The sequence below is a fragment of the Xanthocytophaga agilis genome (assembly GCF_030068605.1).
GTDB classification, from domain to species: Bacteria; Bacteroidota; Bacteroidia; order Cytophagales; family 172606-1; genus Xanthocytophaga; species Xanthocytophaga agilis.
This window is the reverse complement of the sequence record NZ_JASJOU010000003.1, coordinates 115,343-173,013: the sequence shown is the minus strand read 5'-3', so window position 1 is coordinate 173,013 and position 57,671 is coordinate 115,343. Positions and strand designations below refer to the sequence as shown.

30 protein-coding genes (2 of these 30 running past the window's edge) are annotated in these 57,671 nt (G+C 42.0%); 20 read left to right on the top strand and 10 right to left on the bottom strand.

Translation table 11 applies throughout. The annotated features are described in order from the left end of the window. The 14 genes from QNI22_RS11045 to QNI22_RS10980 form a co-directional block, all read left to right on the top strand. Nucleotides 1-4,599: the 3' portion of a hypothetical protein gene (locus tag QNI22_RS11045; protein WP_314510692.1), read on the top strand. It extends 699 nt beyond the left edge of the window; only the last 4,599 of its 5,298 coding nucleotides appear in the window; its start codon lies beyond the left edge, outside the window; the stop codon is at nucleotides 4,597-4,599. 130 nt (nucleotides 4,600-4,729) lie between these two features. Further along, the gene (locus tag QNI22_RS11040) at nucleotides 4,730-6,577 is read left to right on the top strand and encodes a hypothetical protein (protein ID WP_314510691.1); all 1,848 of its coding nucleotides are present in this window, start codon (nucleotides 4,730-4,732) and stop codon (nucleotides 6,575-6,577) included. Between the two features lie 156 nt (nucleotides 6,578-6,733). Further along, the gene (locus QNI22_RS11035) at nucleotides 6,734-7,483 is read left to right on the top strand and encodes a hypothetical protein (RefSeq protein WP_314510690.1); all 750 of its coding nucleotides are present in this window, start codon (nucleotides 6,734-6,736) and stop codon (nucleotides 7,481-7,483) included. A gap of 53 nt (nucleotides 7,484-7,536) precedes the next feature. Beyond that, entirely contained in the window at nucleotides 7,537-17,904 is a 10,368-nt protein-coding gene (locus tag QNI22_RS11030; RefSeq protein WP_314510689.1) for a LamG-like jellyroll fold domain-containing protein, read from the top strand. Further along, complete coding sequence (locus QNI22_RS11025; protein WP_314510688.1) at nucleotides 17,901-18,251, top strand: hypothetical protein; 351 nt, start codon at nucleotides 17,901-17,903, stop codon at nucleotides 18,249-18,251. Before QNI22_RS11030 ends, QNI22_RS11025 begins: the two co-directional genes overlap by 4 nt. Further along, nucleotides 18,251-18,763, top strand: a complete 513-nt coding sequence (locus QNI22_RS11020; RefSeq protein ID WP_314510687.1) for a hypothetical protein — start codon at nucleotides 18,251-18,253, stop codon at nucleotides 18,761-18,763. The genes QNI22_RS11025 and QNI22_RS11020 overlap by 1 nt, the downstream gene beginning before the upstream one ends. Nucleotides 18,764-18,883: 120 nt before the next feature. Beyond that, nucleotides 18,884-19,519 (top strand): hypothetical protein, encoded by a 636-nt coding sequence (locus QNI22_RS11015; RefSeq protein ID WP_314510686.1) that lies wholly within the window; start codon nucleotides 18,884-18,886, stop codon nucleotides 19,517-19,519. Nucleotides 19,520-19,698: 179 nt separating this feature from the next. Further along, nucleotides 19,699-20,334 carry a hypothetical protein gene (locus QNI22_RS11010; RefSeq protein ID WP_314510685.1) on the top strand — a complete coding sequence of 212 codons (636 nt, stop codon included), beginning with the start codon at nucleotides 19,699-19,701 and terminating at the stop codon, nucleotides 20,332-20,334. Between the two features lie 119 nt (nucleotides 20,335-20,453). Beyond that, nucleotides 20,454-21,410, top strand: a complete 957-nt coding sequence (locus QNI22_RS11005) for an Imm49 family immunity protein (RefSeq protein WP_314510684.1) — start codon at nucleotides 20,454-20,456, stop codon at nucleotides 21,408-21,410. Nucleotides 21,411-21,504: 94 nt separating this feature from the next. Next, the gene (locus QNI22_RS11000; protein ID WP_314510683.1) at nucleotides 21,505-21,972 is read left to right on the top strand and encodes an SMI1/KNR4 family protein; all 468 of its coding nucleotides are present in this window, start codon (nucleotides 21,505-21,507) and stop codon (nucleotides 21,970-21,972) included. 327 nt (nucleotides 21,973-22,299) lie between these two features. Continuing rightward, nucleotides 22,300-22,989, top strand: a complete 690-nt coding sequence (locus QNI22_RS10995; RefSeq protein ID WP_314510682.1) for a hypothetical protein — start codon at nucleotides 22,300-22,302, stop codon at nucleotides 22,987-22,989. Between the two features lie 121 nt (nucleotides 22,990-23,110). Then, complete coding sequence (locus QNI22_RS10990; protein ID WP_314510681.1) at nucleotides 23,111-23,914, top strand: toxin-antitoxin system YwqK family antitoxin; 804 nt, start codon at nucleotides 23,111-23,113, stop codon at nucleotides 23,912-23,914. A gap of 18 nt (nucleotides 23,915-23,932) precedes the next feature. Continuing rightward, entirely contained in the window at nucleotides 23,933-24,403 is a 471-nt protein-coding gene (locus tag QNI22_RS10985) for a hypothetical protein (RefSeq protein ID WP_314510680.1), read from the top strand. A 104-nt stretch (nucleotides 24,404-24,507) separates the two neighbouring features. Then, the gene (locus QNI22_RS10980; RefSeq protein WP_314510679.1) at nucleotides 24,508-25,464 is read left to right on the top strand and encodes an Imm49 family immunity protein; all 957 of its coding nucleotides are present in this window, start codon (nucleotides 24,508-24,510) and stop codon (nucleotides 25,462-25,464) included. Nucleotides 25,465-25,553: 89 nt separating this feature from the next. Here the strand turns inward: QNI22_RS10980 and QNI22_RS10975 are convergent, their stop codons facing one another. Next, nucleotides 25,554-27,428 carry a carboxypeptidase-like regulatory domain-containing protein gene (locus QNI22_RS10975; RefSeq protein WP_314510678.1) on the bottom strand — a complete coding sequence of 625 codons (1,875 nt, stop codon included), beginning with the start codon at nucleotides 27,426-27,428 and terminating at the stop codon, nucleotides 25,554-25,556. A 466-nt stretch (nucleotides 27,429-27,894) separates the two neighbouring features. On the opposite strand from QNI22_RS10975, the gene QNI22_RS10970 reads away from it, so the two are divergent. Next, nucleotides 27,895-29,199 carry a DUF2268 domain-containing putative Zn-dependent protease gene (locus QNI22_RS10970; protein ID WP_314510677.1) on the top strand — a complete coding sequence of 435 codons (1,305 nt, stop codon included), beginning with the start codon at nucleotides 27,895-27,897 and terminating at the stop codon, nucleotides 29,197-29,199. Between the two features lie 52 nt (nucleotides 29,200-29,251). Here the strand turns inward: QNI22_RS10970 and QNI22_RS10965 are convergent, their stop codons facing one another. Next, the gene (locus QNI22_RS10965) at nucleotides 29,252-29,626 is read right to left on the bottom strand and encodes a winged helix-turn-helix transcriptional regulator (protein WP_314510676.1); all 375 of its coding nucleotides are present in this window, start codon (nucleotides 29,624-29,626) and stop codon (nucleotides 29,252-29,254) included. A 156-nt stretch (nucleotides 29,627-29,782) separates the two neighbouring features. Here QNI22_RS10965 and QNI22_RS10960 point away from each other — a divergent pair, with 156 nt between their 5' ends. Next, a complete protein-coding gene (locus tag QNI22_RS10960; protein ID WP_314510675.1) occupies nucleotides 29,783-30,916 on the top strand; it encodes an alkene reductase in 1,134 nt (377 codons plus the stop codon). A 755-nt stretch (nucleotides 30,917-31,671) separates the two neighbouring features. Here the strand turns inward: QNI22_RS10960 and QNI22_RS10955 are convergent. The 8 genes from QNI22_RS10955 to QNI22_RS10920 form a co-directional block, all read right to left on the bottom strand. Further along, complete coding sequence (locus QNI22_RS10955) at nucleotides 31,672-33,006, bottom strand: DUF4302 domain-containing protein (RefSeq protein ID WP_314510674.1); 1,335 nt, start codon at nucleotides 33,004-33,006, stop codon at nucleotides 31,672-31,674. A 20-nt stretch (nucleotides 33,007-33,026) separates the two neighbouring features. After that, nucleotides 33,027-34,379: a zinc-binding metallopeptidase gene (locus tag QNI22_RS10950; protein ID WP_314510673.1), complete on the bottom strand. Its 1,353-nt coding sequence runs from the start codon at nucleotides 34,377-34,379 to the stop codon at nucleotides 33,027-33,029. 30 nt (nucleotides 34,380-34,409) lie between these two features. Continuing rightward, nucleotides 34,410-35,876 carry a RagB/SusD family nutrient uptake outer membrane protein gene (locus QNI22_RS10945; protein ID WP_314510672.1) on the bottom strand — a complete coding sequence of 489 codons (1,467 nt, stop codon included), beginning with the start codon at nucleotides 35,874-35,876 and terminating at the stop codon, nucleotides 34,410-34,412. 137 nt (nucleotides 35,877-36,013) lie between these two features. Continuing rightward, nucleotides 36,014-39,667, bottom strand: coding sequence for a SusC/RagA family TonB-linked outer membrane protein (locus tag QNI22_RS10940; RefSeq protein WP_314510671.1), 3,654 nt, complete (start codon nucleotides 39,665-39,667; stop codon nucleotides 36,014-36,016). A gap of 175 nt (nucleotides 39,668-39,842) precedes the next feature. Continuing rightward, on the bottom strand, nucleotides 39,843-40,913 hold the full coding sequence (locus QNI22_RS10935; RefSeq protein WP_314510670.1) for a FecR family protein: 1,071 nt from the start codon (nucleotides 40,911-40,913) through the stop codon (nucleotides 39,843-39,845). Nucleotides 40,914-40,943: 30 nt separating this feature from the next. After that, nucleotides 40,944-42,731 carry a T9SS-dependent choice-of-anchor J family protein gene (locus tag QNI22_RS10930; protein ID WP_314510669.1) on the bottom strand — a complete coding sequence of 596 codons (1,788 nt, stop codon included), beginning with the start codon at nucleotides 42,729-42,731 and terminating at the stop codon, nucleotides 40,944-40,946. A 751-nt stretch (nucleotides 42,732-43,482) separates the two neighbouring features. Continuing rightward, on the bottom strand, nucleotides 43,483-44,052 hold the full coding sequence (locus QNI22_RS10925) for an RNA polymerase sigma-70 factor (protein ID WP_314510668.1): 570 nt from the start codon (nucleotides 44,050-44,052) through the stop codon (nucleotides 43,483-43,485). Nucleotides 44,053-44,646: 594 nt separating this feature from the next. Then, nucleotides 44,647-45,093: a helix-turn-helix domain-containing protein gene (locus tag QNI22_RS10920; RefSeq protein ID WP_314510667.1), complete on the bottom strand. Its 447-nt coding sequence runs from the start codon at nucleotides 45,091-45,093 to the stop codon at nucleotides 44,647-44,649. Nucleotides 45,094-45,764: 671 nt separating this feature from the next. On the opposite strand from QNI22_RS10920, the gene QNI22_RS10915 reads away from it, so the two are divergent. The 4 genes from QNI22_RS10915 to QNI22_RS10900 all read left to right on the top strand — a co-directional run. Beyond that, nucleotides 45,765-49,364 (top strand): beta strand repeat-containing protein, encoded by a 3,600-nt coding sequence (locus QNI22_RS10915; protein WP_314510666.1) that lies wholly within the window; start codon nucleotides 45,765-45,767, stop codon nucleotides 49,362-49,364. A 283-nt stretch (nucleotides 49,365-49,647) separates the two neighbouring features. Then, a complete protein-coding gene (locus QNI22_RS10910; protein ID WP_314510665.1) occupies nucleotides 49,648-52,740 on the top strand; it encodes a beta strand repeat-containing protein in 3,093 nt (1,030 codons plus the stop codon). Between the two features lie 604 nt (nucleotides 52,741-53,344). Continuing rightward, nucleotides 53,345-53,995, top strand: a complete 651-nt coding sequence (locus tag QNI22_RS10905) for a hypothetical protein (protein ID WP_314510664.1) — start codon at nucleotides 53,345-53,347, stop codon at nucleotides 53,993-53,995. 47 nt (nucleotides 53,996-54,042) lie between these two features. Then, nucleotides 54,043-57,671, top strand: partial view of a hypothetical protein gene (locus QNI22_RS10900; RefSeq protein WP_314510663.1) — the 5' portion only. It continues 1,453 nt past the right edge of the window; 3,629 of the gene's 5,082 nt are visible here — the first part of the coding sequence; it begins with the start codon at nucleotides 54,043-54,045; the stop codon falls past the right edge of the window.

Here is a 57,671-nt window from a genome sequence, read left to right as displayed (position 1 = left end):
ACATTTTTAAATTATATCTCTGCTGAGAAAGGAGAGTTTAAGAAAGATGCAGCTGCCAAAGGACATCTAGGGAGTTCAGGTGCTGTGTTAAGTTTAAGTGGAAATCATGGATTATTTTCTTTTTCAGAAATGGTGCGGCCTCTGTCGGTTACCCCTTATACAGGATTTTCTACAGATGTCAATGTGGGGTTAGAAGGGAATATTGCTATACCTGCAGGAGCAGAATTACGTATTTCCGGAAGCCTGAGCGTACAACGTAATGATCGAAATAGAACCTCTCGATCCTATGGGTATATGTATGCGTCATCCGCTGATGGGGCTCCAAATACGAATCAGGATGGGCTTGTAAGTGATTATTATACTGAGAAAGAAACCTCGTACATCCGACGGGATAAGTTTCTGGGAATGGCCTTTAACAATGCCGATAATTTTGTGGTAAACGGAGAAGGAGTAGGTGGTGGATTTCGGTTATATCACAAAAATATTGGTCAGTTTTATCCTACTTTTTCGGAAAGTAGAACTGCTTTTACCAACGGAGGGGTCGATTTGCATGTGGGAAATCCCTTTGGCGTGGGTGGAACTGGGGAAGCAGGTACACAAACGCTAACCGAATCGGAATGGGATAAAGGTATTAGCTCTTTCACTACGCCTGCTGGGGCTACCAATGATTCCAATGATGAGGATATCTTTTTCCGGTTTAACAACGATCAGGGAGGGGTATTGAATTATTCGATGAGTGTGGATCTGCCAGTTCAGGCTACTATTTCCCGTAATCGAAACCCGATTCTGCCTACTACCCCCAATGCTGTTCCCAATTTTCTTACTGAACGTAATCGTAGGGCTTCCTTTATAGGCTACAACACCAACGCCAGTATGTTTTCTGCAGGGAAGTTTACTGCCCGTGCCTATTCCCGTCGGATTGATATAAATAATCAGGCTAACCGAACGAATACCAGTAATGCAGATCGGATTGGAGAATTTAGTGTTTACAATACATCGGGTATGCAGTATACCTATGCCTTGCCAGTCTATTCACGTAATGAACGTCATTTGCAGTTTGGGGTCGGAGGTCTTTTTCCTGAAAGCAATTATTTGATCTATGGGGACAAGATTGACAAGGATTCCAATCCTGTCAAACTAGGGGAAGAACGGCTAAATTCCGGTTCAGACCCGTATGAGAGTGCCTATGCTACTACCTATCTGTTAACCCAGATCACTACACCTGATTTTACCGATATTAACCTTGATGGTCCTGATGCGACAGATCCGGGTGGATATACCTTGTTTCATTATACAAAACTATATGGTGAGAACAACGATAAAAACAACAATACCAATGAATGGTATAAATGGCGTTTGCCTTACACGGGAATGCTCTATCAGCGTGGTACCTTGTCTGATCCGATAGATGACAGAGGAGCACTTTCAGACGGGGAGAAAGAAATCTATCTGGTCAAAAAGATAGAGACCAAAACCCATGTGGCTGTATTTCGGACTAGTGCCCGTCAGGATGGATTGGATGCTCCCGCAAAGGATGCAGCTATGCAAAAAGATACAAAAGGGGGGCATACTCTTGAGAAACTGGATCGGATCGATTTGTATACCATCAGTGAATACACTAAAAATGGAGACAATGCCCGTCCAATCAAATCCGTATTTTTTACTTACGACTATTCGTTGTGTCAGGGGGTAAAAAACTCCTCTTCCAATGGTGGCAAACTAACCCTGAAAAAAGTATGGTTTGAATACTACGGTGTGCGCAATACAGGTGGTAAAATCAGTCCGTACGTGTTTGAGTATAGCTATCCGGATTTTGCAAACGCCAATCCTTACCCGGCAATGTATCAGTCTCTGGGTACTAATTATCAATTTACTGCTGCCCAGCAGAATCCGACTTTTTCCTATTTTCTTCAGGATGCCTGGGGCAATTACCAGGCTAATGGACTGACTCGTTTTACTAATATGCAGCCTTGGGTGAATCAGCAATCTCAAACGGGTTTTGATCCGGCTGCCTGGCATCTGAAGGTAATCACATTGCCTTCGGGTGGAGAAATCCATGTGCAGTATGAACAGGATGATTATGCCTATGTACAGGATCAGCCTGCTCATGTCATGCGAAGCATTGATTCTGTTACCGGACGAAGATACTTTCTGCAGAGGGAAGGAGAAACAGATAGTGAATTGCAGACCATGGCTCAGGCTATCAGGGATCAGTATGGCAATAAAAAGAATAAACTGTATTTCAAATTCTTATACCGCTTACTGGGCACTTCTTCTACACCTCAAATAGGAGATTGTAATGCTGAATATATTTCCGGATATGTCGATATTATGGATGTCGGCGTGCAGAACGGCAAAGTATATATTGATCTGGGCAGTACCCAGAATGGTACCCAGCATGAACTACCTAATCAGGTATGTGTAGATTTTGTGCAAAGTCAACGGGTTGGAAAGCTAACCACAGGAGTTAGTTGTGTGGGAATTTCTTCTTTTACCAATCCTGTAATGGAAGATGCAACAGATCTGGGTAAAGCAACAGAAAATGCAGCGGTAGGGATCGTGAAAAAACTTGTTAACATGGCTCGCATCAATTTGGGTGGAAGCCTGTGTGCCACCATGAATACCTCCCTTTCATATCTGAAAGTGCCTGCCGCCAAAGATAAAAAAGGAGGTGGAGTACGGGTAAAACGGCTACTGACCTTTGATAAGGGTGTGGATGGGGAAAAAGTGTTATATGGTAGTGAGTTTATATACAAAGCACCAGATCCTAACCGTAATAACCAACTGCGTAGTAGCGGGGTTGCCGCCAATGAACCTTCTACCATTCGGGAGGAAAATGCATTGGTAGGCTTTATGCCACGTTTTAAGCAGAACTTTCTTTCTAAAGCAGTGGCTGGTATTGATAAAAAACAAGCCGAGGGACCATTAGGGGAGAGTTTATTACCAGGTCCTTCAGTGGGATATTCCAGAATCATTATCCGTAATATTCACTCAGGGAAAACCAATCCGGGTTTTGCGGTAAAAGAATTTTATACCGCTAACCAGAAGGTTGAGCAACGGGCAGGTCAGCTTACTGGCAATAGTACTACAAACAGTACCTATGCCTTCTGGTCAGATATGACAGGTATTGAAGCTGCCACTCAGAAACTAAGCCTGCCTTTATTATTAGTAAATAAATATATCAACAGTGCCTGGCTTACTCAGGGATTTAGTTTTTATATCAATGATATGCATGGTAAACCCAAACGGGATGCTACCTATGCAGGTGTATACAGTGAGAATGAAACCGATGATCTGGTAAAAGCTGTTTTGGTTACAGAACAGAAGTATGACTATTTTGCTCCTGGTGAGGCTGTTCCTGTTGTAGACGAAACAACAGGTAAGATTACCTTAGCTAAACTGGGGACAGAAGTGGATGTAACCTATGGACAGAAAAAGGTTAGTGAGAAAAAGACTCAGGCAGGAGCAGTAGGAGACTTTACCACGTTAGTAGTTGGGATCTTTCCATTTCCTTTCCCTATTGTGTTACCGACTACCACTGCTATTCAGAATGAGACATATGTACATACTACTACAAAGATAGTTCGTCAGACGTGTATGTTGCGCAAGCAGCGCACCTATGCGGATGGTATCTACCATACAGATGAATACCTGGCCTTTGATCCCAATACCGGACAGCCCGTATGGAGTAAATCCTATGATGAGTTTGCCGCTATCCCTGGCACTACACCCTCTAGTAGTTCACCACCCGCAGGAGCAGTTGTGCTTGCCAGTGAAAAAACACAGGGAGGAGCTTATGCCAGTCACACACAGATGGCAGCGTGGCACTATCCGGGGATGCGGGCAAAATATCTGTCAGAGAACCGAAAGATGGCTGTCTCTTCGGTTAGTTATCAAAACCTGGGAAGTGGTCAGGGAGAATACCTCAACTTTGCAGGCAGTGATATGGGGGCGATCTGTACACAACTCCAGCAGTTTGTACCCGGTGATCTGATCGAGATCAGTCCCAATGTGTATTACAATACCGATGCGCCGGATTATTTCAATCGCCGTATCCGGATTTATCCCTCATCTAAATTGACCACAGGCACTCTGCCTGCAGATGGAACTATTTCTCAAATTACGATTGTACATACCGGACGAAGCAATGAACTAACTATACCTGCTGGCTCTACCACCTATCACAATCCGGATGCAAGCTGGGATTTAATACGAGATACAAACGGATTTATCACTTATCGCACCAGGGCTACCAATGCTTCCGGTAATGCCAATCCGTATCCGTTTAGCATTCCTGTCAGTGCCAATACTTCTTCCCTAACAGGAGTTGGGACGTTTGCGGATGATTTAAGTGCCAGATATCAGACTATTGAATCATCCAGCTCTGGTGTATTTGCCGTAAATCAGCATCCTTCCTATGCCAATATGAATATTAGTGCGTATGCAGCTAAAATTCCGGCTGGTTGTCAGATCAATCCTGAGTCGGCTGAGATTAGCAATATCAACTTCCGCTTTAAAAAAGTAGGGGATAAGATTTCGCTGCAACTGATTTCATTTATGATCACCTGTGGTGAGACAAAAATAACGATTCAAAACTAGTGTACTTCACCAACTGAACAGATATAGCTGAGAGAATAGTACCCGGTAGCTTACACTAGGTGTTAAAGTGTAAATCTCTTAAACCAGAAAACTATTCTCTTAGCTATCATCCATAAATCTAACTGTACAGATGTCATTGCCTGATACTATTTATATAACGAGAAAACTTGGAACACGAACCATACTACTGGGCTTGCTGGCGTTTCTAAATTGTAGTGCGGTGTTTGCACAAGTAAGTGGAACTTTTACTCCTTGTGATCCTATAAATATTGAATTGAATGCTGAGGTCTCTACTTCTGAACCTCCTCTGGATAAGACAGCAAGTATTGAGTTGACTTCAAGAAGACAAATAACTGTAACATATATTTTAAGGGCTTCACTTAATGGAGTTTCAACTGGAACTGCATCAGTAAGTCTTGATCAAAACAATTATGCCACCTCTTCTTCCAATATAGCTGACGAATTTACTATCACACTTGAGCCTGGTCTTCATTATATGGAAATAAGTGCATCCAACAATACTAGTGCCATTTCTACAACCAAGGCTTACATCAGAATTACATCTCCTAGTGCTGGGGCACTTACTGTGACACGACCATCAGGACCTAATTCTCGTACACAGGGTGAAGGGACAACTTTTTACACCAGCACGATTACCGGATCTCCCACTTCCGTGGTATGGACTCTTTCTCCTTCATCGGCAGGATCTATCAGCAATGGACTCGTAACCTGGAATGCTGATTTTGCAGGCATGGCTCATGTGTCAGTAATGGCTTCCAATAGTTGTTCTTCCGCTTCTTCCGCTTTAGATGTTATCGTTTCTGCACTCACAGATCCTTTGTGCGAAAACCTGTTAAATCCTGCCAGCACCTTCTCTGCTGATAACACAGGGACAATTGTCTTTGGGCCTTCCAATATGTGTCCGGTGGGCTCATTCAGTTGTCTTTCCGGGGGGAATTCTGTTCAAAGCCGGGTAGTCGCTACGGCAGCCACCACCTTTGATCATAGCTGGACGCCGGCTGAGTATGCAGGGGCCAATCCCTATCAGGATGGGTATGCAGGCAAGTGGCGGGCGAAGACTACCTATGCCTATAATACCTCATTGACACAGGAAACCGGTAACCGAAACCGAAATTATATTGTAGGAACTTTCACCGCTAATCCTTTTAGCTGGACATCAGAGTCTAATCCCCAAAGCTGGGTGGCTGCTACAACTGTGACACAGTACTCCCAGAATGGAGAGGCTGCTGAAGAACGTGATGTACTGGGCAACTATAGCGCAGCCAAGTTTGGCTATGGAGGCAGTGTGCCCTATCTGGTAGCCCAAAATGCTACTAACAATAGTGTTTTGTTTGAAAGCTTTGAAAATACCTATACAAATACAGTGCTGGAAGATAAAGTAGCCATACAGGGTACTCTTGTACCAGAAGCTCATTCAGGCAGACAGAGTTTGCAACTGAATGGCAGTTTTGCTACGCGTCCTTTTGTGATGACTGATAAACTTAAAAATGGAGGTATCTGGTGTAAGGTATGGATACGAGTAGGCACAGGCAAAGACAAAGACCTGGCAGCCATGCAACAACAGGCAGATCAACTGCAATGGCAGCTGAATGGGAGCACATCCGTACCTGTACAGGTGGTAGCACAGGTTGGCAAATGGTCGCTGTGTGAAGCATTGATTCAGCCTTCCCAACTAGGCAGTATTGCTGCAGGGCAGACGTTTACACCCACACTGGTTTATAGTGGCAGTGAGAGTGTATTCATTGATGATGTGCGAATTCAGCCTGCGGATGCACAGATGATCTGTTATGTGTATGACGAGAGCCTCAGACCAGTAGCGACTTTCGATGATCAGCACTTTGGCATGTATTACCAGTACAATTCGGAAGGCAAGCTGATTCGCAAACTGATTGAAACCGAACGGGGGATGAAGATGGTGCAGGAGACTCAGTATAACATTCCCAAAGTTGACAGATAACCTGAATTGCTAAGATCCTATAACTCTTATACAATAAATCATACAGATTTTATAGCATCATCCTGCTGTTGGTAGTGTATCTGCAACTGTACTACAGATGCTAAGGTTTTGCTTGAAATAAATTTTACTACAATGAACTGGCGGTATAAAAAACAAATGAAAGTGTGGCTGGTAGGTTGTCTTTTAGCTGTGTTATGGGTAGCCACAGGACAGGTTATGGCTCAGAATAACTCTCAGGGAGAAACTATTTTCCGGGAGGTATGTCAGGTGCTTCAGCAAAATGATTCGTTGGCAGACAATGAACTCGTGCATACAACCTATCAGGCCATGACTTTTTTTCGGGAAGATGCTAAAGGGGCCTTGCAACAATCAGGTACACAGCTTGAAGTATATGTTGGGAAAGACAAAGTGTATTATTCGAGTTCGGATATAACCTGTATGCAGGATAAAAAACAGACGATCAGCATTTTTCCCGATTCCCACCGGATTCTGGTGGGTAAAACCAATACGGCTGCCAGAAAAGCCAGTATCGATGGACAATGGAGAAAGATAGTGCGGGATACCTTGCTAACCTGTGCGACTATCACAGAGTGTAAATCGGAACTGCTGGAAGGAATACCAGTGTATAAACTGGTCTTTTCTATTTTCCCTCAGCGACAAATCCTGCTGGGTATGCGAGAGCTGATTATATGGGTAGATGCAGACAGTAAAATTACCCGACAAATGGAGATGGTATATCCAACAGGAAGCACGATTGAAAAGACCCGTATGTCTTTTTCTGTACCCAAGCGAATAAAAGTAGATTCAGCTCCTGTACCTGTTTCCGCTTCTGCGCTGGTATGGGATAGCAAAGGCACACTACTGCCTGTCTGGAAGGGATATGAGATTGTCCAGACCAGCAAATAATCATTATAGCTAATTCATTGAAAATATACTATCACTTTAGAGTAGACATAGTTATGGGTAGAGTATCTACACCTTGGTTTGCCAACGTTTTTTTGAGAATCATTGCTTTTTTTGTTGTGTTTGCAGGATATGCTTTGTCTGCTCAAGCACAACCTATTATCTATGGGCCAAACAGTAATAATGTTTATTGTCCCTCTACCACTATCACCTATCAGCTTTCAGCTGAATATAAAGGTAACTATCAGAATATAAAATGGACAATTAGTCCAGCTTCACAGGGACAGGTTCTCAATAGCTTTATAGGTTCTGATGGAAATGCCTATGCTCAGGTTGCCTGGAGTGGCACTGTAAGCAATGTTACTCTAACTGTAGATGGGCAGTATAAGACATCTTCTGGTGGAAACTGGCAATTGTTTCAGTCTGAAGATAATTATACCATTCTGTCTCTTCCTTCTATACCCACCAACCTTACTGCCTCGCATGCCAGCAGTGGTACTGTCTGTATTTCACCCACCCAAACCTATACCTATAGTGTTTCTTCGCAACTCAATGTTAGCTATGAGTGGGAAATCCCGACTACCAATGGTACGATTGTAAGCGGAAATGGCACCAGAACGATACAGGTGCAATGGAATCAGTTAACAGGAACTACCTCTGCAACAGGAACAGTGCGGGTACGTACTAAAAGAAATGACTGTCCCAGTGCCGTAAGTAATTATGTATCTGCCTCCTATTCGTTTTTGCCGCCCCCCGTCTTGGCAGCAGGCACTCAGATTACCGGCCCTGCTCAGATATGTGCGGGTAAATCCTACACCTTTACCTTAAATGGTTCATTTAACTGGGCAAGTGCCTATCACTGGGTAGCACCCGACGGCAGTACCGTCACTGGAGGAGCCAGTAGTGTAGTGGAAGGGAGTGATGGCAAGTCCGCTACCATTACGTTTAGTGCCAACGCCAACAGTGGATCGGTTCGCGTCATTGCCGAAAATAGCTGTGGTACGGGTACTTCACTGGAATTTCCCTTACAGGTCATTTCACCTCTTAGCGCAGGTACCATCAGTGGCCCTGTGAGTGTATGTGCCAATGTGAGTTATACCTACAGCATTCCTGCTATTACAGGGGCTAGTTATCAGTGGAATCTACCCGCTGGTGTAGTGGTAGAAAGCGGACAGAATACGTCTGCTGTCAAAGTGCATTTTACCGACAGTGCCTTTCCCACTAATGCTTCGGGTAACCCGACTCCGGCATCGATTACGGTCACTGTCAATGGAGAGTGTAATACGACACCTGTTCAGAGTGCACCTATTGTGGTGAAACCGCGTGAACTAACCGCCATTGAAAGCCAGATATTCTCTGTCAGTGATCTTTCTGCTCCCAGTAAAGTGGCTAAAGAGCTTCTTCTCAATACCTGTAACCAGGTCGATGTGAATCTGTGTAATGGACGCACGATTCAGAAAGCGGTGCTGAAAGCCACTTTGAGCACAGGCGATATACATTTGTTTGATGCCGCTTCCTCCGCTGCTGATTTTGCTACAACCGTTACCTTTAAAGTTACAGGGTATAATGAACAGGAACAGGTGGTGTTTACACAGCCGAATCTGTCACTGACGATTGGAAAAGACAAACCAGAACAAACCCTAATTCTTGACTTTACCGCCCAACATACCCAACAGGCTATTTCTGCTTCACAACCTGTTTACCTGACTCATTTTACCATTGAACCCCTGACCTACTCGGGACCTGCTACTAGTTCCGCATTTGCACAAGCCATTCGTTTGAAAGTGGGTTATGAGGAAGCTTTTACCTATCCGGCAGGAGCGATCACGGTTAGTAATCTGACTATGAGCAGCAATGATCCGGCTACACTGGATTATGAACGTACCTTCAACTGGCAGAGTAACTGTCCCAAAGTAGCTAACTACCAATTTCAGTTACTCAGATTATTTATTGATGAAAAGACAGGAGTAGCAGAATCTCCCGATACTGAATGGTCGAAAGCCTTATCGATTGAGACCGAAAAAGCAGCTACTTATATGACATTAACCATTGCCGAAGGCAGTGGCAAGTACCTGTGGCGGGTACGGGCTATTGGAAATCTGCCCGGCGGCATTGCCAATCCGTTGAACTGGGGAGAGTGGAGTTCAGCCATCGAATTTACCTTTACCCAGCCCGATGAGGTAAACGCCAATGGGACCAACTGGATTTACAGCCGGACAATGACTGAAGGAGGACGCTTGTCTGAAAAGATGAGTTTTGCCAACGGGTTAGGGCAGATTGCTCAGTCACAAACCCGCATCCAGTCGCAGAACCAAGTGTTAGTAGCTCAGACCAAACAGGATTATGTAGGACGCGATGCCTTGCAGACATTACCTGTACCGGTAAAAGAAAAAGCCCGTTTGGGATATATAAAAAATATGCTGCTCGATGCAGGCAACAATGCGTATATCAAAGAAAAGTTTGATGGAAATGATACCTGGAAAACCCCTGCAAAAGCCAGAACTGGCGATGGGTATTATTCAGGAACAGATAATGGTATTAATCAGGGGGTAGCCTCTGCCGAGGAGTATCCGTATACACGTACCGTATTTACTACCGATGGTACCAATCGGGTCAAAGAGCAGGGAGGAGTAGGAGCTACACATACACTGGGTAGCGGGCATACGGTGAGAAGTTATTACTCAGCTGTAGCCGAAGATGAGGTAGTGAAGCTCTTTGGCGAAGAAGCTCCTAAAGCAGCTAACCTGCACAAAACCATTACCTATGATCCAAACGGAACAGCTTCGGTAACTTATCAGAGCAAAGATGGCAAAACCATTGCTACCGCTCTGATCGGGGGAGACAGCAAAGCTCCCAATCTGGATGCGCTGGTAGATGGCACGCCATTTCAGGAAATCAATGAAACGATTACTGAGAAGAGTCCTTTCAATGGCATTGGAACAACCAGCCGTAAACCGCTGGTGCTCACAGAAGACAGCACAAAAGTGACTTTTAGCTATTCAATCACACCGGAAACGATAGGGGATCTATGTCAGAACTATTGTACTACCTGTGATTATACAGTCAAGATCCGGGTCATTAATCAGGAAGATCCAACCATTGTAAAAATGATTGGCGATTCGATTGTGATTGCGCCGGGCAGTTGTGCTTCGCTGACGGCACGTACCCTGACCAATGTGTCGGTGACCCTGCCTGGTCCGGCTACCTATGTGATTGAAAAGACGGTGACTGCCCACAACCGGGCTAGTGGAGCTAGCTCTACATACCTGGAAGCCCAGCTAACCCAGCTAGAAACCAGCTACAGTGAAGCCAATCTGATGGGTAGTGGAGACTGGAAACAGATTATGGACTGGTTATCGGTGGGTAAAGCCAAGGAAGTGTATGCACTGCTGGATCAGAAAATCCAGGCCAATACTCCAGGTTATAGCCGCGTACCTGCACTGGGAACACCTGTGACCGAAAACAGCGAAACACCTTATTATATTGTGCCGGTAGCTTTACCCAACACTAGTTGTGAAAGTCTGCAGATTCACTTACCTGTGATTGCCTGTGAAGAGATTAGCTGTAATCTTTCCACCAACTCGTTTGAAGCCTACTATCAGAATCATAGTCTGAATGCTGCCAGGACACCATTGAGTGCTTTGCCTGAGTTTGTCAATGCCGGTTTTACAGAAGCAGGTGTATTTGATCAGATGATTGCCAACATGCTCAATGAGAGAGAACCACAACAGCAAACCCTTCTCTACTCGTGTGAGACCGTCTGGAATTGCTGGCAGACAGTGGTGGATCAGTATCTGCAAAAGCAGCAGAATCCGACAGGTAATCCAACCAGTCCGATTCCGGGTTTATCCAATAATCTGGATAATCAGCTCACTGGCAACTACCAGTACAATGGACTGCTGGATCAGTTTTTCCTGTGTTCAGGTGCCAAAAAGACAGAGTATTATACACAGGAACGTACCGAAGAACATGTACTACATGCCTACAAGTTTTTTTACCTGGATCAGACGCATCGGGCGTATGCAAAGTGTTGGGAGGCCTATGGAGCGGATGCCAGTGTAGATAAAAAGAATAACCTGTATCTGTGTTTAAAATATAGTCCGGCTACCCTTACAGACGAGGCGGCTACCCAGGTAAAAAACGAACTGCTGACAGCTGTGACAGGTAAGGTCAATGAGTCGTGTGCGGCCAACCGGGAAACGTATCGTCAGCAGATCATCCAGACCATTCATAGTGTGGATAAAAAACTGATTGAAGGATTGGATCAGAATGAACTGGTAGAGAATGCAGGTGTAACTCTGACAATCGATAATTCAACCTATCCGCTGATGGTAGCTGCGGGAGCTCCCTTAACAGGCTATACATTTAGTGCCCTTAACTCCTATCAGGTTTGTCAGGTAGAGGCGATGGCTGATGCCATGGTAGCCTATTGCCAGCAGGGTATTACGCCAGAGATGATTCAACTGGCAGGGCAGAACACACTGGCAGGCAAAGCTGCATATCAGAAAATAGAAAATATCTTACTGCATGGATTTGATATTAAGATCGGAGGTAGCTGTGGTTCTTCGTTTGAGATCATTGATCCATCAAACATAGCGGGTAGTGGAGGGACAGGTACTGATGTAGTTGCTACTCCAGTAAACTTGGCTGTGACTCAGACAGGTCCGGCAGGGGTAGGAAATAGTTCTACCAATGCTTTCTGGTTAGATGCAAGCAGGCTTACAGGAATTGCTAATGGCGCGAAATTCTCTTCATGGACAGATGTTTCTGGTAATAATAATCATGCTACTCAAACAAATGCTACTTATCAGCCTACCTTCAAAATCAGTGCACTTAACGGCAAGCCAGCCATTAAATTCAATGCAGCTCCTTATTTAACTACTTTAGGGCAGGTAGATAATGCCAGTGTTTCTATTTTTACTGTTGCTTCTCTGGATGGTAATCCTTCTGCCCCCTCCGTACCTTCTGACATGCGACAATTTTTGGTTGGGACTCCTACTAATGAGAGTTTTGCAGATTATACAGGTATAATACCTTTTGGTACAGGGTCGTATACAAATAGTTTCTATGTAGGAAAAAGCTTTCAGAGTTCAACAGGTTATAAAGCTGTTACGACTGATTATTATCCATTAAATACCTTTTTGCTTCTTTCCGGAGTACACAATGAAAGTTCTTTATCTGGATATGCCGCTCTAAATGGGAAAAAGGGTGTTGTCTTAACAGGCTCCCGAACATCAGGGGGAAGTGGCTATAAATACACAATAGGAAGACGGGGAGATGGATATTCATCTACCAATTCAACCATTGCAGAGGTAATTCTCTATAAGACAAATTTGAATAGCAGCCAACGTATTATTGTAGAAAATTATCTGGCGGCCAAATATGCCTTAACGATTGAATACGACTACTATACAAACCCAGTAGCAGCTTATCATCTGGATGTACAAGGGATCGGAACGGTAGATGGAACAGATAAACACTCTCAGGCAGCTAATGGCAAAGGATTAATCCTATCTGAACTGAACGGTTCACTCAATGCTGCCAATGAATATGTATTTGCTGGGCATGCGTCTGCTACCAATGCCTATGTAACCAACACAGGAGGCGCTGCCCCCAGCATCGATAAATACTGGCAACGCGATTGGTATATCCAGAAAACTAACAATGTAGATGCTCAACTAACGTTTGACTTTGCAGCAGGTGGAATCACTATTCCTGGTAACCTGACTACAGCAGTCTATACCTATAATTTGTTGTATCGGGCTACTCCTACAGATGCTTTCACTATTGCTTCTACTTCACCTATTTTAAATGACAACAATCGTATTTCGTTTGCCTTATCAAATGACCAGTTAAAAACAGGCTATTACACCTTAGGAATGAATACCTCCAATGGATTGCTGGCTTACTGGAAGTTTGATGAAGGACAGGGAACAGTGGTATCGGATGCTTCCGGTAATGGAAACAATGGTACTATTGTAGGAAGTGGTGGCTGGACAACGAGTGGAAAAGTAGGGGCTGCATTTACTAACAGTACCACTACCTATGTATCTGTAGGGGATAAACGATCACTGGATCTGTATCCGAACAAACCTTTTACTATTACAGCCTGGTTTAAAACAGCTGCTACCCGTACAGATGTTGTATACATGATAGTTTCCAAATCTACAGGGTATGTTTCTCCCCAGGTAGGATATCATTTGGCTATGTTTGATGGAAAGATCCGGTTTGCTATGATCAATAATATTGATAATGACCGGATAGCTGCAGGTACTGACAATAGATTTAATGATGGCAAATGGCATCATGTAGCCTGGACATATAACGGTAATGGAAACTTGAATGGAAATGTACTGTATGTGGATGGGGTAGTACAACCCTTCTCATCTCTAAATGGAACTACCATTAATGGTTCGTTTACCAACACAGCTCCTTTTCTGATTGGTGGCCGTCCAGCTTCAGCTTCGTCTTCGTCAGTAGGAGACCAGTTTGATGGACAACTCGATGAAATCCGTGTCTATAACCGGGCATTGGGAAGCTCTGAAATTGGCGCAATGGCAGGTAGTTCCTATAAAGATGCCTTGCTGATATACTGGAATTTTGAAGAGAGTTCTGGTAACATCGTCAAGGATGCTTCCTGTAATGGCTATGATGCTACTTTTACTGGAGGATGGACACGCTCCGCTAGTGGAAAGATTGGACAATCTATTGTGTCTGACGGGACAAGCACCAATAGTTTAACAACGGCTATAAATTGGCAGCAGCCTACTGCTTTTTCTGTCGGATTCTGGATTAATCCGGTTACCCTGAATTCTACCCATTCGGTAGGAGCAGACTGGGGTTATTTTTTGTGGCATACCGGACCGGGTGGTTTTGTTGTGGTAGGTACTGATGTAGCTACCTATATGAATCTTGGCAATGGAACAGTAGTTGCCAATCAATGGCAGCATTTTGCCTTTACTTTTGACAATGGTACAGGCAAGCTCTATAAAAATGGAGTGCTGCTGGCCACTAAGACAGGTATGACATTACCTAAATCCTGGTATAGATTCTATCTTTCTCAACCTGGATTTAATGGTACAGTTCCTATACCACCCAATGGTCAGCTCGATGAAGTACAGCTTTACAAACGAGCATTGACCGATCTGGAGGTAGGCTATATCTACAATACTACGCAGGCTATTGTAAGCGGAAACTGTACCGCTTGCCGTCCTGCTCCGAAAATCTGCTTTAAGTACAAAACTACCTCTATTGCAACTGATTCCATCCAGCTTCCAGAGGGTATGGACCCTGTCTATATCATTGATATACCCAAAGAAACCTGCGAACAGTCACGGGCTGCCTCTATTGCCGCTTCGGTACGTAGCCAACTGGAAAGCTTTACCCAACAGAAACTAACCGAATACCGTAACCAGTACCAGAGAGTCTGTGTGGCACAGGAAGGATTGGTCGAAAACTTTAGCTATACCTATACTCAGGGCTATCATCACTTTACCCTCTATTACTATGATAGAGCAGGTCGCCTGATTGCTACGGTTCCACCAGAAGGGGTAGACAAGAGCTTCCTGGCTACCGGCACACGCAATGGTCTGCCTACACACCGGCTCAAAACAACCTATACCTATAACTCACTAAGTCAACTGGTAAGTCAGAATACGCCGGATGGTGGAACAACCAACTTCTATTATAACAACAAGAGTCAGCTACGTTATTCCCAAAATGCCAAACAGGTAGCAGATGGTTTCTTCTCCTATACCAAATATGATGGCCTTGGCCGTGTAGTGGAGGTAGGTGAAAGTAACCAGACAAAAGATCCTGCTGTACTGACTGCTCAGGTAGAGAACATGAGTTTCCCTACTTCAGGCTTGCGTCAGCGTACCTCTACGGTGTACTCATTACCAGCTTCAGATGTGACCTATACCCCAACAGGCAACAGTGCCTCTGGTAGCCCTCAGCGTTACCTGCAAAACAGGGTAAGCTATGTCACCATTGATGCCGACGGAAACGATGGTACTGTAGCTGACCGCCACCGTACCTACTACAGCTACGATCCACATGGAAACGTAGAGTGGCTGGTACAGGAACTGCCAACGCTTGGACGCAAGTATGTGCGCTATGAATATGATCTGATCTCAGGCAAAGTGCTTCGGGTAAACTACCAGGAAAACACCTCTGAGCAATTCTATCACCGCTATGGCTATGACGAAGACAACCGTTTGACTCAGGTAGAGACCTCTGCCGATGGGGTGATCTGGGACAAGGATGCTACTTACAGCTACTACCTGCATGGACCACTCAAACGCATGGAGCTGGGTGAAGATAAGATTCAGGGGATAGACTATACCTATACGGTTCACGGCTGGCTCAAAGCCATTAACCATCCAACCCTGACAGCAACAGATGATCCGGGACAGGATGGAGGTACAGGCAAGGTAACGCCTACCGATGCCTTTGGTATGGCCTTGACTTATTACAGTGGAGACTACACCCACACCGGTTCTAAATTTGAAGCTGGAAATACGACTCTGATCGCTCCTGCTGCTGGACGTAGTCTCTATAACGGAAATATCTCAGCCTGGACGCGTCAGATTGCCCCAAGTGGAGTCGCAAACATGGCTTTTGAAGGGCAGGTGACAGGGGAGAATTATACCTACGATGAGTTAAACCGAATTACTTCCAGCTCCTTCCAGGCGGCAGGCAACCCTACCAGTGCCTTTGGAACCAGCTATAAATATGATCCGAACGGCAACCTGTTGGATCTGACACGGAAAGACAAAGATGGTAATACTATAGACCAGTTACACTATGAATATAACTGGCAGGATCTGGCTAATGAACAAAATCTAACTAATAACCGTCTGCGTCAGGTAGTGGATAATGCGCCAACTGCAACGAAAGGACTAGGCGCGATTGATCAAGCTGATGCAAATAACTATGATTATGATCCAATAGGCAACCTGATTGAAGACAAACAGGATAATATTAAAATTACCTGGAATGTGTATGGTAAGGTAGAATCTGTTAAGAAAAATGATAATACTGCTCTGATTACTTATCAGTATGATGCATCTGGCAACCGAACAGTAAAAGTCACTGAAACCAGAGACAATACAGGCAAGCTAACTGATGCAAAAACGACCTATTATGTACGCGATGCCCAAGGCAATGTGCTCTCAGTCTATGAAGCTGTAAGTACTACCAGCAACACAGTTTCTAACCCATTACAAAAAGAGATCTTCCTCTACGGTTCCAGCCGTCTGGGTGTATTTAATCTAAATGCAGCACGCAGCCTAAACACTACCAATGCTTTTACCCGAATGCTTGGTCAGAAAGACTATGAACTAACAGACCATCTGGGTAACGTGCGGGCTGTGGTAGGCGATTATCGGAGTGGTAATACCTTACAGGTAGCCTTAAAAAGCTATGCTAACTACTATGCTTTTGGGTTGGAGATGCCAGGTATGAACTACAATGCCTATCGCTATGGATACAATGGTAAGGAGAAGGATAAGGATTTTGCGAACAACTATGATTATGGGTTTAGGATTTATAATCCGGCGGTTGGTAAGTTTTTGTCTGTTGATCCATTAACTGCTAGTTATCCTTTTTATTCTCCTTATCAGTTTGCTGGTAACATGCCTGTTTTATGCCGTGATATAGATGGGGCAGAACCAGAGTGGCTCATTAATACAGCGGAATGGGTAGGTCATTTTGCTATGGAAGTTAAGGATGACATGGTAAGTACAGGCAAAAGTATTGCCAATCTAGCCTCCACCTATGGCACTGGAGTCTATAATGCTGCAACTGTTTATATTCCTCAAGGCTTTGGTTATAAGGGAGGAGAAGAGGCTAATTTGCATACAACAGAAGGAACTGTTAAGTGGGCTAGTGGTGAAGCCAAAACTATTGTGCAAAATAGTGCAGGAAAAATAGGGAAAGATATTGTTACTTCAGCAGCAACCGCAGGTTTAGGAAAGGCTGGTGCTTATGTAGGAAAGCCCGTGCTTAAAGCTGTAGTTAAGAAAGTGTCTCAATACGCAGTAGTACCTGTTTTTGGTTCAGGTATCCCGATTGTTGTAAATAAAGTGGTTTCAGCTTGGCCTTGGAAAAAAACTACAGCAAGTATAGCCGAATTAATGGAAAATGCAGGTACTTGTGATAAAGCTGCAAAAAAGATCCAAGAAGCAATAGGTGGTGATATTATTCATATTATTGATAAATATGGAGCTCCAGAAATTGGTAATGTTTATACTAAGACAGGAAAACTTATTACTAAAGAACGTGGATGGAAATTCCATTATGCAGTCAGAAAAGGTGAAATGATTTATGATCGCATCACTGGACCTGAAGGAATGAATATTAATGAATATAAAAAGTTATTTACCTATGGAGAATATTTATTATTTGACAATGTTGTAAAATGAATGCAATTAAAAACTTCCAGACAATTATCTGGCATTTGAAATACAGACGAGGCATGTATGTGGCAGAAGGCTATCTCCCACTCGTCAGCTTTCTCGAAGGGTATGGACTAGCCCTTCGGGATGTTTGCCAAGTAGATATGTTTTCAGACTTTCAGAACTGGATATATACCAGACAAAAGCGCAGATTTGCGGTTTCCTGGTCGTCCTATATACTTATTGATATAGCAAAGAAAGATGAACAAAAAGCTACAGACATCCTTTTTGAATGGCTGTCTGAGTTCTTAGCCTTTGATCTGGACGATCCGGCTAACTCTCCTTTAAATCAACCCAGTGAAACCAAAGAATAATGAAAGAATACGACCCCTTACTCAAAGGTATGTATGCCAATCCTCCAATTCATATAACTGAGGTTTTACCAGGTTGGTCACCTTCCGAGAGGATAAATTTTATAGCCTATACGCTTGGACGATATGGAGGATCAGTAGGGCATGAGCTGCTTATACAAATTGTAGGTATACTACATGACTTTTCACTGGAAAACTGGAAGGAGCTACTGGAGAGTATTACCCTATATGGTAAGCACCTGGGCGAACAAACCTTATTTGGTTTCTTTGTCTTGTATACACCGATAGACATATCTGCTAGTCAATCCGTATTTAAACCTATCAGCTGGGACGTAGACTATTTCTTAAAAGAAGGTTTATTTTCCAGATTGCTGGACATGGAAACAGATGAGTTTGAATTGTATCGGAAAACTATTTCTGAACGTACACTCAATTATATGAAAGTACCAGAAACGGAGAGAGTACTGATCAGGTCTTTGCCATTGTGTTTTGAACGTATAAAAGTGACTACTTAATTGTGAGATTATCTTACAACCAGAAGTGGAAGAGCAGGGATAACGACAACTTTATCCGTTGGTTACCCTAACTCTGTTGAGGGAGTGGATAGTACTATTTAGTAAAGCATTTATACATTCATGGAAGACATTTACCAATTATTAGATAAAATAAAACCTCGTCCTGGTATGTATCTGGGAAAAGGTAGCATTAGTGCGTTAGCCCAGTTTATTGGAGGATACGACTATGCCTTCCATAGTCTGGGTATAGATAATCCCGAAATGCCACCATTTCATATGTTTCATGAATGGGCAGCCCATCGGTTCAACTGGTATGAGGCTACTGCTGGATGGAGCCACATTATCTTACAGGAATGTGAAGGCAATGAAGCACGGGCACTGGATGTGTTTTATCAGGTATTGGAGGATTTTAAACGCCTGATTCCGATTGCTATTACCAAAGTAAGTATACAACCTGAGAATAGAGCCTTTTATGAAGCTCGTCAAGCAGAAACCAGGCAGTTATTTAAGCTTAACTCGGATGAGTACACTAGTGTAATTGCTGATACTCTGTATCTCATTGAATTTTCTGATCTTTTTGGCTATTATATATATGAGGTAACAAATGACAAGGTCATAGGTATAGATCGGCGATTTAAAACAAAGGAAGAGGTAGTGAAAAGAGTAAAAGCAGGGTTTGGAGAGAACCTGTATATGGTTGAGATTGCGCGGGACGAAGTCGAAAGGCTATTTAAAAAGCTGGTCATGGGGAGCTAAATCATAGTATATCAATGTAGTAGTACTATCACTCACTCCTAAGTAAATAAACATACTAGATTGGTTGTTGCACAGCCGCCATAAGAGGAGGCAATGAACTGAAACACCATATAACACCACACTATCACCACCCGATGATCCTAAAAACACGAACCGATCAAATCTTAACCCGCCCTGGAATGTTTAGCGTTACCTCTTCCGAAGAGCTGTACTGGATATTTCTCGGCTATTGCTTTGGAGATGGACCTATTGCCAAAGGGTTAGGTGTGCAATCCATTGTAAGCGACTATGGCGACTTTCTTTGTAAGCAATGGAATATCACTCAACCCCATAACCGAAACTGGGGTATCTTACTCCGGTACTACTCCCAATCAGACAAAGATTCGCTAAGGCTGTTTCAATCTACCTTTGACAAGTTTGTAGAGCAGGCACAGTTTACGTATGCCAGCCCTATAAATGATATGGGACAGCCATTCGCATTAGGCAATCCGGACGGAAAGGTTTCTTTTCTGGTATTAGTGGATGAGATACAACCTAAGTTAGATCATATCAAGCAGTTGACGCCTTTTGAAGTAGGTTATGGTATGGCTTGTTACGATTATGGTAAGGAAGATCCGGAATATCATTTCTTCTTTAAAAACAGAGTTGAGTTTTATGATAGCATCTTAAAAGAATTACATTTGCCTACCGGATTAGGAGGAATAGAGCAGGCGTATCTATGGTATTATTCAAAACCTGAGCAGGGGATAAGCTATGTACTAACCAAACTAAAAACTTTTATTCAGGAACGTAAAGTTGAAGATACTTATTCCTGATAGGACATCGGATACAAAAAATCTAATTTCCCGGTATCTGTATACAATATTTTTCAGCCTATCAATGTGTTGGGTGGAAAAGTTACTCTATTTCTGACTACTTATAATTTCGAATATTTATGAATGTTATTTGGCACGAATCTTCTAGTACAATACCTAAGGAGGAAAGAGCATCTATATTTTCGCAGAGAGTTTTGTCGGAATTACAGTATATAATAAAATTGAAGGATAATGTAAGGGCATACTCAATAGATGGAGTAGCAAGAAGTTATTGGCGTAATATAGGGTACTCAGCAAGATACAGCTCTTCTAACTTTGTGTATAATTATATTTACTACACTAACCAGTTAATCCGAGCATGGTTTACCTATACCATGAACGATGAAAAACCTGTCACTATTCAGATTGCGGATCGTCAGATTGAAACTACTGGGAAATTTTCCAATAGAGATATCGGTGTGTATGAAGTACTGGAAGGTATCTGGACAGCGTCTGTAATGCGAGATAAAGATGCGTTAGCATTTTATGCACAAATACCCCTTGAGTTTACCGAACGGGTACAGGGTATGGAAGATATTCTGTATGAATGTATGTTGTTGTTTTATCAGGTACTGATCCGGGGTACAGATAATCCAAACGAAGCCGCTGATATACATAATCGGTTAATAGAGCTACTGGATTGGGATCAGTATCGTCAGTACATAGATGACAAGTTTTCTGAATATGAGTTTCAGTATATGTTCAAATACCGATCCTGGGTAGTGAGGTATATTTTTCTTCCTGTACTAAAAATTTATTATGCGGTACTGGCAAAAAAGCAGGAAGAGTACGAAAGTGCCGTGTATAACGCACTTCTTCAATGGAAGGAATACTATACCCTCACCTATACCGATACCGGTAATGAAAAACGAGATCATAGTACAGAACCTAACGGATTCATTGCCTTACCCATTCTGGCAGCCTGTGCCTATGCGTATGACAGAGGCATGAGCCTGCAAACGGTTAGTTCTGATTATATCCCCGAATGGCTTATCAAAGGTGATTTTACAGGATTGGAACTACTGGTGAAAGATTAATCAATAGGTAGTTACTCGATGAGATTACTATACAGGAGTGTTAGTTTCCTACTAGTGAAAAAGTTTTCCAGGATTTAATTGAAAGAGGTAAGCTATGGAAAAGCTGTATTTTGAAGGATATCACAAATTGACAGAGATAAGTAAAACAAGACAAAATGAGCTTGAGTATTTTGAGCATACGTATCAACTTCATCTTCCTGCAGCCTATAAAGAATTTGTTTCCAGAGGAGGAGATGTCTTTCTCGATGTTTGGTATGGGGGAGGGTTGTATACCCAATTCAAGGTCATAGGCAGTATTATATCTTCAATGAAGCGAATCGTAGAAGAAGATGGAGCCGACTTGCGGAACTACTTTCCGTTTGCACATTACTCTGAAGATCAGTTTTGGTTCTTTTATTTAACAGATGGGGACAATCCACCTGTATACAAGTATGATATAGCTTTATTTTGGTATGGGAATAATTATATTTCGGGAGCGAGTGAATGGGGACTTCCCAGAGGTGTGATCAAAGCAGCAGATTCCTTTACTGAATATGTATTTGAGATTTCAAAAGAGTATTAACTTTAAATAACTAATAACTAAGTATCCTGCTAGATTTTATAATTATGTACACCTAAAGTCCTGCATGCTGTAGTTTTCTTATCTGGTGATCTTTTATGTATAGACTTATAAAAGATAATGACATAACTTTGTCCTTGCCGATCTTATGCAGGAATTATAAAACAATTAATGGATTCGTTCCTGGTATTTCTTCCCTAGAAGGCTTTTGTTTAGATCGGGTGTCGTTAGCTGAATGTGCATTTACCAATGATAAGATGTAACGTATTTATACAAAAAAGCTTAATCAATTTATCCACCTCTGATAAAAGAAGACATCCTCACTCATTCATGAAAAAAATTTTAGCAGCGTGTTTGCTTTGTTGTGTATCTGTTCATTTTCTGACTGCTCAAACCTGGAATAAAACGCCTATTAAAGAAGTAGCCACAATCGAATTTCCGTTGTCTACTCAAACAGTTGATGCCAATGGCCAATATGCCATAGGTGGCTACAATGATAGTCTCAGCTTTATAGTTATGTTTGCCGAACTGCCAGCGGATCGTGATCCTAAAAAAGAAGGGTCAGATGATATATCTGTACTGCGGTCATTTATTGATGGACATTTGCGAGCTGAGCAAGCTAAATCTATCCGGGAAACCAATTTTACAGTAAATGGACAAGCGGGTATTGAAATCTACCATACCAGTCCTTCCAATCCAATGCAAAGAAATAGAAGTAGCAGATATCTTCGGGCTATAAAATACAAAAATTATCTGATAGGGTATGAAGTAATGACTTTTCCTGATCTGGAGGATAATAAAAGTATAGAAGCTACCAGAAAACATTTCTTTGATTCCTTTCAACTGAATGCTATAGACTCTGCTACTACTGAAATTCCATCCTCATCTTCTAAACCCATAGCCGGTGATTCCATAGATGCCATAGCTTATAAAATCGGATATATCGCCTTCCGATTGTTTATGGTAGGGATAATTGTACTTATTGGGATCTTCATCTTCAGAAGAATAAGAAAACAATAACCTCATTACAACTAACATAGGTGTGTAATCATTTATAATGACTCTTCCCGGATAGCAAGTAAAAGAACTTGGTTTTGGAGAAGAATGTGTAACTAAGTAATAGAATAAAAGTAAGCCAACAATGAAATTAACCCACATCTTTATAGTATCGATAATTACAATCTTGTTTTCTGCATGCACATCTGAGAAAAAGCATGAGTATGAAGTTATCGGGCAGGATACAGTGTATGTAAGCTATTTTAAAAACGGAACCAAATCGACTATAATCGATCTGAAACAGGGGAAATTCACCGGGAGATGTGCTGGTTTTTATGAAAATGGCAAGTATAAGTATACCGGAAATATGGTAGATAGCCTTAAATATGGTGTCTGGAAGTTTTACACAGATAATGAATCACTAAGCAAAGTAGTATTGTATTACAATGATACTATTGTTCATACGCTTGATAAAGAAGATTTTGCTTCACAAAAGATTGTAAACCTGGATAATAACCTGGCTACCTTATCTATACCTGTTCAATGGGATACCAAGCTTTTATCGGTTGCGCGGGGTGTTATATTAACTTCAAGAAAAGATTGCCCAAAACAAACTAAATTTTGTCCAACATTGGTTGTCACAAAAGACAGTATTGGTAGCATGACTTTTGAAGAGTATTTGCAAAATGCTATTCAAGCATTGAGTCAAAGATCTTCTGTACAACTAGTTGAAAATTCACCCTTACAAATTGATTCTCTGGAGGCTTATCAGATAAAATATATCAGTGATACCAATGGTCTGATTTTAGGGAATAGTACCACCTTTATCCATGCAGGAAATACTATATACATACTTGATGGTGCTTCTTTGAATGAGAAAGCTGGTGATTTTCTGATGTATAGCAGCATTTTTGAAGAAATAACAAATTCCTTTAAAGTAAAAAAATAACCTGATTAACTATCCTATATGTCGGAAGAGCAACGTGTGTATATATGTGAAAAACCATCGTACTCAGTTATATTTTTTATGTTTTTTGGAGCTTACCTATTTGGTGAAGGAATATATGACTATTTGTTTGTTCCAGGTAGTGATATATACGAAGCACCGCTTTGGGTCAAAATAATGGTTACGCTGGTGGTTTTGGTGTTTGCAGGTTTGGGAGTTCTCTTTAGTCTTGTAAAAAATATAGTATTTTCAGATGATCTGATTTATATAAATCCCGGAAAGAAGACTATACAAATTGACTGGAATGAAGTTGAAAGTATTCAGCAACTAAAGTTTGTTTTACCTCCAGCTTACAGAATGAAGTTAAAAAATAATAAAACGTATTTCTTTGTGACAGACCAAGGTAGTTCCTTTCATTTTTTTGGCTTTACTGTGGATCTATCAGAGTTTGGGCAGTATGTACAAGAGAAAAAAACAGAGTATGGCATTTAGGCCTTCTGGAAGATTGAAGGTAAGAAGTAGTTTAGTATGATTTTCTTTGAAGAATATGAAACTTTGGGCTAGAATAAATTATACCCAAAGCTAACGAATCAATTATGAGAATAGTAGAAAGACACGAACCCTATCCAACTGCGAAAGAACAAGCTAGCTTGCAATATTCAAGTATGATTAGTAATGAGATAGAATATATTAGAAATGCAAAAAATAAGTTTCCTTCTTATAAAATAATCTATGCAGCTCAGGATTACTGGCGCAATATTGGGCGGTCTTCCATGTATGGTACACCAACCTATGTGTACAACTATCTATATTATACTAATCAGTTGGTTAGGGCGTGGTTTACTTATACCATGAACGATGGTAAGCCTGTTACTGTCCACATTGCTGACCGTCAGATTGAAACTATTGGGAAATTCTCTCAAAGCGGCATTGATATTGATCAGCTACTAGTAGGTATTTTGACTGCATCTGTACTAAGAGATACAGAAGCTTTGAAATTTTATGCAACCATTCCTTTAGAATTCACAGAACAAGCTGATGGAATGCAGGATATCCTTACTGAAATCATGTTTTTCTTTCATCAAATGTTGATTGAAGGATCTGCTAAGCCTGTGGAAGCTGCACATGCACATAAAGAACTAGAAGGGTTGCTTGATTGGGAAGAATACAGGAAATATATAGACAAAAATTTCTCAGAAGCAGACTTCCGGTTTATGTTCAAATATCGCTCCTGGACTGTATCCTACAAGTTTTTGCCTGTGCTCCGAATCTATTATGCGGTGCTATCAAACAATCAGGAAAAATACGAACAGTATGTGCATGATGCTCTCTTAAAATGGAAGGAATATTATCAGATGAATTTCACCGATGAAAGAGGACAACATATAGACTACAGTACAGAACCTGAAGGGTTTATAGCTATACCAATTTTAGCAGCTTGTGCCTATGGTTATGACAGAGGCATGAGCCTACAAACGGTTAGTTCTGAATATATTCCCCAATGGCTTATCAAAGGTGATTTTACAGGATTGGAACTACTGGTGAAAGATTAATCAATGGATACCATGTAGAAACAGATTCTTTCGATTTTACGGCAAAAGCGCTTTTGTTTAGATCGGATGTAACAGTTAATCAAATCTAGTTAGATTTGCGTGACCACGAATCGACTTACTTCCCATTTAGTTCCTGTGAAGAACTTCAGAAAATAAACCCCTGATGGAAAATTTCTCATGCTGAGAGCGACCTTCTGGTCAACGGGAACTGATCTGATGAGAATTTTTCCTGTCATGTCGGTTACAAACAACTCTTTGAGATCTCCTTCCAATTCGACATGAAGCACATCAGAGGTAGGATTGGGAAAACATTTCCATTTGAAGGTATTTGTATTGGGAGTATGCCCGGTTGAGGCTGTTAATGAATCCGAAGTGGATTGATAAGCTCCTGAAAGCGTGTCTGTTTTACTATTCAGCGTAGTTCTACTCAGGCTGGCGCTCTGCGCTTTACAGTCAGCTACTTGTGTGTATTTTGTAATCAGTTTAACCAGCAACGTATTGAGTAACTCCACTTCATAGTGATCTGTAGTAGGCTTTATGTGAGCATTTCCTATACCACTATCATCTGTCAGAAATACATACGTTCCATTGCTGGCCAGCGCTATAGATCGAAACAGATATTCTGTACTCTTGTCAATGCCACTGGCTGTAACAGGAATGATCCGAATCCCTTTAGCGGCCGCTTTTTTTGTCAATTGCTGAATCCTGGCAATGGATGCAGAGTCGCCGTGAGGAGGTGCATCCAGAATTAAGAACAACAGCCTGGCTGTTGCCTCTTCTGTCCAGGAAAGATCTTCAATAGCAACTTTCAAGGCTTCATCCACCGCTTCCGGAAAGTCGCCCCCTCCATCAGCCCTTTGATCCTGTATAAAACGAGTCGTAGTGTTAAAATCAGTACTCAGGTTTGTTTTTCTGGTCAGGTATTCATCTGTGTGATCTCTGTAAAAGACACTTCCCAAACGAACCTTACTGGATACCAGACTATCTTTTACTCTGGTCATTACATCCTGAAGCTCAGCCTGAAGATACCTGATTTCATCTCCCATTGACCCTGTCGCATCTACAACAAAAGCAATGTCAACGATTGACGGTACTGTGCATGCCTGCCTGATACGAATACTATTGATTCCTTCCTGAAAAAGGCGGGGCTGTTGTATCTGGTATGGTTGTCCGTCAACGATAGTCTCCAGCAAATGAACTTTTGTCGTTTTCGAAGTGGAAAACAAATTATTCCACAATTCACATTTTCCGGTGTTATCACTTTTTGCTTCCCAGATCAGAGCACCCTGCCTATCTTTTAAGAATACGGTGGCGCCTACCACTGGAAATCCTTCTTCTGTGATCAGTTGGGCTGTGTAACGTTCTACAGGATTAATCTGCCATTGCCGTTTCCATTCACTCAACTCGTTTTTGGTGATGTCTGACCAAAGCTTCCATTTGCTAAAATCATTTAATTCACCCGCAGTCAGCACGCCACCGCTCAACTGAGGTTTCGCTGAGAGGACTTTATCAGAAACACGGGTACTTGAAAAACCACTTGCATCTGTACTCTTTGTACTAACTCCAATGTCTAAACCAGCTACTCTACCTGATAGGACAGCTACAGCTCCTGTTACCTCTTTTTTATGTGTCGTTGAATATCCTACTACTACGACCTCTGAAAGCACTTTTGTATCTTCCTTGAGACGTATTATCAAAGAATCTTCTTTGACAACCTTAATTTCTTCGGTCACATACCCAATATAGGAAATAACCAAACGTGTGTTTGCCTTCTTTGTCAAAAGGGAAAAATGGCCGTGGGAATCTGTATAAGTCCCATTTGTAGTACCTTTTTCTAAAATAGTTACACCTGATAGCCGGGTATGATCTGAGGCACTAAGCACAACCCCTTTTATTTTCAGCGATTGGGCAAACAACAGGACAGGAAGAAGTAAGAATACCTTTGTCAGTACTAGTGTTTTCATAACAGGGGCGGTATACGTAATTTGTTGGGAAATACAGTTTACTTTACTGTTCGCTTAATGGATGCTGCCCCTGTTATTTTTCCACACGAATCAAGGTGAAAAGTTATAAGTCATAGTTTGATTGTTTTATACAAAGTTACCTCTTCACATTGCAGATGCTCCTGTGTAGGATAGGTTACCAAAGGTAGGTTACAAAGAAAGTGTGGTACATAGTGTAGGAATAAATGCAACTATTCAGTTAATTGCGTTCATTCCTGTGTTGTAAGCAACAGAACTAAAAATAAGTTATCCTATGCCTGTTTCTTTGTATGAATTTATTCAAACAGGTGAGAAAGATGAACCATTGCTTACAACATACGAATAAACGCTGATAACCTTAGCATAGCACACAGTACCTTACCACAATTCAATCGTATACAATTGAAGTTGATTCATTGTATACTATGGCAAAACCATACCAAACTAAATGATGCAGAGATTTCTTGTAATGGTTTTTGTTTTCCTGACGCTATCATATATAGCTGTAGGACAAAACAAAAATCAAAAGGTTTTTATTTCCGACATTGACAACTTCTGGAGCGCCTATGACAGTTGCAGAACAACAACAGATAGTCTTCAACAACTCCACTACATTCAAACCCTCTACATCGACAAAGGCACAGAAGGACTAAAAGCTTTCATGAAAGCCAGGGATTATTCAGCCGAACGATGGGTAAGCCTTATCCGTCGATTACCCAGATTCTGGAATTCCATCCGACCTAATACGCTGGCTGCCAAGTCAAAGGCGAAGGAAATTGAATCAAGCATTCAAAAACTAAGAAAGCTCTATCCCGAGCTGAAAGAAGCCAAAATGTATTTTACCATTGGTGGACTTCGTTCCGGTGGGACTACTACCGATGATATGGTCTTGATTGGAGCAGAAATCGCTACCGGAGATCCTTCCACTGATGTGTCCGAGTTTTCCAGTAAATGGTTAGAGGGGGTATTTAAAAACCAGAAAACGAACAACATCGTTTCATTGAACATTCATGAATATGTTCACACCCAGCAAAAAGGAGAACCCGAAACTCTCTTAGGGCAGTCCCTCAAAGAAGGAGCCTGCGACTTTATCACGGAACTGGTTATGGGCAAGCCCTTACAGAATAACTATATCGTGTATGGGAGAGAACATCGCAATGAATTGAAAGAGCAGTTTAAGCTGGATATGTTTACTTCAGCTTCTGGCAATTGGCTGTACAACGGCTCCAATGCAAAGGTGATGGCTGATCTGGGATATTTTATGGGGTATGATATCTGTAAGTCCTACTATACTCATTCTAATGACAAAAAGCAGGCTATCAAGAGTATTATTGAACTGAATTATGCTGATACGGCTGCTGTTGAAAGTTTCCTTGCCAAATCAAAATACTATACCGAACCCATCAATAAACAAGAACTGGTACAGCGTTTTAAAGCTAAGCAGCCTTTTGTTGTAAGGCTGGAACCCTTTTCCAACGGCGACACATTGGTAGATGCCAAAATCAAAGAACTAAAAATTGTTTTTTCTGTCCCGATGAGTAAACAAGGATATTCAATCAACCTCAGTGAAAGAGGCAGAGAGTACGCACCCATGGCAGGGGTAGAAGGTTTCTCAGAAGATGGCACTTGTTTTACACTCATGCTGGATATGAAGCCTGATCATGAGTACGAGTTTATAATCACAGACAAGAGCTTTAAGTCTACCGAAGGATATCCGCTACGACCTTATGAAGTAAAATTCAAAACGAAATGAATGGCATACAACAAACAGCTTTGACAAATAATGGCTGTCGCTTATTCTCCTGTCAACAAACCGGTCGTAACCATTTATTGGCTACTGAGCGTAAAGAATGTTTAGCTTGGGTTTTTTCTTTAAAGTTTGTTCGATAAATTGTCATTGTACGAAGCAGATACGCTTCAATTTCTGTTAAGGAATACTCTACCTTAGGCGGTAATTGAGGGAAAATCTTTTTCTCTACCATACCATGCATCTCCAGTTCCTTAAGCTGTACATTCAGCACCCTGCGGGTGGCATCGGGTAACAGGCGCAGCATCTGACTTGGCCGCTTTATATCCAGCGAAATAGCTTTCAAAAGGGCCGGTTTCCATTTGCCATTCAGCACCTCTCGGGTCAGGTGCAGGCCACAATCTATCGTTAAAGGAATCTTTCTTTCGTACATGGGATCTTTACGTAGGGTGTTAACTTTACTCAAAAATAAGGATTATATCTCAATTGAGTATAGGGGATAAATTTATCCCTATAGCATAAGTTTCTCCCATATTGTGCTGCTGCTGCCTAAGTCCGAAGTTTGCTTAAAAAAACAACGGAAAAGATAATGAAAAATACAGCACAACCTCTGTTAGAAGAATACCAGCTGGGTGACTTGACATTGAAGAACCGGGTCGTAATGGCCTCACTCACCCGTGGGCGTGCCACCAATGCAGGCCTTGTTCCTACGCCTCTCATGGCCGAGTATTATGCCCAGCGTGCATCCGCAGGGTTAATTCTAAGTGAAGGCACCTGGGTGAGTGCCAAGTCTATCGGTTTTATCAATGTACCCGGTATCTATACACAGGAGCAAGTTGAAGGATGGAAGCTGGTTACCCAGGCCGTACACGCCAACGGTGGTTTGATCTTCTCCCAGCTCGGACATGTTGGCTCGGTGTCCCACCCGGATTTCTTTGGGGGTGAGTTGCCTGCCGGACCTTCGGCCATTAACCCGCAAACCCGTTCGTTTACGCCTGATGGCTTCAAAGACTCACTCACACCCCGCGAGTTCACCGTTGCGGAAATCAAACAGACGATACAGGATTATAAGCAGGCAGCTAAAAATGCGAAGGAAGCTGGATTTGATGGGGTCGAGATTCACGCACAGGTAGGAATGCTGATTCCGCAATTTTTAAGTCTGGCTACTAACCAGCGTACCGATGCATATGGGGGCAGCATTGAAAACCGTGCCCGTATTATTTTTGAGATTCTGGATGCCATTCTGGAAGTTTGGGATAGCACACGCGTAGCCATTAAGTTTACGCCTGTAGCACTCAGCCATGTGGGCATCATCACGCCAGATGAAGAAACGATACCCATATTTCAGTATATCCTCAGAAAGCTAAGTGAGTACAACCTGGCTTATCTGCAGATTGTGGGTCCGGCAGAAGATTTAACTGGTACACCCGTAGCGATATTACAGGATGATTATTTCAGTCATTTTCGTCGGAACTACAGGGGCAGACTCATGGTGAACCTGGGTTTTACACAGGAAAGTGGCAATGCCATTGTAAGGGAAGGCACAGCCGACCTGGTATCTTTTGGTACTCCCTTTATTGCCAACCCGGATCTGGTAGAACGCTTTCAGCATAACCTGCCACTAGCGGAAGGCAATCAGGAAACGTATTATACGGGTGGAGAAAACGGCTACGCCGATTACCCGAGAGCACTATATAATGGGGCTATGGCACAATCAGACTAGGTGAAGGCCGAATAATAGGTACTTATCCAGATACATGGTCAGGCTGGATTTTAAGCGAAAGATGTTATTCCTCCCAGGTTGCGTGTTATTACCAACATGAACGGTGGGAAAGTGGTCGTTGGTGAATAACACCAACGACGGGATGAACGATCGGAAAGATGTCGACGATGGGAAAACAAAACACTCTCCCTGTCCTCCTTAGAGGAACATCCACGTTCTGTTCTCCTGAAAGGAATCCCCCTTGCTGTCCTTCTGAAAGAATCTTGTGACAAATAGAGACATTTTTCCTTCCTGAGAGAATTACTCTCCAATCGGAAAGGCCGCCGGTCTTGTCACGAGGTCCTTTCAGGAGGACAAAAGGGAGTAAGAGCAGGTAAGGGAAGAAAGATATTGGATAGTAAAGTAAAGGATGACTAATATCAAAGAAAAAAGCTACAAAGAGAGCAAAGGAAACTTTAATCGTGTGTGGCAGTGTAGGTGCGCTGGCAATCTTTTCTCCGCGAGGTTGGCCTTTGGCCAGTGGGGGGGAGGATCGGAGAAAAGTGTCCTTTTTTGCTTACTTTTTTGGACAAGCAAAAAAGTAAGAGGCCACAAGAAGAGTGATGTAAGAGACAATAAACCAAGCTAGGGAAAGGCAAGCATTGAAAAAAAGTAGAGAGATTGCTTAAAAATAAACCAGCGCCTATACTCTTTTCAAAAGAATAGACGCTGGTTTTGTAAAACAAATTCACATCCAACATTCAGGATAACCCATGTTAGTTACCTAAGTACCCTGAGAAAGAGAAATTCGTATTTTCCTGACTAAACATTCCTCCCAGCAACTGATGGGCACCGCCAATATATTTCACAGTGAAAGTATCATTGTCAATATAACTGAGTAACCCTGACAGATCACCCTGAATAGCCCACGCAACATCGTTTGCCTGATTAAACGTAAACTTGAAAATACCCGCCTCATTCAACTCATATGTATACATATACTGACCCAAAAACAGGTTTCCATTTTGCGTGACATAAACATCTATCAGCAGTGTATGCGTGGAGGGTTTAAATACAAAGTCCATCTGCTTGAGCGTCAGTTTATAATCACCGGCAAGCATACTTTCTCTGGCCTGACTGTACAGCGATAGAAACTCATTCGACTGCCCCAGTAACGGATAGAAATCGGTATTTTCAGGAACTTGCAAAAAAGCATACTTCGATCCCAGCGTGCTCGAAAGGGGAATGCTGGGAGTAAGAATGAAAAGCGAGTTATCATTAATGATCCGTCGGGTGGCATCTACATAAAATTCCTGTTTATCCACGTCCCAGTGTAGTTCTTTGAAACTAGCTCCGGCTATGGTAAACGCAGTTGTTAAGGTAATACCGGATGGGGAAAAGGTAAATGGCGTAGTAAACTCCTCTATCTCTGATTCATCTGCGGAGAGGTATTGGGAAGCTATCGTTTTAGTCAGGGTACTGATCGCTAACGGAATCGTTGTCTTATCGGGCAGCGTCAAACGCAGACCTTTATGGCTTGCCACGTATTGAAGCATGTTTTTCATCTGCCCACTGGTTAGCTGGGTTACCTCCGGCTGGGTCACCTTGGTAAGGGTGATGCTGGATTTATTCTGTATCCCTTCCAATACAATGCTGTCTCCGGCAGTGCTGGCTATGGCAAACTGAAAGTCAGACAGCAAGCCTGATCCGTTCTCTCCTCCATTGACGTTCCCGTTGGGATCTGCCGGCAAGTGAATATACGAGTACGTATCAAAGCTAAGGGTTGGGCGTTGTAAAGCTTTTATTACCCAAGTCCCTTCTTTTGCCGTGCCGGCAGTAGTCTGGTTAAAATCAGCTAACATAGTTACTTTGCCTTCATTGTGGAAGTCGAAGTAATAAAAAAACACGGGTCCGAGCTTGGTCTTCAGGGTGCCTTTCCAGCCATATGGAGCCGATAAGAGTAAATCATTGTAGGCATCCAATGTCTTTCGTAACCGTTCATCGGGCGATTGATCGTAGATAGAGTTATATTCTTTCTCGCACGAGAGCAAAAATCCACATAGACAAACTGTAAGGAATATGTGGAATAAAAGAGAGCGCTTATGAATCATGATGTTATGTCTAAGGTTAATTAATTACCGGGAACACCAAAGCTATAGTTGGCAGGCGAGTTTACAGGATAAAACCCTACATACTGGGTTGTGCCACAGGAAGGCAACCAGTTAATGGTAAAGGTCTGATTGGCAAAAAAGCCAAGAATAGCATATGCGCCCAGTTGCTCATTGAGATATGCTCCATTTTCATCCGAGTTATAAAACTCCAGTGTGACTGTGCTGTTCGGCTTTTTAGTAACAAAGAAATAGAAGGTGGCTTCAAAGTATTCCCGTGGTTCACTATCGGGTTTAGAGTAATACAGCTTCAGGGCTACTTCCTCTTCCCCTATATACACCAGCTTAAAGGAGTAATCCAGGTTTAAGCCTACCGCGTGGAGCCGGGCATTGTCATACGTATACCGGCTGACAAACGAAGCAGGTTCGTTCATCGTCGTCAGGTCAAACCGGATCGCCTTATTCTGTTTGTCCAGTCCCCAGATATCAAATACAGGTGGCAGCTCTTCGCCTTCGTTCTCTGGCGGGGCAATGGCTTGTATGGCCTCCTGTACTTTGGTTTGAAGCTGGTAAAAATCAATGTTATATGCCTCTCTGAAATACCTGACAACCAGCTCTTCTTTCTTTCGAAGGATTTGCTTGGAGGCCGCCGTAGTCTGGCAATCCAGAATGCTTTCATATCCTTTTTTTCCTTCCACCAGCATCATCGAAATCATTTCCACAAAATCCTCATCCGGAGACAACATAGCATAGCTGGTGATAAATCCCTGTGCTCTTGCCTGACTGAGTGAAACAAATCCCCAGTTAGGCGTATATAGTCCGGTGGTTAATTCTTTGAATTCTCCGGGATACGAAATGTTCTGATGCAGGATGTGTGCAAACTCATGTTCAATGGTATGGATCATTTCCGTTACCGAGTAATGATCAGTCTTTACAAAATCATTCACCACATATAAAACAATCTTCCGGCCTCCTTCGGCTGTGCCCAGCGTAAAGGTGCCATCCGGGTTGTAGCTGGCACTTCCGGTTAACACAAACTGCTTGGGGCAGTACTTTTTAATAAAGTTTTCACCGGCAATGCTTACATACGGATCAATCCAGACCTTTTTTACGACATCCATGACCGGCAACACTTTAGTGGGAGCGGGTGGAACCAGAATCTTACTAATAGGAGTTTCAGAGGCATCCCACCTGTACTTTACCTGAATATTATAGGGTAGTGTAAACGAATTATACAACCAGGTATCCAGTTCGGTAGGAGGATTGGTTTGATCGTTGGTGACATAATCAGCTCTGGAAGGGTCAAGCTTATCTGCTTTATTGCAGGAAACAATAAAAAGGAAGAGGACCAGGAAAATACTATTTCTATAACGCATACGTCAGGTGATTGAATTTTTTGAATGAACTTATCTTGGATTGGGTTCTAAACCGCCTGAAGCGATGGCTTGTACAGGAAGCTGAATTACTCTTCTGGGATCCGTTGGAGAAAGCTCAAGGATTTGCCCATCCGCAGTGGTGTGCCTGACCGGAAGCTTGTGTCGCAACACATCAAACCACCGCAGCCCTTCGTGGAGGAATTCTACCCTGCGAAAATCCAGGATACCCGCTACAATAGCTTGCTGGTTTACATTTTTCTGGTAGTAATTGTATAGCTTATTGAACGTTACATTATGTACCGCAGGATCATAATTGGTTACCCTTGTACTGACCCATATATTGATGTCGGCCAGTGATTCATTGAAATGAAAAAGCATGGCATGAGCTTCAGCCCGGTTGAACAACACCTCTTCGGCAGAAATAAGGGGAAGCATCGTATAAATGAAGCCTGTGTTGGCATTGGTGCCCACTCTGACAAAATGCTCCCTGAATTTATTAATAATATAGGCTTGAGAAGAAGAGCGCAAAACAGAATAAGAATACATGCCCACCATACTTTGTGTGTTGAATATTTCCCGGTATCTCTGAAGGCCTGTAGAATATCTGTTTCCCAGGAAGGATCTTGCCCAGTTAGAAGCTGTCTCACACAATAGAAGATTTGCCTTTTCACTGGATTTGGTATAGTTGAGGGACAGCTCCTGGGCTGAGTATCCTCTATAGGTTGAATTCCAGGGTCTTAACAATGTTTTGATATCTTGTTGTATGAATACCTGATTGGCATGCTCAATAACTTTCGTATACTCCTTTTTGAACAGATAAAACCGGGAAGCAAACGCGTGGGAAGCGGCCTTTGTAAAATGATATTTCGGTACACCCGAGCTTGATCCGCCGTTTGTCTGATAGGCCTGATCATTAATCAGCGGCAATCCATCCAGCAGATCTCTTTCAATCCGGTTATATACCTCCTTTACGCTAGCTCTCTTATAGGTTTTAAAAGATACCGTTTCAGGTTCTGTTACATATGGGATGCCTGGGTTGGTTGAGGCCGTAGCAGAATCATAGGTCTGAGCAAACAAATTCACCAGCATAAAATGAGAATAGGCTCTTGCCACTAAGGCTTCTCCCTTTAATGCCTGCATAGCCATAGAATCCGGAGCCGTCTGGATGGCCCGTAAAGCATGATTGGAGGCTGCAATAGCTGCATAACAGGCATTCCAGTAATATTCCGGAGAATCCTGATCTGTTGTCGAGTGATCCCGCCAGAAGTAAGCGTCTGCATTGATGGGTTGTATCTGGCCCTGGGGATTGTCCTCCGCATTGTCAGACATAGCCTCACAAAAGGCGGCATAGTTTGCTTCCGGATAGGCTGTCACCAGCAGTTCTGCTATTTTCTCTTTTGAATCCAGGTTAGCCCGGTTGTCGGGTTCTTTCGAAAGAAAATCTTCGCAACCCGTCAGAAGAAGTAGAGTAAAAATAAATCCTAAATATCGTTGCATGAGATATATTGTTGCATGGTATGTGAACTATACGATGTACAGCAAGCTTTCAGGGACGTCTGTTTCTGTCTTTTGCTTTTTTGTACAGGTTTACTTTTCAATGTCATTTCGTGTACACTATCATGTCTGGATACTGATTAAAAACTCAATTTAAGTGTAGCGGTTATTTGTTTGGCTACCGGCAGGGCCACGCCACCGGAGGCAAAGAATTCAGGGTCTTGTCCATATAGTTTTTTGTCCGAATAGAGAAGCAACAAATTGGTTCCAGTTATTCCCAGGGAAGCATTTTTTATAGAAAATCCCCGCAGTAACCGCTCTGGAAGCGTATACATCAGCGACACCGTGCGTAATCGGATAAAGGTACCATCCGCTGTTCGTGCGGTGGAATAGTTATAGGTATTGTAAGGATAAACCGCGCCAAGTTGTTGTAATGTAACCGCATCCAGGATAGAAGGAATAGGAGTAACCTGCTCATCACCTGGTACAAGCCACCGGTCGTTGAATTCCTTTGGTGTGGCATCCAGATCTGTATAGTAGCTTTTAAAAGCCGGATTAAGCCGGATCTTATTGCCGGTTTGGTAAGCCAGGAATACGTTTAACGTCAGGTTTTTATACGTAAAGATGTTTGAAAACCCTCCCGTAATGGGTGGATCAATGGGACCTTCGTATTTCAGGTATTGGGTAGACGTACTTTGCAGATACACATTCGAACTTTTTTCTCCGGTATGATCCGTAAATAGCGGAATGCCGGAGTTGGGATCTAATCCTTTAAAATCCACTGAGAACAAACTTCTGACCGGATATCCCTCTTTGGCTCCTCCATCCGGAAAGACCAGGTCGATGATCCGGGGTTGATTTTTAAGGTCGGTAATCTTATTCTTATTCTGACTGAAAATAAACGTACTGTTCCAGCTCCAGTGGCTTCCCTTCAGTACCGTGCCACCTACAGACAGATCCACCCCATGCGATTTCATATCGGCATAATTGACTGCCTTATACGCTTCTCCACCTATGCCGGATGTTTTGATGACACCAATCAGATCAAATTGTCTTCTCCTGTAATAATCGGCAGTGATAGTAAGCCTGTTGAAGAGTCCAAGATTCAGACCTATATTCGTTTCATATTGTTTTTCCCAGGTAAGGTCCGAATTCTCCAGACTTTCAATCCCAATCTGGGATTCGGTTTCGTTCAGGTAAGGTCTCCGGGTGGTGCCACTTCGGTAAACCACCGAAGAGTTGGTCGCATTTCCGGCATTTGCTGTAAGGCCATAGCCCGCTTTCAGGGTCAGCACGTTGATCGCTGTAAGGTCGTGCAGGAAATCCTCTGTATCCAGATTCCATGCCCCACTGATATTCCATGTAGGCAGCCACCGTGCGGTTTTAGAGGCACCGAGTTTATTGGAGCCATCCATCCGGATCGTTCCGTTTGCAATGTATTTTTCTTTGAATGAGTAGGTGCCACCCGCATAAAAACTCGCATACCGATCGTAGGTATTGCTCATACCATAGTAGTTGAAATTCCCCTCCAGAAGCTGTTTAATGGCCAGATAATCGGTATAGGCAACGCCGCCTTTTCCGTACTGATAGCCATAGCCGTTATTAAAGGAATTCTGTCGGTCCACCTGCCGGATCTCCTGACCTGCCACCATGTTTATCGTATGAAGGGTGTTAAAAACATAGCTCCAGCTGAATTGATTTTTAAAATAATAGCTGACCATCTGATCATCAGTCCGGTTGTAAAAACCTCCTTGAGGAAGAACAATGACCGGGTCCAGATTGGGATAATCCGGGTTGTAGTATAAAAATTTATTGCCGATACGGATCGATTGCGAACCGTTTGCCCGGTAGGCTTCGGCCATATTGGAATTTTCTTCCACCTTATGCTCTGTCGTGTTTTTAACGTAGCGGACCGCCCCTAAAAAATCGTATTTCACTCCTTTGCCTAGCTTGTATCCGAGTTCTCCCTGTATCCGCATGTCCAGCTGGTTGAGGTCAATGTAATTCTGATTGATCTCATTGATAATGTTGAAAGGTGCATAGTTGCGGGTAAAATATTCCAGTTGGCCTTTCTGATTGTAAGGGGTAAGGACACGACTAGTGTTGATGGCATAGCTAAACGGGTTAATGTCAAAATCCCGGTCGTAGCTACCTTCAACCATGTTGGCCAGGCGGGTAACTGTACCCGGTGCATGCTGATCACGTACAGATCCGGACGTAATAATGCCAATAGTGAGCTTGTCACTTAGTTTGAACATGCCCCGGGCATTGGCCGTGTATCGTTTTACCTGGTCAGCGATGGTCCAGCCTTTGTCATCGTAATAACTTCCTGAAAAATAAAATTGTGCGGCTTCGGTTCCGGACGAAAATCCCAGGGAGTGTTCCTGTACAAATGAATTCTTGAACAACACATCAAACCAGTCTGTATTAGCCAATGCATATCGCTGGAGGAATTTTCTTCGGGAGGCATCGTCGTTAATCAGTTCGTATTCCCCGGTGGTTTCGTCGTAATTCTGGTTGATGATATCATACATTTTCTTGTATACCCCACCATTGGGAATTTTAGAAAGATCGGAGTGATTGAGCAGACCTTTACGTTCCATCTCTGCATAGACCGACATCTGATCTACTGAGTTCATGATGTTGAAACTGTTATAGGTGGGTTTCAGATACGTAGAAAAATTTCCGGTATAGGTAAACTGAGGTTTGCCGGTCTGACCTTTTTTGGTTTTGATGACAATTACCCCATCTTTGGCTCTGGCCCCGTATAGGGCAGTGGCAGAGGCATCTTTCAGAATACTGATACTTTCGATATCATCTGAATTTAAGCCTGCCACGGAGGAGCCAATCAAGGTGCTTGCGTCACCGGTAGTCAACTGTTCGGTGGATACATTTACCACATCTTCCAGAATAACTCCGTCAATTACCCACAAGGGCTTATTATCGCCATTAATGGAAGTGGCCCCTCTGACGCGTATTTTGGGGGCTGCGCCGAACGTTCCTGACACATTCTGTACTGAAACGCCTGCTGCCCGTCCCTGTAGCATTCTGCCTACATCCGTTGTGCCGGCTGTCTTTACCTCCGCTCCGTCGAGTTTGACTACCGATCCGGTAAAAAGTCTTTTTTCAATATCCTGGTAGCCAGTAGAAACCACCGTAACCTCATTTAACAGAGTCGTAGCGGCTTCCAGTGCAATGTCAATTTGGGTTTTATTGCCAACCAGTACTTCCTGGGTATTGTATCCGATAAATGAAAACACAAGCGTCTGGCCTGTCTCTGCTTCAATGGTATATTCCCCGTTGGCATTGGTCGTGGTTCCTTTGGGCTGTCCCTTGATGGAGACGGTCACAGCGGGTAATGGTTGTTTGTCGCTTGCACCGGTGACCACGCCTTTTATCGTAACCTTTTCCAGCGAACTTTTGGGGGTAATCAAGCTTTTTGGGGCAATCACGATCAGCTTGCCGTCCATAAACTTGTACGAAAGGTTGGTGGGCGTCAACAGGATTTCCAGTACGTTTTTGATGGATTCATTTTGTACCTGAATGGAGATGGGTTTATCCAGGTCTGCAAAGGAATCGTTATAGAAAAACGAGTAGCCACTTTTCTTTTCCACCTGGAGGAGTGCTTGCCGAAGCGGCACATTTTTCAGCTCCATCGTAAGTGTTTGCGTCTTGGCAGGCGAGGCAAGAAGGATTCCTAAAGGAGTCAGCAAAAAGAACCAGAGTTTCATAAATACGCGTAGTTTATGCAATACTGACCAGCCCAATGCTTGGTCGTATTTTATTTTTTTCATATTTTTAGGAGGATGGGTTAAACAATAGGAATTCTGTTCTTGCTGTGTGCAAGAGGCAGACTGTTTACAGTCCATTTGGCTCAGAAGATGTTGCCCCATCTTTTGAGCCTTTTTTTATTCAAAGAGTCAGATAGTCAGAAAGTAAGCTTTGATCATAGGCATTGAGTTTAGGTAATTATTTGGTTTGCACATTTTCCAGTGAACGATATTTGGATCGGGTGGACGTATTTTCTTTGAGGGTTACGGTTTTTTCCTGAATCACAAAATTAATGGGGGAAGTTAACGCCATGGCTTTTAATACCTGCTCCAGGCTTAACTGTTTAATTCTGCCACTAAACCGGTACTGCTTGAGCTGTTCTGTTTCAAAAATAATCTTTACATCATGCAGTCGTTCAATCTTTCGGGCCAGCTCATCCAGTGATTCACCCCGTACAGCCAGCCATCCGTCTTTCCAGCCGGTTTCGACTTCTGTGTCGATTTGCGTTTGAAGTTCGCCAGCGGGTAAGCCCATGCGTAGTTTGTCTTTCCATATAGCCAGCTTTTCCCCTGGTTTCAACAGGTATTCTTTCGCCGCACTTGCTTTAGGCTTTACTTTCAGGGAGCCTCTGACCAGTGTGGTAACCACCTTTGGATCATCACTATAGGCCTTTACATTGAAGGCGGTACCTAAGACGGTAATATCCTGGGCCTGTGTATGTACCTGAAAGGCAACTTCTCTTTTGATCACATCGAAAAAGGCTTCTCCCTCCAGGTTTATATTGCGGTTGGTGATGCCGTAATTTTTAGTAAAGGAGATCTTGCTACCTGCATTCAACCATACTTTTGAGTGATCCGGTAAGGTGACTACCGAGGTTGATCCGGTTGGTGCTTCAATCGTAGTCAATACATCCTCTGCTCCCGATTGCGATTGGGTATTTCCTATCCATTGCCAAAGCAAAAAGGATGAAACCAGTGTAAGCACAATCACGGCTGCATAGCGTACGAAGGCAGGGACTGAAAACTTTCTTTGCGGTTTTTCTTTTTCTTTCACCCGATTCCAAACCGCATCCCATCCCTCTGCAATGTCAATCTGCTGATAGGGCAGGGTTTCGAAGGTATGCCAGTGTTTGCGAAGCTTGGCAAAATCTTCCTGAAACTGGGCATCGTCTTTCAACGCCTCCCATTCCGGTTGGTCTTCTTGGTCTAAACCGCTAGTTAGGTATTTGGCTGCCAGATACCACTTCTGTTCTTGTTCGTTTTCTTGCATCAATCTGTTAGTTATCAGACTATAATCTCGTTAGCGGGTTATAATCAGCTTTCGGCTTGCGTGAATGGAATCTCCTTTGATATGCAAAATGTAGGTGCCAGCAGGCAAGGCAACCGTGTCTATCGGTACGGTGTGTTTGACTCCTGGCGCATACGTATTTTCCTTGCTAGTCCAAACCGATGCCCCTACCAGATTTACGACTTCAAAACTGATTTTGGAAGGCTGTTTTACGTCAAAATCGATATAGGTTTTACCATGAGAGGGATTAGGATAGGGAGCAGAAAGTGTACCCCAGTTGTAATGCGAATCATCGGTTCCCAGGGGAGCGTTGGTAAAGTTGAAATCCAATACCACTATACCAGACGGCCCATTCGGATCATTGGGTGTACCTGCACCGGTTACCCGAATGTACAACTCCTGGCCTGCTTTGACTTCGTAACCGACAATTTTAGATTGTAGTTGTTCCTGTGAGATATTATCGTTGCAGGCAAACTGATCAAAATTCTTATCCAGAATCAATAAGATGGTATTAAAATCAGTCTCCGAAAGGTCAACTGTCATATAGCCGTCAGAAAGGGCTTTAAAATACCACCAGATGGAATTGGCCACATCAAAATACCCTTCCGGTGCACAATAGGCTAAGCTTTCGAAAGCAGGTTCCGGTTGGGCCCGCGTATTGTACGAACCATATCTGCCGCCAACGGGCAACAGTTCTATGGCGTGCTGGATACTGTCGTTTGCAGGCCACGACTCTACGATAGGCCTTGCCACCGTTTTTTCCGGGGGCGTAAGGGCATGTTGCTGACCATTAACCTCCACCTTTGTAAAGGCAGCACTTGCGTCCTCGTAAGGATAGCTGGGGGCATACGCCGGGTTGATCTTGTAGAACAGCCAGAAATAGTTGTCTCCCACAGGTAGCTGCATATTGCCTTTGATCTCAAATGTACTGTCAGGCGTAGACACGGTTCCAAAAAGCTCCCCCTGGATACTGTTTTCCTCATCATTGGTGGCAATAAACGAATCCTGCCCAGTAGAATATAGAGAGGCACTGGTGATTTGTGAAGGATCAATCGTGCCTTTTTTAGCGAACGTCAGCGAGGTAAGGTTGGCCAGATCGTAATCGCCGATAATGGTTAGTTTAATACCGATCATCACACCTGTTGCCGTATATTTTAAGGGTAGCACGTCAGTGGTTTGGCTATAGATTTCCTGCTGATAAAATCCGGCCCGTTGTCTGGGGCGGACCCAGACATTGTCTAGGTACCAGTCATCTACATTATGCCAGTCTGTGGAACTGTTTTCATGCACAAAAGCTATGTAAATGGGCTTGTTGTAATATCCTTTCAGGTCCAGGTATAATGTTTCCTCATATCCCGGAAATTCCTCTTCTGTATAACTGGCCAGTGTATCTGTAAAATCTCCCGGTGCATTGGATTTTGTAGATAGTAATACATGGTATTTTGATCCGAAAACTGTGTCGACAAATACCTGAGAAGCGTCAAAGATGAGAAAATCGCCGTTTTTAGGAGTGATTTTAGGGGTAATGAGCCAATCTTCATCAATATCGCCTGCCAGCGCATCATCTCCCCAGTTACTCCAGGCTAATTTAGATCCGAACATGTCTTTGGTCGAGACCATCCAGTGACTATCTGGATTACTCCCTCCCGACTGATAATACGTCCATCCGGTAGGCAATTCGCCTATTTTGGTATTGTCAAAGTTTTCATAAAAGGTAACGTTCTGAGCCTGAGCAGTTGGACAGAACAGGGATACGATACAAAGGGGGATTACTAAATAGGCTAGGTAGAGTTTCGACATAGAATGGTAAGGCTTATGCTAGAATTTGCCATAAGACAGGAAACCGTTAGCCACCCCTTAAAAGAAGTTGAATTATTTTTAAAAGATTTTTTGAAGAGGATGGAGGACTTGCCTGCGATATGTACGTTCTACCCTTATCGTGTCCTATATCTTTTCTGAAAATGAAGGACTGAAAAAGGAAGTGCTGGTTCGAACGTCCGTTCGGACCTACATATGACTTATCCCGAATTTTGAGTAAAAAATGCTATTGAGAAAGAATAATAAATGTCACAAAGAGAGCAAAGACAACTTAAATAACGAATGGTCGTGTAGGTGCGTTGGGCTTCTTTTCTCCGCGAGGTTGGCCTTTGGCCTGTGGGCGGGAGGTTCGGAGAAAAGTGCCCTTTTTTGCTCACACACAAATCTGGCTCACCAAACGAGAGTTTGGTGAGCCAGATTTGTGTGTGAGCAAAAAATGAAGAGGTCAGTGGAAGAGCAATGTAAGTGACAATAGACAAATGATGAGAGATTAATTCTCAAAAATAAACCCAAGCCCACACTTAATAATAATGAGCCTTATTTAGATTTGTGATTGTACCTAAACAAGGGTTTGCCTACCAACACAGCGGACGCTGCTTTTGAAATGGGCACGGGTGAATACCTGCGCCAGAAACTTTCTTTTTTTCCAGAAAAGATATGGGACAGGATTAGGATCTTTTACCTGTAGCTAGAGAAATCAGTGCAGGTAAGCTACTGACTGAGAGGAGATTATTTATCGGAGTAGAAATCCGAAAGAGAGTAGGAGAGAGATAAGTAAATTTTTTAACCTTTTCAGTGCTATTGTGATTTGCCCCTCTACTGTTTTAACGGAGATCTGTAGTTTAGCCGCAATTTCTTTATTAGAGAGTTTTTCGATTCGGCTCATCATAAAAATCTCCTTGCATTTTTCAGGTAGACTATCAATCCCCTTTAACAATATTTCTTCCTGTTCCGCTGCGATGATTTTATCAAGGATAGGGTCCTGAATAAAAGGATTTTCCTTCCAGTCCGTTAATCTTCGCTGAGCAACTTTATTTTTCTCTATAAAATTATAACAGGCGTTCCGGACTGAATGGTAGAGATAGGTTTTTAAGGAGAAATTGATTTCAACCGAAGCGTGTTTTTCCCAAAACCGGATGAAAAATTCCTGTGTAATCTCTTTTGCCTCTTCTACATCTCCCACGTATTTCATTGCAAACAAGGTTAAAGGCCTGTAATACAAATGAAAGATCGTTTTAAAAGCAGCCTGATTGCCTTCTTTTAGCTGCCGTATCAGATCTTCTTCAGTGTGAAATGGGGTCAATAGGGTTTGGAATTAACGTTAGTGATCAGGGGAGGCAACAAAGATTGTTAAGTAAAGATAGTTATTGATTTGAAAAAAATAGAAAGTGAAGCGTAAATTATAGCTAAAAACGTTCAAATGAGTACACTTCATCGGAGAATTGTATAGCTAATCCTACACATCATTTCTTCTGGGAAAGCAGAGCTGAATCTTATGAAGGTGTATTAAAAGAATTACATTTGCCTACCGGGTTAGGAGGAAGGATTAGGAGAAATAGGACAGGGGTATATGCGGTAGTAGGCACCCAGGAAGGGATAAGTTATGTATTAGCCAAGCTAAGAACCTTTATTCAGAAACACAAGGTAGAATGTACGTATCCCAGATAAGCCATCAGATACGAAAAATCTGATTTATCAATAGTTGTATAGAATCTTTCATCAGCTTACATATGTACTGATGAAAGATTGAATCAAAAAAAAAGATAGAAAAGATAGGTTTGTTGGATAGATAAATTGTGAGTCATCAGGTATAGCTTATTAATTAATGTATCTATATCCGTGACAATATCAACTATGATTATTCAACTCAAACACACTTGCTCTACTTCCTGAATGGCTATAGTTTCTTAAGCAAATCCAGTTGCTGAAGCATTTTTAAGAGTTCCATTTTTTCGTTTCGCAATACTTCCATTTCTTCCCGCTGATACTCGATGATCTTCCACAGTATATTCTCCTCAGTGATGGTTTCATGCATAGACTGAAGTTTTTTTGCTGACAGGCGATCTGTTGATAATCGGGATGGGAGAGAGGGGTTAGCAGGAGTAAGGCTATTTTCAGAACTAGCGGCTGCAATAGTCTCTTCAGTGGAGGAGTAGTTTAATATCTGCTTAATATCTACTTCTAATACGTCTGCAATATCAATAAGGCGCTCTACAGAAATACTGCTCTCATCCCGTTCAATTTTTGAATATGCTTGTTGAGTGATGCCTAGCTGAAAGGCCACTTCTTTGTGTGTCATTTTTTTGAGATGCCTGAAAATACGAATGGCATTACCAATTTTCATTTGTTACTATTATTTGGGATCTGAGTTTAAATAGTTTTCATTTCCATATATATTCTTGTTTAAGGTTACATTACCTTCAGTAGTATCTCATATTCTATGTGATATAGTCTGATATTTTCGCTGTTTATGTGGTTGTATTTTACTTTTTAAGAGGAATACAACTTCCAGTTTCAAAATACAACTTACAGTTTCAAGAAAGTTGCTTTATTCAGACAGTAGAGTTATAGCTAATAAGTAACTTTGTAAAACAAACGAATGTATAGGAACAAGCTTCTATTTATTCATCTTTCTATAATAAAGTAACTAGTATACTGATATTTGGATTTTGTATTTTAAAAAGAAAGTATAGTAACCAATATGCTTGTTGCTTCTTCGATATCTTCTAACACCCAAATGATCATTGACTTACAGGTAACAATACACTTTGAGGGGAAAAAAATATTCTACCATTCTTGCTAAATAGGTCCATTTTGTAGGGTTTACCTATTTCCTTATGAAAACGGATCAGATCTGGATAACCAATTGGCTGGCTGTGATACTAGTAGCTAAGTGTAACCTGTAAGTGGCTGATAAGAGAGAGTTTTTGAATTTTAAAAAGATTAGCAAAAAATAGTTGTCCATACTTACTACCAGTCAGAAACCAAAATAACATTCATATAAACATACACTATATGTATAAAGGTAAACACCGAAAAAGCCTGTTGGTAATGCTGCTTTTTCTGGGAAGTATTCTTCCTGCCTTATCCGCCAGTTATACCTGGACAGGAAGTAGCAGTACAAACTGGAATACAGCCTCAAACTGGAGTCCGGCAGGTGTGCCTACATCGACTGATAATGTCACCATTGCTACAGCCAGCAATGCCCCTGCATTATCTGGCAATGTAACAGTGACAAACTTTACATTACAATCAGGATCTATTCAGCTTAACGGCTATACACTCAACATTACAGGAGTAGGTACCTTTACTACAGGCACAGTAGGGATAGGTGCTATCAATGCTACCGGAACTGCCACTACGTTTGGAGGAAGTTCCACTGGACCTGTTATCAATGCTAGTGTCAATATAGTAAGTGGTAGTATTATTTTTCAGTATACGACTTTTAATACTACAGCCTCTTTTGAAAAGACAGGAACATCTTCAGATCTGAGTGTAGGCGGCAATGTATTCAATGGAACTACAACAATCAAATATTCAGTCAATAATGGCGGCTATCTGATTAGTGCACAATCTGTAAAAGATATTTTTAATGGAGATCTGATTTTAATCAATACAGGAGCAGGAAATTATGGTATCATGCTGGCTCAACAAGCAGCAGGTACCGAGTTTAATGGCAACATCACCTTTACGTCTACGGCTAATGGAGGTATTGATTTCGGTCAGGGTAGAGGAACTTCTACTTTAGCAACAGGTAAAACCATTTCTATTGGTTCTCAAGGCTGGTCTTCAGGCTTGCTTCAGTTATCAGGATTCACTCAGAATGGAAATACGGCTGTGAATTTACCACTGACAGGTAATTCTCTTTTACGGGTAGGACCTGCTACAACGATTAATGGGCCATTAACGGCAACAGCAGGCGGAATATTATTGAATGGTATAACCTGTAATAGTACCGCTTCTTTAGAAAAAACAGGAACATCTTCTGATGCAGGTTTGGGTGGTAATGTATTCAATGGAGCTACAACAATCAAATATTCAGTCAATAATGGCGGCTATCTGATTAGTGCACAATCTGTAAAAGATATTTTTAATGGAGATTTGGCTTTAATCAATACAGCAACAACTAATTATGGTATTATGCTAGCTCAACAAGCAGCAGGTACCGAGTTTAATGGCAACATCACCTTTACGTCTACGGCTAATGGAGGTATTGATTTCGGTCAGGGTGGAGGAACTTCTACTTTAGCAACAGGTAAAACCATTTCTATTGGTTCTCAAGGCTGGTCTTCAGGCTTGCTTCAGTTATCAGGATTCACCCAGAATGGTACTGCTGCTGTAAATCTATCTATGACAGGAAATTCTATTCTGACATTAGGTCCAGCTACAACTTTGGGTGGCGCCTTAACAGCAACGGCTGGTAGCATTAATCTGAATGGAGTAACCTGTAATAGTACCGCTTCTTTAGAAAAAACAGGCAATAGTGGAGATAACGGCAATGGAGGTAATGTGTTTAATGGAGCGACTACTTTAAAGTACTCTGGTAGTGGGGGGTATTTGGCCAGTGCTAGAAATACGAAAGATATATTCAATGGAGATTTGACTTTAATCAATACAACAACAACTAATTATGGGATTTTTCTAGCCTATGTTACAGCAGGTACTGAGTTTAATGGTAATATCACTGTAAATTCTACGGCTAATGGAGGTATTGCTATAGGTCAGGGAGGAGGCAAATCCACGCTGGCAACAGGTAAAACCATTTCAGTAGGCTCTCAGGGTTTCTCTGCTGGAACTCTTCAATTATCAGGGATTACTCAAAATGGAACTACTGCTATAAGTCTACCACTGACCGGAACTTCTATTCTAACGTTGGGCCCAGCCACGACTTTTGGAGGTGCCTTAACGGCAACAGCCGGAGGGATAAACTTAAATGGAGTAACCTGTAATAGTACTGCTTCACTAGAGAAGACCAATGGAAGTGGAGAATATGGCAATGGAGGGAATGTGTTTAACGGAGCTACTACTTTAAAGTACTCTGGTAGTGGCGGATCTAGCTTTTTCTTAACCGGACGATACACTAAAGACATTTTCAATGGAGACCTGACTTTGATTAACACAGGGTCAGGAGGCGGATGGAGCTTTCTGCTGGCTTTTTCTTCACCAGGCACAGAGTTCAATGGAAACATTACGGTTAATTCGACAGGCAACTCACCTATGGCTATTGGCCAGAGTGGAGGAACTTCTACTTTAGCAACAGGCAAAACCATTTCAGTAGGCTCTCAGGGTTTCTCTGCTGGAACTTTTCAACTATCAGGGATTACTCAAAATGGAAGTATTGCCATTAATTTACCTATGACAGGTAGCTCCGTTTTAACCTTAGGTCCAGCCACAACAATCAATGGAGCCTTGACAGCAACAGCCGGAGGGATAAACTTAAATGGAGTAACCTGTAATAGTACTGCTTCACTAGAGAAGACCAATGGAAGTGGAGAATATGGCAATGGAGGGAATGTGTTTAACGGAGCTACTACTTTAAAGTACTCTGGTAGTGGCGGATCTAGCTTTTTCTTAACCGGACGATACACTAAAGACATTTTCAATGGAGACCTGACTTTGATTAACACAGGGTCAGGAGGCGGATGGAGCTTTCTGCTGGCTTTTTCTTCACCAGGCACAGAGTTCAATGGAAACATTACGGTTAATTCGACAGGCAACTCACCTATGGCTATTGGCCAGAGTGGAGGAACTTCTACTTTAGCAACAGGTAAAACCATATTTGTAGGGTCACAAGGGTTTTCAGCGGGTACTCTTCAATTGTCTAGTTTGATACAAAATGGAACTACTGCCATTAATTTACCTATGACAGGTAGCTCCGTTTTAACGTTGGGCCCAGCCACGACTTTTGGAGGTGCCTTAACGGCAACAGCCGGAGGGATAAACTTAAATGGAGTAACCTGTAATAGTACCGCTTCTTTAGAAAAGACAGGCAATAGTGGAGATGTAGGCAATGGGGGTAATGTGTTTAATGGGGCTACTACCATTAAGTTTTCTTCAGCTACTGGTGGCTATATTACCAGTGCACAAACCACGAGTGATACCTTTAATGGAGATCTGACCGTCATCAATACAGGAATCAGTGCAAGCGGAATCTATCTGGCACGAGCTGGAACAGCCAATGCTTTTAATGGTAACATTAGTGTTAGCTCAACCGCAAATTCCAATATCTTATTTGGGGATACAGGAGGCAAATCTACATTAGCAACAGGAAAAACCATATCTGTAGGTTCTCAGGGATTTTCTGCTGGCACATTACAACTTTATGGTATTACCCAAACTGGGGCTAGTGAACAAATCCTGAATCTGACAGGAAGTGCTCAACTGTATATCTACAAAGACAACGTATTCAATGGCATTGTCCGTTTCACAGCTCCGAATCTATATCTGGACCGATCTACTTTCTTGAATGAAGCCTATTTTACCAAGACGGGTAATAATGCCAATGCTTGTAATGGAGGGAATACGTTTACCAAAAAAGTAGTAATTAATTGTACCGGTACAGGAGCACTCTACATGGCTAATTCGCTGGATGATGTAGTAGTAAAGCAACAATAAATTATTGAATGAATCATTGTCTTGTCAGTTGTAATCCAACAGAAAGACAATGGTTAGCTAGTAAAAACCTTCTGGTATAGAATGTTCGCTTAGCATACTATTTATATGAGTAGATCTTTTTTCTATGAGACGTTCAAAGTGGGATATATATTCATGTAAAGTAAAAATTATACATGAATATGGTATTTAGTGAGTTACTATCAGAAAAGTTAAAGAATTAAAGACAGAATATACATTGTTAACCCATATAGAATAAAGATCTTACTATTGATCATTTATGTACATGCAACCACACAATAGATTTCGAAAAAGCCTGTTATTCCTGCTGCTTTTTGTGGTAAGTATTCTCCCTGCCTTATCCGCCAGTTATACCTGGACAGGAAGTAGCAGTACAAACTGGAATACAGCCTCAAACTGGAGTCCGGCAGGTGTGCCTACATCGACTGATAATGTCACCATTGCTACAGCCAGCAATGCCCCTGCATTATCTGGCAATGTAACAGTGACAAACTTTACGTTACAATCAGGATCTATTCAGCTTAACGGCTATACACTCAACATTACAGGAGTAGCTTATTTCCCAGCAGGGACAGTAGGGGCAGGTGCTATCAATGCTACCGGATCAGCTACTACGTTTGGAGGAAGTTCCACTGGACCTGTTATCAATGCTAGTGTCAATATAGTAAGTGGTAGTATTATTTTTCAGTATACGACTTTTAATACTACAGCCTCTTTTGAAAAGACAGGAGCCAGTGGCGATACGGGTAATGGAGGCAATGTGTTTAATGGAGTGACTACCATTAAGTTTTCTTCAGCTACTGGTGGCTATATTACCAGTGCACAAACCACGAGTGATACCTTTAATGGAGATCTGACACTGATCAACACAGGAACTAGTGGAAACGGAATCTATCTGGCACGAGCTGGAACAGCCAATGCTTTTAATGGTAACATTAGTGTTAGCTCAACCGCAAATTCCAATATCTTATTCGGAGATACAGGAGGCAAATCCACTCTGTTAGCAGGCAAAACCATTTCAATAGGCTCACAGGGATTCTCTGCTGGAGGACTTAGTCTGGCCGGTATTACCCAGAACGGTACTGCTGCTGTGAATCTGCCTTTGACAGGAACTTCTACTCTGACATTAGGTCCGTTGACAAATTTTGGAGGTCCTTTAACAGCCACAGCAGGTGGGATACTTTTGAATGGAGTAACCTGTAATGGTACCACTTACCTGGAGAAGACAGGATCAAGTGGAGAAAATGGCAATGGAGGTAATGTGTTTAATGGAGCGACTACCATTAAATATTCTGCCACTGGATCAGGTGGAATGGGTAGTGCGCTGACTTCCAAAGATGTTTTTAATGGTGATCTGACTATTATTAGTAACAGCAATAGTGGGTATGGATTGTATTTATCCCGAGCAACGACAGGCAATGAATACAATGGAAATATTATTATCAACTCTACAGGTTCTGCTTTAATATCTTTTGGATATGGAAACGGAACTTCTACTCTGGCAACAGGAAAGACTATTTCAATAGGTTCACAAGGTTATTCTGCGGGTACTCTTCAACTGGCTGGTATTACTCAAAATGGTACTGCTGCTGTAAATCTATCTATGACAGGAACTTCTATTCTGACACTAGGTCCGTTGACAAATTTTGGAGGTCCTTTAACAGCCACAGCAGGTGGGATACTTTTGAATGGAGTAACCTGTAATGGTACCACTTACCTGGAGAAGACAGGATCAAGTGGAGAAAATGGCAATGGAGGTAATGTGTTTAATGGAGCGACTACCATTAAATATTCTGCCACTGGATCAGGTGGAATGGGTAGTGCGCTGACTTCCAAAGATGTTTTTAATGGTGATCTGACTATTATTAGTAACAGCAATAGTGGGTATGGATTGTATTTATCCCGAGCAACGACAGGCAATGAATACAATGGAAATATTATTATCAACTCTACAGGTTCTGCTTTAATATCTTTTGGATATGGAAACGGAACTTCTACTCTGGCAACAGGAAAAACTATTTCAATAGGTTCACAAGGTTATTCTGCGGGTACTCTTCAACTGGCTGGTATTACTCAAAATGGTACTGCTGCTGTGAATCTGCCTTTGACAGGAACTTCTACTCTGACATTAGGTCCGTTGACAAATTTTGGAGGTCCTTTAACAGCCACAGCCTTAGGCTTTCAATTAAATGGAGTAACCTGTAATAATACAGCCTATCTGGAGAAAACAGGAACAGGTGGGTATAATGGTCAGGGAGGAAATACATTCAGCGGTCCGACCACTTTCAAAATTGCCGCAACAGGTGGCGGATATTGGACTTTTGGAGAGAGTAAGAAAGATGTATTTGGTAATAATCTAACTTTAACGACAGAAGGACCAGGCCAGTTTTATCTGAGCCGTGTGGGTACGGGCCATGAATTTAATGGAGACATTATCATCAATTCTTCCAATGCTAATGGCTCTGTATTGTTTGGAGATCAGGGTGGTTTGTCCACTTTAAAGACTGGTCATGTGATTCGTGTAGAAAGTGCGAATTTTACTGCAGGTCGTTTGTCTCTGGCTGGAATCACGCAGGAAGGAGCAGATCCTATGACTTTATCTACGTCTGGAAGTTCTGTTATTATTCTTGGTCCCGCTACCACCTTTAGGGGTGATCTGACAGTAACTGCCGGAGGAATTCAGTTAGATGGAGTGACTTGTGAGAAGACAGCTACACTGACCAAAACAGGAACCAGTGGAGAAAACAGTAGAGGGGGTAACTGGTTTAAGGGTGTGACAAGCCTTACATTCGCCTCTCCTACAGGTACTTACTGGACAACTGGAAATACTGTAAAAGATATCTTTGGCAGTACTTTAACTGTTACTAACTCAGGTACAGCCGGAGGAGGCCTATACCTAAGTCGGGGAGCGGCAGGTAGTGAATACCAGGGAGATATTATTGTCAATTCTACCAATGCTGGAGGATTTATTTATTTTGGAGAATCAGGCGGTACCTCTATTCTTTCTTCTGGAAGAAAGATTGCTGTAGGCTCTCTGAATTTTACAGCCGGTTCCTTACGACTCTGGAACTTTACTCAACTGGGGGCTGCTGAACAGTCCTTGACCTTTGGAGGAAACGCAGAACTCTACCTCAACAAAGGGAATGTATTCAATGGCATTGTCCGCTTTACAGCTCCTAATCTGTATCTGGATCAGTCTACTTTCCTCAATGAAGCTTATTTTACCAAAACAGGTAATACAACTAATTCTTGTAGTGGAGGGAATACGTTTACTAAAAAAGTATTGATCGCCTGTACTGGAACCGGATCACTGAACATGGCTACAGCCAAAGATGATGTGGTGATGAAGCCTCAATAACATACGTGTAAGTTGGCATTCTGTTATGCCAAATGTATGACATTCTTTTATTCAAGTTGAGATATAGTAAAACAGAGCCTGCTCTCTTTCAAAGAGTTAGCTCTGTTTTTACTTTTGAAAAGATCTATTCCTCCTTTTCTCGAATTCCTACCCTTTGCTACTCTACTGCCTTGTTCATTTTTTGCTTGGACTTTCGTCTACACATCTATAAAGTCATATACCATTGATGTAACCTCACTCTCTTTATTACTCACCTTTAAATTTGGAGTAGTTTACGATAGGTAACAATAATTATATAGAGAAATAACTCTTATAGAATGGTTATCTGATTCGGATGGAGAATAATAAAAGATTTTTAAGTATTCTGTTGATCCTATATAGAATACAACTTTCAGTTTCAAAATACAACTATTAGTTTCAAAATAGCTATTGGACAATTTTATCAGGATATGCCCTTTAAGTAACTTTGTAAAACAGCAACTAATATGGAATCGTTTTCTATACATTCTGTCAAAGCTATTCATATGTATAGAGTATCTATAAAAATTTTAGTACCATTCCTTCTCCTGTAAAAGTATTCATTCATTGTGAATTTTATAAAATAATGATACTGACCGATTCTTCTTATGCTAAGAAAATAACTTGTATAAAATATACATTTTTAGCTATTGCTCTATCCATAATGACAGGTTGTAAGAATAATGCTGTCTCTGAAATGGAATTCAAAGCCTATATTAACAATCCTGAGAATGGCCTAATACAGAAAAAAGAGATAGAAGGTACACAGGTTTCTTTAACATTTATTCCTGGAGAGATATTCTTGCAACAAGAGCTGCAAAATCATTCAGATTGGTCATCCATTGCTGTAGATTCTATTCGCACCATATATGCGAATCGTTTATGTTTCGCATTAGATCTTTCCAAGGACAACAGGGAGATAGAAGCTTCCTTTATTAACAACCGAAATGCCTATAATCAAGTCCTGCAGTATCTCAACAGAGAGATTGGAGAGCAAATCAAACTAATAATGCCGTCAGATACACTTCCCGTTACGGGAAGTGTCTATCCCAGAATGTTCAATACCACAAATCATAGTCGGATTATACTCATTTTCGATACCCGTAAGGTTAAACTGGACGAGGATTTTAAAATTGAAATCACGGATAGCCAACTAGGGTTAGGAGTAGTGTCATTTCCATTTAAGATGGATAATTTAAAAGCTATACCTTCTCTTAAGTTACTTGATGAAAATTAAGCAAAACCACTATAACTATTTAAACCATATCTTTCTATTCTACCTCTATGCTGCATCGCAGGAAAATAACTCGTTTAATAGCCTCATTCTTATTGATTAACATTACAGCGAATATAATTTTCCCTGTAGTTAGTCATGCTTCTGCAACGGGACCTAATCAGGCTGAGCATACCTCGTACCAGTCTCCTGGCAGTACGGATATGGTAAACCTAAGTACAGGTGATATGACCTATACTTTGCCTGCACTGGACATTCCGGGAGCAGATGGTGGTTTTTCTATGCCATTGAGCTATAATGCTGGAATAGGATTAAACCAGGAAGCATCATGGGTAGGTCTTGGTTGGTCGCTAAATCCTGGTGCAATTTCAAGAAACGTTGCTCAATATCCGGATGATGCCAGTGGAGAAGATAACCTTATCAATTACAAAGATGATCTGGATCGTGGGTGGCGTAGTAACTGGGGTTTGGTAGGATTTAACTGGAGTGTGGAAAAGGGTCATGGTGGGGAAGTGGATTTGTTTGGGATAATTAGTGCTACGGTTAATAATAAGGATGGAATGACATCTGGCCATATTCTGGGCATAGGAGGTGCAAATGGTAAGTTTGATTTTAATGCGGCTCAGATGGCGGAAGGGATTATAACAATAGCTTCCTTCGGTGCGAGCGCTGCTGCCAGTGGTGTTGCCAAAGCCGCTACTTCTTTAGGCGTTAGTGCAGCAACATCTGTTGCTACAAGTGTCATTATGAACAATGTGATGCCTGCCAATACAATGTCTCTGGGTTTTATGCAGCCTACCTATGTAGAAAAGAAGAAAGCATTTCATCGTGATTGGTGGGTATTCATTAATGAAAGTCGTCAGGAGAAAATGTTTGGTTCACTCTATTTTCAGAATGCTGCTGTAAATGCTACCCCTAGTAATTTGAGTACTTTATATGTAAAAGGAACAACTACATATAAGCCATCGGCATTTCAGGGTGTATATCAATCCAGCGATCAGGGTAATAAAGCAATAGATCAGGCCAGTGATGTCTATATTGCCTATAATAAGTATGATGAGGACAAAGACTGGAAGTACAAATATTCTACAGCTCGACCTGTTAATATTGCCCATGATATGTTCTCAGTGATGGGGGCTACTGTGTCAGGTAATATAAGACCTTATCGTCTTGAAGTTGGTTCGGTTGCATTGCCTAAACGAATGAGTGAAAATCATTTAAAGTTCAATGCTATTCCCTATGAGAACTATAAAGTTGGATTTCGGTATGATGGTGATATTTCCAATGCCTATGACTATCATAAAGGAACAGATCCTGCTGGGGAATTTAAACTGGGATTTTCCAATACCTGGGATGCTTCAAAGACCGTAACTGTAACGGATAATAGCTTATATGCACAAAGGATAGAAGGCAACAGAAAGGGGTTACAGGATAGAAAATTAGTGACGGGAAAGCATATCGCCTGGTATTCCAATGAGGAAATACTGAGTGCATATGATGGAAATAGCCAGCTTGTTAACCAAGGCCTATTTCTGGAATGGAAACAACCCACTCAAATTCCAACACGAACCGAACAACAATGCGATCCCTATACGATTGATCAGACGGATGGGACTATAATTTTTGAGGAAGATTGTTACACCGTAACTATACCAGGAACCAATAATGAATTTCGTAGCAAAGCTCCTGCAAAAGGAATTGGTGGATTTGTAATCACAGCTGAAGATGGACTTACTTATCATTATTCATTGCCAGTTTACAACTTCCGCCAGTTTACAAAAGCCACCTACCGGGATAATACAGATGCATTCTATACACAGTCTAACCCTCAAAAGTATGCAACAGCCTGGTTATTGACCGCTGTTACCGGACCTGATTTTGTGGATCGGGGAACGCCAGGATTAGTCGATGAACAGGACTGGGGATATTGGGTAAAATTTGATTATGGAAAGTTTGCCTCTAACTATAAGTGGCGATCCCCATATGTAGGTTATTCCTATAATGAGGATGATAATACCTTAAATTCTCCTTCTTATACAGAAGGATACAAAGAAACGTATTATCTCAACAAAATCTCTACACGTTCACATACAGCTTTGTTTGTCAAAAGTGTACGGGAAGATGGCAGAGGGCATTATACAGGAAGTGCAACGTTAAATCCAAATTTGGGAAATTTTAACGAAAGATTTCCTTCTTCCTCACTCAAGTTGGATGAAGTTATTGTCTTGACAAATGAAGATTATAAAAAGCTTTCAACTGCAAATGGAATAGGAAGCGGAGTACCTGCTTTTAATGAAAATACGGCTAACAATACAACCTCCTCAGATGCTAGTCTGAAAAGTGGTGATACCTTTTTAAATGTATTGGATATCAATGATGTGAATGCTGATAGTCGTATCCGTGATTACATTAGTCAAAATGCCTTGAAGCGGGTTGTTTTCAACTATAGCTATCGACTTTGCAGAAAGACAATCAATTCCTTTGTGAGTGCAGTAACTCCTCCTGGTATCCAACTAGATGATCAGGCAAATATGGGAGTGAATTCTAACGATAGAGGAGGCAAACTGACATTGGAAAGTGTTTCGATGTATGGGCCAAATAGTTTTAAATTAATGCCTGACTTTACTTTTCAATATGGTGATAATCCAGAGTATAGCCGTAATAAATGGGATCAGTGGGGATTTTACAATAGTGCAGGAACAACAAGTGTAAATTCACACAAAGCCTCTTCAATTGACGCAGATGCTGCTTCGTGGTCATTGAAGAAAATTATAACTCCTTTGGGTGGAACTATTGAATTCGATTATGAAAGAGATACCTATTCTTCGGTTTCTGAGTATCCATTGGGAAGTAATCTGACTTTTAACCGGCAGATATATAATCCAACTGTTGGCAGCATCTCTTTCCCGAATTATACTGGAGATTTACGTAACTATTACCAGCCTGGAGATCTGGTATATCTCTATGCAACAGTTTGGAAGGCATATGCATGTCCTTCTTCAAATTTAAGCGAACAACAAACAGGTGAGGCTGGAGGTGCTTATACTTTAACAAAAGTGACTGCGAACCAGATTGAGATTGCTAATCCTCCTCAAGTACCTAATAGTTCAAATCCGCCTGCAAATTGCTTAAGTGTTGCTGATAAGATTGAAGGGTATATAGGTATGCCTGCAGACCGGAAAGGTGGGGATATACGAGTTTCCCGTATTCGTACAACGGATGCTACAGGAAATACCTATCAGACAAAATACAACTATGGAAGAAGTATTACTGCAGGTGCGGTAAGCTCAGGTGTGGTTTCGAAAGTTCCGTATACTGAGGTAGATAATGTGCGTTATCTGCATTTGACAGAATTGGGAGATTATCCTCAGACACCTGTATTATATGGACGAGTGAATGTTATAAACTCCATTGGGACTACGGATAATTTTTCTATGCGGACAGAGTATACATTTACAACTCCCCGCAGCGAAATGGTGAAAATAAATAATCCTTATATGTACCAGGACGAGGAATATGTAGGAACACTGAAAAAGACTCGTCTTTATGAAAGTAATTACATAAATGAAATTTCCATATCACAGATTGGACAGCCTAGAAGCATTAAAAAATACAATGGTAATAATAAACTAGAGCAGACTACCACACTAGGATATTCCAATGCTATTCCAAACAATAG

Coding starts and splice junctions, on each gene's coding strand:
- QNI22_RS11040 (WP_314510691.1), top strand. CDS start 4,730: ATGTCATTGCCTGATACTATTTATATAACGAGAAAACTTGGAACACGA.
- QNI22_RS11035 (WP_314510690.1), top strand. CDS start 6,734: ATGAAAGTGTGGCTGGTAGGTTGTCTTTTAGCTGTGTTATGGGTAGCC.
- QNI22_RS11030 (WP_314510689.1), top strand. CDS start 7,537: ATGGGTAGAGTATCTACACCTTGGTTTGCCAACGTTTTTTTGAGAATC.
- QNI22_RS11025 (WP_314510688.1), top strand. CDS start 17,901: ATGAATGCAATTAAAAACTTCCAGACAATTATCTGGCATTTGAAATAC.
- QNI22_RS11020 (WP_314510687.1), top strand. CDS start 18,251: ATGAAAGAATACGACCCCTTACTCAAAGGTATGTATGCCAATCCTCCA.
- QNI22_RS11015 (WP_314510686.1), top strand. CDS start 18,884: ATGGAAGACATTTACCAATTATTAGATAAAATAAAACCTCGTCCTGGT.
- QNI22_RS11010 (WP_314510685.1), top strand. CDS start 19,699: ATGTTTAGCGTTACCTCTTCCGAAGAGCTGTACTGGATATTTCTCGGC.
- QNI22_RS11005 (WP_314510684.1), top strand. CDS start 20,454: ATGAATGTTATTTGGCACGAATCTTCTAGTACAATACCTAAGGAGGAA.
- QNI22_RS11000 (WP_314510683.1), top strand. CDS start 21,505: ATGGAAAAGCTGTATTTTGAAGGATATCACAAATTGACAGAGATAAGT.
- QNI22_RS10995 (WP_314510682.1), top strand. CDS start 22,300: ATGAAAAAAATTTTAGCAGCGTGTTTGCTTTGTTGTGTATCTGTTCAT.
- QNI22_RS10990 (WP_314510681.1), top strand. CDS start 23,111: ATGAAATTAACCCACATCTTTATAGTATCGATAATTACAATCTTGTTT.
- QNI22_RS10985 (WP_314510680.1), top strand. CDS start 23,933: ATGTCGGAAGAGCAACGTGTGTATATATGTGAAAAACCATCGTACTCA.
- QNI22_RS10980 (WP_314510679.1), top strand. CDS start 24,508: ATGAGAATAGTAGAAAGACACGAACCCTATCCAACTGCGAAAGAACAA.
- QNI22_RS10975 (WP_314510678.1), bottom strand. CDS start 27,428: ATGAAAACACTAGTACTGACAAAGGTATTCTTACTTCTTCCTGTCCTG.
- QNI22_RS10970 (WP_314510677.1), top strand. CDS start 27,895: ATGATGCAGAGATTTCTTGTAATGGTTTTTGTTTTCCTGACGCTATCA.
- QNI22_RS10965 (WP_314510676.1), bottom strand. CDS start 29,626: ATGTACGAAAGAAAGATTCCTTTAACGATAGATTGTGGCCTGCACCTG.
- QNI22_RS10960 (WP_314510675.1), top strand. CDS start 29,783: ATGAAAAATACAGCACAACCTCTGTTAGAAGAATACCAGCTGGGTGAC.
- QNI22_RS10955 (WP_314510674.1), bottom strand. CDS start 33,006: ATGATTCATAAGCGCTCTCTTTTATTCCACATATTCCTTACAGTTTGT.
- QNI22_RS10950 (WP_314510673.1), bottom strand. CDS start 34,379: ATGCGTTATAGAAATAGTATTTTCCTGGTCCTCTTCCTTTTTATTGTT.
- QNI22_RS10945 (WP_314510672.1), bottom strand. CDS start 35,876: ATGCAACGATATTTAGGATTTATTTTTACTCTACTTCTTCTGACGGGT.
- QNI22_RS10940 (WP_314510671.1), bottom strand. CDS start 39,667: ATGAAAAAAATAAAATACGACCAAGCATTGGGCTGGTCAGTATTGCAT.
- QNI22_RS10935 (WP_314510670.1), bottom strand. CDS start 40,913: ATGCAAGAAAACGAACAAGAACAGAAGTGGTATCTGGCAGCCAAATAC.
- QNI22_RS10930 (WP_314510669.1), bottom strand. CDS start 42,731: ATGTCGAAACTCTACCTAGCCTATTTAGTAATCCCCCTTTGTATCGTA.
- QNI22_RS10920 (WP_314510667.1), bottom strand. CDS start 45,093: ATGAAAATTGGTAATGCCATTCGTATTTTCAGGCATCTCAAAAAAATG.
- QNI22_RS10915 (WP_314510666.1), top strand. CDS start 45,765: ATGTATAAAGGTAAACACCGAAAAAGCCTGTTGGTAATGCTGCTTTTT.
- QNI22_RS10910 (WP_314510665.1), top strand. CDS start 49,648: ATGCAACCACACAATAGATTTCGAAAAAGCCTGTTATTCCTGCTGCTT.
- QNI22_RS10905 (WP_314510664.1), top strand. CDS start 53,345: ATGATACTGACCGATTCTTCTTATGCTAAGAAAATAACTTGTATAAAA.